The following is a 53704-nucleotide window of genomic DNA, read 5'->3' on the forward strand; positions in this document are numbered from 1 at the left end:
CAGAGATCGGACTGATGCTCGGCTATTCTGACAAGTCCCATTTCACTCGCTTTTTCCGAGGTCAGACCGGAATGACACCGACCAAGTTCCGCCTTGGCTTGTAATTAAGTAGCAAATACCTGGAGTGGTTATCCACTACTTAACAAGTGTGGGCCGACAAGACAGTGTCAGACTTCAAACACCTTCAAATCGGCGAAAAGCCAAAGCGATCAACCCGGCTAGGACCATATAGACCAAGGCTAGCAACAAAAGCGGCTCGTATACGATAAACGTGTCAGATCGAACCCGCGAAGAGACGGCGTAAATCTCGACCACCGTGATCGTTGCAACCAAGGGTGTCGCTTTGAGCTGCAGGATCGTTTCTCCGCCCAAGGTTGGCAGCACATTGCGCACAGCCTGGGGCAGCCATATCCGGCGGAACATCGTAAAACGTGGCATTCCAAAAGACTTTGCAGCCTCAAGCTGCCCTTTCGCTACACTGGAAAACGCACCCCGCATCACCTCGCCTTCATAACCAGCGAAGGACAAGGTCAATGCAAGCACCGCGTAAGGCCATGCTTGGCGCAGGTAGGGCCACAGCTCTGACGACCTAATCCAAGGAAACTGCGGAAACAGCGAACCCAGTCCGTAATACAACAGCCAAATCTGCAACAGCAGGGGTGTGCCTCGGATTATGGTGCAAAACACTCGGGCAGGTGTTGCCAGGTACCAAGGGCCGATCGCCTGCGCCAAGCCCAGCGGCACCGCGAATAAAAACCCCAGAACGGTTGTCACCACCAGCAGCCAGATCGTCGTCCAAAGGCCCTGCAACGCCAGCGGCGCGTATTGCGGGATCCAATCCCATCGCAACGAAAAGGCACACCAGATAATCAGGGCTGCAAACAACAGCATCATGACGATCCGGTGCGGCTGCATCAACGCTTTCACGGTGATCATGAGGAACCCCCTTTCAACGAAGGCTGACCACGGCGCGCCCATTTCTCGATACGGGCAAAAACCGCACCCGAGAAAAGGGTGACCATGAGATACAGAAAGCCCGCCGCCAGAAAGAAGGTAAAGTAAGCACGGGTACTGCTTGCCGCCTGTCGTGTTTCAAGTGTCAATTCACTGAACCCGACAACGGCCAGCAAGGCCGTATCCTTGGTCGCGATAAGCCACAGATTGGCCAAGCCTGGCACCGCAAATCCCATCATTGCTGGGATAGTCACGCGACGCATGATCATAAATGCGGGCATTCCATAGGATTTTGCCGCTTCGATTTGCCCGACGGGAACCGCCTTGATAGCCCCACGAAGTACTTCGGTGGCATAGGCTCCCTGCACAACGCCCAAGACCCAGATGCCTGCGGCGACACCGCTGATTTCAACTCGACCTCCTCCGAACGCCTCAGAGATCTTGTTGATGATATCGCTGCCGACATAGTACAGGATCAGGATCAACACCAGTTCAGGCACCGCCCTGATCACCGTTGTATAAATGGCAAGAAGGTCACGTGTGACCTTCCCCCCATAGAGTTTCCCGTAGGCACCGAACAGCCCGATTACCAGCCCCATTCCAAAAGCGCCCACGGCGATCTGCAGGGAATTGGCAAGCCCGCGCAACAGGTTGCCGCCCCAGCTTGACAGCGACAGCAACTCGGCGCTGGCGCCGAGGCCCAGTGTCTCGAATAGTCCGGTCACAACAGCGCCTTAGTAGATGCTGGTGGTGAAATAGCCCTCGGTGATTTTCTCGTGCGTACCGTCAGCCAGGATCGCCGCAATCCCTTTGTTCAGTGCTTCCAGAAGCTCGGTATCGCCCTTGCGTACGCCTGCACCCACACCACGGCCCAGAATCGCCGGATCATCCGCAACGGCTCCCTTGATCTCGCAGCAGCTGCCATTGTCCGAGTTCACGAAGTCCGCCATCGCGATGCTGTCTGCCTGGGTCGCATCAATTCGGCCTGCGAACAGATCCTGATTGGCTTCGTCCTGAGTCTGGTAGACTTTCAACTCGGCGTCCTTGAAGTATTCCTGCGCATAGGCTTGGTGAATCGTCGAGGCCTGAATGCCAATGATCTTGCCAGCCAGCGATTCAGGCGTAGGCTCGATATCAATTGATTTGTCGGCCACAATCACCGCAGGCGTATTGTAGTAAGCATCACTGAAGTCGATGGTTTTCAACCGCTCTTCGGTGATCGACATCGAGGCCATGATCGCGTCGATCTGCTGACCAGTCAAAGACGGAATGATGCCGTCCCAGGCAACAGGCGTAATCACGCAGTCAAGTTCGGCCGCAGCACAAACCGCTTCGATGACCTCAATTTCCCAGCCGACCCAGTTGCCCGCGCTGTCCGGCGAGGCGAATGGTGGATAGGGTTCAGCTGCAATACCAATCTTGACTTGCTCGGCTGCAGCACCGCCTGCCGCCAGCATGGCTGCGGCAGAGACTGCAGTCAGGAATGCTTTGATTTTCATAAGTTTCTCCGTGTTGATAGTGTTTATTTTTTTGTGTTATCCGACCGAGCTGAGGAATTGCTTCAGCCGCTCGGATTGCGGATTTCCAAAGATCTCGGCAGGTGGGCCCTGCTCTTCGATACGACCTTGATATAGGTAGACGACGTGGTTCGCGACCTCGCGGGCGAACTTCATCTCATGCGTGACCAGCAGCATGGTGCGCCCCTCAGCGGCCAGGTCACGGATCACGGTCAGAACTTCTCCGACCAGCTCAGGGTCCAGCGCGGATGTGGGTTCGTCAAACAGCATGGCAGACGGATCAACGGCCAACGCCCGTGCAATCGCGGCCCGCTGCTGCTGACCACCCGAAAGGTAAGCGGGAAACGTGTCCTCCTTACCGCCCAGGCCAACCCTGACCAGCAATTCGCGCGCGCGCTCGATCGCTTCTGCCTTTGGGACCTTCAGGACATGCACCGGCACCTCGATCACGTTCTCTAACAATGTGCGGTGTGTCCACAGATTGAACTGCTGGAACACCATCGCCAGTTTGGAGCGAATGCGCTCAATTTGCTTCTGGCTGGCTGGGCTGCCATCTGCCCGCATTGCGACCTCTTCGCCGCCGATGACGATTTTGCCCGACGTTGGCGTCTCCAGAAAATTGATGCAGCGCAGCATGGTCGACTTACCAGAACCCGAACCACCGATGATCGCAACAACATCACCTTGATGCGCGATCAGATCCACGCCTTTCAGAACTTCTAAATCGCCAAAGGATTTATGCAAATCCTCTACCCGGATCGCCTCTCGGCGGGTGTCAGGTTGCTGTGCTGATGCGGCAGCGGCTGTGTCCATTTTTTGCGACCCCAATTTTTCGATTGCAGTAAGCCGCGAACATCGTAATTATGCAAGCGTATAATTAATGAAATCAGCGAAAACGAACCAGTTGTGAGCGAAGAACGCAAAAAATTCAGGCGCGAGTCGGCCGAATCCCGGCAGGAAGCTTTGATTCTAGCCACGCTGGAATTGGTTGCTGAACAGGGCGTGCGCGGCGCCACGGTGCGGGGAATCGCAGAACGCGCAAATGTCACGGGGGGGCTGATCCGCCACTACTTCAGCTCCAAAGAAGATCTGATCGTGGCCGCCTACGAGCACCACATGAACACAATGACCGACCAGACCTTTGCACTTGCGACGGGCACAGAGGTCGGCGCGCAAACCAGGCTCGCCGCTTTCGTGACGGCGTCTTTGACACCACCCGTTGTCGACCCCCGCGCCATCGCCCTGTGGGCCAGCTTTCTGAACAAGGTGCAGCACGACCCACAGATGAAAGCGACGCATGAACGGACATATGCCTATTTTCGGGACCAGCTTGAGGAACTGATTGCAGCCTCGCTGAACGAAGTTGACCGACCCGCGCCCCCTGCCCGTTTGCGGCAATTGGCCATTGCGTGCAACGCGGTGATCGATGGTCTGTGGCTTGAAGGCGGGGCGCTGCCGGACGCATTTGAACAAGGTGAACTGGTTGAAATCGGGCTGCAATCCGTTTCCGCCATTCTCGATTTGGATCTAACGCAGGAGAGCAAGCCCATATGAGGCTGACAGCAATCACCGAACGGCTGGCCGGATTGGGCGGCGGCAAGTGGGAAGTCCACCTGAAGGCGCGCGCATTGGCCGAGGCAGGCGCAGACCTCGTGGAAATGACGATCGGCGAACCGGACGTGCCAACACCGCAAGAGTTGTGCGACGCGGCGGCCTTGGCATTGCAATCGGGCCGTACCGGGTATTCAAACGGGCGCGGAGAGGCTGGGCTTTGTGCGGCCTTGGCCGAAACATACACCGAAAGCCGTGGGCGGCAGTTTCTGCCTGAAAACATTCTGTGTTTTCCCGGCACGCAGACAGCACTTTTTGCGGTGATGCAGGGCGTCGCCGAAGCCGGGTCCGAAGTTCTGGTCGGCGATCCCATGTATGCGACCTATGAGGGCGTCATCCGCGCCAGCGGGGCTGAGCCGGTTCCGGTGCCGCTGCGCGCTGAAAAAGGGTTTCGACTTCAGGCCGACGATCTTGCCGCGCGTATCACGCCGCGCAGCCGGGCGATACTGCTGACCACTCCTCACAACCCGACGGGCGCGATCCTGACCGCGGAAGATATCAATAAAATCGGTAAAATTGCGCAACAACATGACCAGTGGATCATCTCGGACGAAGTGTACGAGCATCTGGTGTTCGATGATGCCAATTTTGTGTCGCCGCTTTCTGATCCGCAGCTGGCAGACCGGGTCATCGCGGTCTCGTCGATATCGAAATCCCACGCCGCCCCCGGTTTTCGCAGCGGCTGGTGTGTGGGCCCGGCCGAGTTTTGTGCAGCGCTTCTGCCGGTCTCCGAAACCATGCTGTTCGGCAATCAACCCTTCATCGCGGACATGACGGAAAAAGCAGTACGGGACGGATCGTCGGTCGCGGCGGGCATGGCGTCCCGCTTTGCAAGCCGCGCCCTGATCCTGGAACATCGGCTACACGCCGAAACCGGGCTTGTCGTACACCGCCCAGAGGCCGGCATGTTTGCGTTGGTCAATGTATCAGCCTGCGGCATGGACGGGGACACTTATGCTTGGGACCTGCTGGAGCATGGCGTTTCCGTCATGCCTGGCTCGGCCTTTGGCGAAGGCCTTACAGATTGGGTCCGGGTCGCTTTGACGATTGACGACGAGCGTTTCGAAAAAGCACTGGACCGCATCGTTGCCCATGCGAACCTCAGCGATCGGAACGTCGCATGACCAACCAAACAGTGGGCGAAGCCTTGGTCGCAGGGCTGAAGCAGCGCGGCGTGTCTTGTGTCTTTGGCATTCCCGGAGTGCATACGGTCGAGCTGTACCGCGGCCTTGCGGCCTCTGGAATCCGTCATGTCACCCCTCGGCATGAACAGGGTGCGGGCTTTATGGCTGACGGCTATGCGCGCGCGTCGGGCAAACCTGGCATAGCTTTTGTTATCACCGGTCCCGGCCTGACAAACACCCTGACCCCGATGGCGCAGGCACGCGCGGACTCGGTGCCAATGCTGGTGGTCTCGGGCGTCAACGAAACAGATACGCTCGGCCAAGGATATGGCCATTTGCATGAACTGCCCGATCAGCACGCCCTTGCCAAAACTGTGGCGCTGGTTTCTGAACATGTGAGCCTGCCCGGTGATTTGGACCCAGCTCTGGAACGCGCTTTTGCGACCTGCTGCTCGGAACGTCCCGGCCCCACTCATATTCAGATCCCACTGGATGTGGCAGGACACGCAGCCGAACGCGCCCCTGTCGCCAAGACCCCACCCAGCCGGACCCCGGACGGCGACGTGATCCAACAGGCTGCCGCGCAGCTCTTGGCCGCAAAACGCATTGTCATCCTGGCCGGTGGCGGTGCGAAAACCGGCGCCGAAGGTCTGAAAGCCTTAGCCGAGCGCCTAGACTCGCCAGTCGTGCAAACCGTCAACGCGCGTGGGTTGATGCATGATCATCCATTGACCGTTCCCGCTAGCCCCAGTTTGAAATCTGTACGCGCACTGATCGAAGACGCCGATTGCGTTCTCGCTTTAGGGACCGAGCTGGGCCCAACAGATTATGACATGTACGCTACGGGAAAGATGCCCATGATGCCCGGTCTGATACGTGTTGATGTTTGCCCGGATCAATTGGCCCGTCATGACACGAAAATTGCCATACAGGCCCGGACTGATCAGACAATATCCGCATTGCTTGCGACCCTGCCCGACCGACCCGACCAGCGGGATGGCGCAGGTCGCGCCGAAAAAACCCGCGCCGCAGCTTATGAAGAGATCGGCCCGGACTACCGCGCCCAGGTCGAGATCCTGGCAGCCATGCGCGCGACTGTCCCCAACGCGCTTATAGTGGGCGATTCCACGCAACCGATCTACGCAGGTAACCTCTATTATGACCACGACCGTCCGGGCGGATGGTTCAATGCCGCCACCGGTTATGGCGCGCTCGGGTATGGCATTCCGGCCGCTATCGGTGCAGGAATTGCCGATCCTCAGGCCCCTGTGATCTGCATCGCCGGCGATGGTGGCGCCCAATTCTCGCTGCCCGAGATTATGGCCGCGGTGGATCACAACCTGCACATTACCTTTGTCTTGTGGAACAACCACGGCTACGGCGAAATCGCGACGTCAATGCAGGATGTTGGGGTTGAGGTGATCGGATGCGACCCGACCCCACCTGATTTTGCCGCCACCGCAGCCTCGTTTGGCATACCATATGAACGGGTTTCTCAGAATCCCGCTGAGATAGCGGCCGCGTTGGCTTCGGCCCGCGCGCGAAACTGCCCTTCAATTCTGGAAATCGACATTACCGGGGATCGTCCGGATCAGGAGTAACTCATGCGGAATTCGACCTTTGAATTTGCACGTGCCATCACCCGCAAGCCCGCCACGACAATTGCAGAAGGGTTGCGCGCCGAGGATATCGGCAATCCAAACCTGGCCGGGATGCTGGCCGCGCATTCGGCCTATGTCAGTGCGCTGCGCAGCACTGGGGCAGAGGTGATCGAGCTTGAACCGCTTGACGCTTATCCTGACGCACAATTTGTCGAGGATACCGCACTTTGCCTTCCACAAGGTGCAATTCTGATGCGTCCCGGCGCGCCCTCTCGCATGGGTGAAGTGGCGGAAATAGCATCGACGATCCGTGCCTGCTATGACGACGTCCGCGAGGTCAAAGGCCCCGGCCATGTCGAAGGCGGCGACATTCTGGTGACCGGAAAAGAAATCTTGGTGGGCCGTTCGGATCGCACCGACGCGGCAGGCGTGGCCGAGCTGGCGGAAATTGCCAATGAGTGGGGTCATGCTTTGCGTGAGGTGTTTACGCCTGAAGGCGTGTTGCATTTCAAGACCGATTGTTCGCTGATGGATGCCGAGACCATCCTTGCAACCAAGCGCCTGGATGCGTCCGGGTGTTTTGAAGGCTATCGGGTTTTGCATGTCGCCGACGGTGAAGAAGCGGCAGCCAATGCAATTCGTTTCAATAATCTGGTACTGATGGCAGCAGGTTTCCCGCGCACAGCCGACACTCTGGACAAGGCGGGATTTGAGGTTGTTCAGATCGACAATACCGATTGCGCTAAACTGGATGGCGGAATGTCCTGCCTGTCCTTGAGGTTTTGAGGGTCACAGGGACAGGCAGGACAACTGGACTTGAAGCATAGTTTATGTCTCAAACCTTTTGACAATCTGTTCTGGATTAGGCGAGCAATTCCCCAGATTGACCGACCATTAGCGTTCCACCATTGGCCACCTCGACATAGACACCCATGTCCATGTGACCCATCACCTTTCGAATAAGATAGGGTACATTTAAGTCCCGCTCGGCCGTTATCGGGTTAACTTCAGTTGCTGCGCACCTTTTGGTTCGCGAGAGAATCTTCAGCTTAACATCACCAAATCTCAAAACTGAACCAACGGATTCCAGCTCGGCAAACGCAGGTAACCCGTCAATCTCGATATTCGATCGGAAGCGCGCTGGGTGGACATTCGCGTTCAGTTGCTTGCCCAGTTCTTCCACAGAAGCCAGATTCAATACGGATATCGCGTTCATCATTTTCGGTGATACCACAGAAACATCCGTAAACCGATGAGGCGAAGACGAGACGAACATTGGCGGTTCGGGATCTTTTAAACCAATCTCCGACGAAAGAATATTTGCCGCGCTCATCCGATCTTCGGGCGTTCGCATATTAAAGCGTCGTATCTTGCTGTCAGATTTGATCTCTAGAGCTTGGGTCTCGGGGTCAAAATTTGTTTGAATGCCTGCCAGAGCAGCCTCATTTAACAAAACGACAAAACGATCTTTCGGCAGTGGCTTGGGGTTCTGCTCATCGAAACCCGAATTGTATCTAGCAAATCCGAACAACCGATCACCAGGAATGCCCTCTCCTGCTCGCAGCGTCACAGTTTGCATAGGCTCCGAACTCAAGCCTTTTACTGGGTAGCGGCTCATTCGGACGATAGAGAGATTTTTCATACGTCTGCACCTTACCAATCGAGTGACCCAATACCCAGAGCAGGCTGCGCTGTTTGACGCTATCTACAATTCGCAAAGGTATCGACCAAATAATCTGTGAGCGCTTCAGACGCGGCTTAGCTAAACCTACTGGTTGCATGATGACTGCGATCACGAGCTTTGCCAATTTTAGTCGATATGGCCATTTAGAATATCTCCGCCAAAACCACTCATGCATAAAACTGATTTTATAATATACATAATAATCAGATGCTTATAGAAAACCTTTGCGATTTTCTCCTGTCTATTGAGGTACGAACCTCAAAAAATTTCTGGACTTGAGGTGCGTACCTCAAATAGCCTTGGTCATATGCCGCGATTCGCACATCCTCGATTGACGGCGCAAAAAGGGAGGAATGGATGACTTACACAAAACTGGCTTCGGCCAGCGCAATAGTCCTTGCCGCTACTACTCTTTCTACCAAGGCAAATGCTGAAGATCTGACACTATGTTGGGCTGCGTGGGATCCGGCCAACGCGCTTGTCGAGCTGTCAAAAGAATTTGAAGCAGAGTCTGGCCACACGATGAACTTCGAATTTGTTCCATGGCCAAATTTTGCGGACCGGATGCTAAATGAGCTGAACTCTGGGGGTAAACTCTGCGACTTGTTAATTGGTGACAGCCAATGGATCGGCGGTGGTGCCGAAAACGGTCATTATGTCCAACTTAACGAATTCTTCGATGCTGAAGGCATCAGCATGGACGACTTCGCGCCAGCCACTGTCTACGCTTATTCGACCTGGCCCAAGGGTACACCAAACTACTATGCGCTGCCTGCGATGGGCGATGCGAATGGGTGGTTCTACCGCAAGGACTGGTTTGAAAACCCCGATATCCAAGCCGCCTACAAAGAGGCGACCGGTCAGGATCTGCGCGAGCCTCAATCGCAGAAAGAGCTCTTGCAGATCGCGCAGTTCTTCCAAGGTCGTGAGATCGACGGCAAGACGGTTTACGGGGCCGCAATTTTTACCGAGCGCGGCTCGGAAGGGATCACAATGGGTGTGACCGGGGCACTGTATCCATGGGGCTTCAAGTATGAAAACACACCTGGCTCGTATGACATGGAAGGTGCCGTAAATTCACCAGAAGCAGTTGAAGCACTGGAATTCTACAAAGAGTTCTACGAAACGGCTACACCTCCGGGATACACCAACTCTTATATGGGTGAGAGCTTGGACGCCTTTAAGTCCGGTCAGGTCGCCATGGCGATGAACTGGTTTGCCTTCTTCCCTGGTCTGTATGCCGACCCCAATACCGGTGGTGACAAGATCGACTTCTTCGTGAACCCACCGCAAAATCAAGCGGGTTCGACACTGGGTGGACAAGGTATCTCTGTTGTCAGCTACTCCGACAAACAGGACGCCGCGCTCGAGTACATAAAGTGGTTCGCGCAGCCAGACGTTCAGGCCAAATGGTGGGAGCTGGGCGGTTACTCGGCACATAACTCAGTGCTGGAAGATCCCGGTTTCGTAGACAGCCAGCCCTTTGCCGGTGACTTCCTGGAAGCCATGGGCGGTGTGCAGGATTTCTGGCAAGAGCCTGCTTATGCCGAGCTTCTGCTGGCCATGCAGAAACGCATCCACGACTACGTGGTCGCTGACCAAGGTACAGCTCAGGAAGCGTTGGATCTTCTGATCGAAGATTGGACGGAAGTCTTCGAAGACGAAGGCAAGCTGTAACCCGGACACAGGTACGAGCGGGAGCAATCCCGCTCCACCTTCACCCGTGAGTCCGAAACCAACAAGAACTGGCAAAGAGATGTCTGACAGGACCGTAGATCGCGTTGCGCAGGCAACGCCCGAGCGAGTTGCGCGAAAAATCCGGGGATTATCCGACCGTGCGATAGCCTGGATATTCATCTCCCCAACGATATTTCTATTGCTGGCGATCAATATCTTTCCGTTGATCTGGACCATCCAACTGAGCTTTACCAATTACAAGGCCAACCGGATCGGGCGTGAAGTCAAAGATGTCGGTCTCAGGAATTACGAGCGTATTCTGACGGACTCGGACACATGGCTGAACATGCAGGCGACCGCGCATTTCCTGTTCTGGACGATCTTCTTCCAGGTCCTGATCGGGTTCACGTTGGCGTGGTTAATCAACAAAAAATTCAAGGGCAACGATCTTTGGACAACGATCATCGTGCTGCCGATGATGTTGTCTCCGGCTGTTGTCGGGAATTTCTGGAAGTTCCTGTACCAGCCTCAGATTGGCCTGTTTAACTACATCGTGTCCTGGTTTACCGGCAAGGACCCATCGAGCTTTGAAATGCTGGGATCCGTAACGTTGGCCCCATGGGCGATTGTGATTGTCGACACCTGGATGTGGACCCCCTTTGTGATGCTGATCTGTCTGGCCGGGCTGCGCAGCATCCCAGATTACATATACGAGGCGGCTGAGATCGACAGGGCCAGCAAGCTGCGGCAGTTCTTTACGATTACCATCCCGATGGTGCTACCGTTCCTTATGTTGGCGGTGCTGTTCCGGGGAATTGAGAACTTCAAGATGTTCGACCTGGTGGTTCAGCTAACTGGCGGAGGTCCGGGTTCTGTTACGGAACTCACCTCGATCAATCTAAAACGAGAGGCGTTTGAAAAGTGGCGTACGGGCTATGCCTCGGCCTATGCGATCATCCTATTCGTCACCGTGTTCGGCCTTGCGTCGATCTACGTCAAAGCCCTGAACAAGGTGAAACAGAGATGAGTGGTTTTTCCGTCACTGAACCTTCCAACCGGTCTAAGTGGATCGCAGGCTTCTTGGTCGTTACTTATGCGTTGATTACGATGATCCCACTGGTCTGGATTTTGCTGACTGGCTTCAAATCCCCGGCCGATGCGATCAGCTATCCGCCCAAAGTGGTCTTTGACCCAACGCTTGAAGGGTATGTAAACCTCTTCACCACGCGCACGCGGCAAACGCAGGAGTTTCTGGAAGCCAACCCGCCGCAGAACTGGGCCGATGAGATCGTGCGCCAATACGACATGGTGATTGTCGGGCCATCAAAGTTCGGTGAGCGTTTTATGAATTCGGTTATCATCGGGTTCGGCTCGACCTTCCTGAGTATTTTCCTTGGCACGCTGGCCGCCTATGCGTTCAGTAGGTTCAAGGTCCCGCTCAAGGACGACCTTCTGTTCTTCATCCTGAGTACAAGGATGATGCCGCCGGTTGCTGTTGCTATCCCAATCTTCCTGATGTTCAGGAACCTTGGATTGAGCGATACGCACCTGGGAATGATCCTGCTTTATACAGGGGTTAACATCTCACTGGCGGTTTGGTTGCTGAAGGGTTTCATCGACGAAATCCCACGAGAGTACGAAGAAGCCGCCCTTATAGATGGCTACACGAGGTTTCAGGCATTCTACAAAGTGGTGCTGCCGCAAGCCGCCACGGGCATCGCATCAACTGCGATCTTCTGCCTGATCTTCGCGTGGAATGAATACGCATTTGCCGTGCTGCTGACCTCCGCGAACGCGCAAACAGCGCCGCCATTCATCCCGACCATTATCGGTATTGGCGGCCTGGACTGGCCGGCTGTGGCGGCAGGTGCCACGATCTTCCTTATCCCGGTCATGATTTTCACCATCCTGATGCGCAAACACTTGCTGCGCGGGATCACGTTCGGAGCCGTACGCAAATGAGCGAATTTCTTAGCGGATTGATGCGGCTCCGCCGCGGCCCATGGGAGATGGTAGCAACCATCCTAATTGCACTGGGTGTCTTCATGCTGATGCAGCCCTTTGTCCTTTGGGCCTTCACCTACTCTTTCATCGTCACGCTGATCGGAACCGTCATGTTCATCATCGTCAGCCATTTCCCGGAGTAGAAATGGCCCAGATCGTAGTCAAAAACGTAAAAAAGATGTTCGGCGACTTCACCGCTGTACGCGAAAGCTCGTTCACGATTGAGGACGGTGAGTTTTTCATGCTTCTTGGGCCATCCGGTTGCGGAAAGACGACAACGCTGCGGATGATCGCAGGATTGGAACTTCCAACCTCGGGTGAAATCTACTTGGACGGTGAAGAGATCGGCCAGCGACCGCCATCAGAGCGGGACATTGCTTTCGTGTTCCAGATGTTCGCGCTGTATCCCCACATGAACGTGCGCAAGAATATCAGCTATCCACTGATATCGCAGGGTATGTCCCGCGCCGCTGTAAAGGCCAAAGTCGAGGAAGTCGCAGGAATTCTGGGGATCAAGGACATCCTCGATAGCCCAGTAGGTGGGCTTTCAGGCGGCGACAGGCAGCGCGTGGCACTGGGGCGCGCGATTGTTCGCGAACCCAAGGCGTTCATGATGGACGAACCACTTGGCGCTTTGGATGCCGAATTTCGCGAGCATATGGCAGAAGAACTGCGCGCTCTTCATGATCGCATGGGCGCAACCACTGTGTACGTTACGCATGATCAGCTGGAAGCCATGCAAATGGGCGACAAGATCGTGGTGATGAACAACGCTGTGATCGAGCAATTCGGTACACCTCAGGAAATCTACGACAAACCGGCCACAATGTTCGTTGCAGATTTTATTGGATCTCCTTCGATGAACTTCCTGCCGTTTCAGGGAAAGGTCGCGCCTGGCTCGGAAATGGTTCGACTGAATGGCCATGACGAAGCCGTGCCCAAACTGATGGAAGGGGCGGAAGGTGACCTGGTTTTCGGCGTTCGTCCCGAGCATGTTTTTCTGTCAGACGACAGCGCCTACCGGGCCAAAGTCCTGGCAGCGGAATATCTGGGAACCACCCAGATCGTGACACTGCAAAGCCCGAACGGAGAGCTGAAAGCTCGCATTGACGCGCGTGAAGTGGTTAATCCCGGCGAGACGGTAGGATTGGAATTCCGCTCACCTGCAGTAACCCTGTTTGAAAAGTCTACCGGACGCGCGCTGAGGTCCGCTTTGAACGACGAGGTGCTAAGCAATGGCTGAAGTCGTTTTACAAAATATCTCGAAGTCATTCGGTAGTCTAAAAGCGGTGGATGGTATATCGATGACGATCCCCAACGGTGCTTTTGTGGTGTTGTTGGGGCCGACGGGCGCAGGGAAAACAACGACGCTAAGATTGATATCCGGGCTTGAGAAACTGGATTCAGGAACGGTGCACATTGCCGGTCGTGACGTTGGAATAGATACTCCTGCCCAGCGTGATGTAGCGATGGTTTTCCAGCAATACTCGCTATACCCCCATATGACAGTACGAGAGAACCTGTCTTTTCCCCTGCGGTCACCGATCCTAAAAACACCCGAAGATGAGATCGTCAGGAAGGTTGGCGAGGTCGCGGAAATTCTCCAAATTCCGCACAAGCTGGATAACAAAGCAACTGAGTTGTCCGGCGGCGAAATGCAGCGCGTTTCAATTGGACGGGCGCTTGTGCGGGACCCCCAGATATTCCTGATGGACGAACCCCTCAGCTCTTTGGACGCCAAACTTCGAGCGGATTTGCGTGTGGAACTGAAAAGGATTCAGGCAGACCTGGGATCAACCTTACTATACGTGACCCATGATCAGGTCGAAGCCATGACAATGGCGACGCATATCGGCGTTTTGGAAAACGGCAGGCTGGTTCAGTACGGTACCCCTCGCGACATCTATGAAAATCCTGGAAGTGTGTATGTTGCTAGCCGCCTGGGACTGCCACGGATCAACATCCTGCCGTCCGCGTTGTTCGGAGGCGATCACAAAGGTCCGCAGATTGGTCTTCGCCCGGAAAACATCATCGAAGGTGAAGGCACGGATGCACGTGTAGTGCGTGCCGAACACTTGGGAGATCAAACGCGGCTGCACCTAGACTTAAACGGCCACCCGGTTGTGACCCTGATTGATATCCATCAGGACTACCCCTCTGGGAAAGTAATAAAAATCCGCCCACACAACCCATTGTATTTTGACGCGTCCGGCACGCGAGTGACTTAAGGAGCAAAAGCATGGCCCAGTTCCTCAACACGAAAGAAACTCTGGTGACAGAGGCCATAGATGGTCTTCTTGCGTCATCCGGGGGACAACTTACCCGGCTGGACGGTTACCCGCACATCAAAGTCGTCTACAGGTCCGATTGGGACAAGTCGAAAGTCGCTTTGGTTTCCGGCGGAGGGTCTGGGCACGAGCCAGCCCACGCGGGTTTTGTTGGCGCGGGTATGCTGACAGCAGCAGTATGTGGAGAAGTTTTTGCATCCCCGTCAGTAGAGGCGGTTTTGGCTGGCATTCTCGCCGTTACGGGGGAGGCTGGGTGCTTGCTTATCGTCAAGAATTACACAGGTGATCGGTTGAACTTTGGTCTGGCGGCTGAGCGCGCCCGCGCATTGGGCCGCAAAGTAGAGATGGTTGTTGTCGACGATGACATCGCCCTGCCCGACCTTCCGCAACCGCGTGGCGTGGCAGGAACGCTGTTCGTGCACAAGATCGCTGGTGCGCTTGCTGAAGATGGTGCTGACTTGGACACCGTTACCAATGCCGCAAGAACCACTATAGCGAAGGTCGTCAGCATAGGTATGAGCCTGGACACCTGCACCGTCCCAGGTTCTCCGAAAGAGGACAGGATTGCGCCCGGAAAAGCGGAACTCGGCTTGGGCATCCATGGCGAGCCCGGTGTACAGCAGGTGGAATTCTCGAATGCTGTATCGGCCATGTCCACAGTGGTGGGGAAGCTGAAGCAACGGGTGGGTTCCGGGGATTGTGTGGCGTTGGTCAATAACCTTGGCTCTACAACACCATTAGAAATGGCTGTTCTCACACATGCCTTGTCCGAGACTGATATTGCCAGCCATATAATTGGCCCAGCACCAATGATGACATCGTTGGATATGCACGGATTTTCTGTTTCTATTCTGCCCGTAGATCAACACGAATTGTCAAAACTAGAAGCTCAGGTTGATCTGGTTGCTTGGCCCGGTGTCAAATCCATCACCCCAATAAAAGTAGCGCCTTTGCCTGATGGTTTGGCTCCGATCGATCCAATTCCTTCGAATAATTCTGCGACGAAGGAAACGATCTCTCGTTTGTCTGAACTTCTCATCAACGCTGAGAAGAACCTGAACGAGCTGGACGCCAAATCCGGGGATGGCGACACGGGGAGCACTTTGGCGACTGCAGCAAGGGCGTTGCAAGGTAGCCTTGACCGAATGCCGCTTGCTGACTTGACACAACTGTTTCCAGCGTTGGGCAATGAATTGAGCCAGACGATGGGTGGTTCTTCCGGCGTAATACTTGCAATCTTCTTTAACGCCGCTGGAGATGCCTGTGCGAGCGGCGCTTCGGTACCGAAGTCTTTGGTCGAAGGTCTGAACCGCGTTAGCCAAGTCGGCGGCGCCAAGGTCGGTGACAGGACCATGATTGACGCCTTGGCACCTGCGCTTGCCGCACTCCCATCGGGCCTTACTCACGCGGCAAAGGCAGCTCGCGAAGGTGCAGACAACACGGCCAAAATTCGCCGTGCGAAGGCGGGCCGGGCAGCCTATGTTCCCGAAGAAAACCTAGTTGGACATAACGATCCCGGCGCTGAGGCTGTTGCTTTGTTGTTTGAAGGCTTAGCGCGGGAGATTGAAGGCTGAAGAACACGTGGAAGACCAAAAACAAAAACTAGAATTGGTTAAAAAGCCAACTGTCAATGACATCGCGCGTGTTGCGGGTGTCAGTCTGGCGACTGTTGACCGGGTCTTGAACAGACGCCCCGGCGTGCGGGCCGTAACCGTACAGAAAGTACAAAAGGCAATTGATGAGCTGGGCTATGTGCGCGACACGGCTGCGGCCAACCTTGCGCGAAACCGAGTTTACAACTTCCTCTTTGTGTTACCGGAAACGGATAACGAGTTTGTAGAGGCGATTAGCAGTCAGATCGCAGAGCAATCTCGTGACCAATTCATCGAGCGGACACGTACTTCGATAAAGAAGGTAGCTCCGTTTGAGCCGCAAGATATCGTCAACATTCTGGATACTGTCGAAAGCTTGGACGTTGATGGAGTTGCCGTTTTCGGTCCTGAAACACCTTCTGTCCGCGACGCCGTAAAGAGGGTCAGAGATAAGGGCGTTCCAGTCGTCGCCTTGGTGTCTGACTTGCCGAGTTCTGAGCGGGACCACTTTGTGGGAATCGATAATGTGTCTGCGGGACGCACAGCTGCCCAGTTGATGGGGCGATTTGTAGATCGCAAAGGCAAAGTACTGGTCCTGACAGGCTCTCGTTTGGCACGCGATCACCTAGAAAGGCGTCAGGGTTTTGATCTTGTTGTGGCAGAGGATTTCCCTCATCTCGAAGTCGTGGCATCGGTCGAGGGCCGGGATGACCCAGATCTGATCTACACTTTGCTGCCCGAAATTTTTGAAACCTACCCGGATCTGGTCGGAATTTATTCGTCAGCTGCGGGCAATGCAGGTCTGATTCAATTTCTTTCCGAGAACAAGCTCAGCGAAGATCTGGTGATCATTGCTCATGAGCTCACACCGCTTAGTCGGGAAGCGCTTAGGCTGGGTACATTTGACGCTCTAATCTCGCAAGACACTGGGCACATTGTTCGTTCAGCCGTCCGTCTGCTGCGTGCAACTTCGGACAAAGTGCCATTCAATAAAGCCCAGGAACGTATCCGTATCGACATCTATCTGAAGGAAAATTTACCGCCATAGAGGCTTAGGTTTTGGGGAGGAAATTTTATGAAAACGATCAAAGGGCCAGCTTTGTTTCTTGCGCAATTTGCGGGCGATGAGGCGCCGTTCAATTCGTGGGACGCGATAACTAAATGGGCAGCTGACTGTGGGTATAAGGGCGTTCAGGTTCCCAGTTGGGATGGCCGGTTGTTTGACCTTGAACTGGCCGCGTCCAGCACCGGTTATTGCGATGACTTCAAAGGCAAAGCCAGGGAAAATGGTGTCGAAGTCACTGAGCTGTCGACGCATCTTCAGGGCCAACTTGTGGCAGTTCACCCAGCCTATGACAGTGCGTTTGATGGCTTCGCGGCCGAAAGCGTCAGGGGAAACCCGAAAGCCCGGCAAGAATGGGCAGTAGACCAGGTCAAAAAAGCACTATCCGCTTCCAAAAATTTGGGCATTTCGGCACATGCGACATTCTCAGGCGCATTGGCGTGGCCCTATGTCTATCCATGGCCGCAGCGACCTGCAGGCTTGATTGAAACGGCGTTTGATGAACTCGCTCGTCGTTGGGCACCGATCCTTGATCACGCCGAAGAATGCGGCGTTGATGTCTGCTACGAAATTCACCCTGGAGAGGATCTCCACGACGGCGTGACCTACGAAATGTTTCTTGAGAGGACAGGCAATCACCCTCGCGCGTGCATGTTATACGACCCGTCGCATTATGTTCTTCAGTGCCTCGACTACCTGGACAACATCGACATCTACAAGGACCGAATACGCATGTTCCATGTTAAGGATGCCGAGTTTAATCCAACCGGTCGTCAGGGCGTTTATTCCGGGTATCAAAGCTGGGTAGATCGGGCCGGACGGTTTCGGTCGCTTGGTGATGGCCAAGTGGATTTCGGTGCAGTCTTCTCAAAGATGGCCGCGAATGACTTTGATGGCTGGGCTGTGGTCGAATGGGAGTGCTGTCTCAAACACCCCGAGGATGGTGCGCGCGAAGGCGCTCGGTTTGTGTCAGATCACATTATCCGTGTGACCGAGAAAGCTTTTGATGACTTCGCCGATGGTGGTGCCGACGAAGCCGCAAATCGTGCAATGCTGGGGATTAAGTGATGGTCACAGGACGCAGTGAAGAAACGTCAGGACGCATTCGGCTTGGCATGGTTGGCGGCGGAAACGACGCCTTCATCGGCGGCGTTCATCGCATAGCCGCGCGACTGGACGACAAGTTCGAGCTGGTTGCTGGAGCTTTGTCTTCGACACCACAGAAATCTCTTGAAAGTGGTGAGGCATTGGGCCTTGAACGAGTTTATGAGGACTTCAAGCAAATGGCGATAAGGGAAGCCCGGCTGAAATCTGGGATCGAGGCGGTGTCAATCGTTACGCCAAATCACGTCCATTATGCAGCCGCACGTGAGTTCCTGAAACGCGGCATTCATGTCATTTGTGACAAGCCACTCACCTCGACCCTTACTGATGCAAAAAAGCTGGTCAAAGCGGCAGAAAGCGCGAACGCCCTATTCATTTTGACCCACAATTATACGGGCTATCCGATGGTTCGGCAGGCGCGCGAAATGGTTGCAAACGGCGATATTGGCAAGATCCGCGTGGTTCAGGTTGAATACCCGCAGGACTGGCTGACCGAACAGCAGGACTTCAAACAGGCGGAATGGCGAACCGATCCCGAACGCTCGGGCGCAGGTGGATCAACCGGTGACATCGGAACCCATGCTTACAACCTTGCCTGCTTTGTGACCGGGCTGACAGCGGAAAGCTTGGCGGCGGACTTGCAGGCCTTTGTGCCGGGGCGCAAAGTCGATGACAACGCGCATGTTTTGCTTCGTTTCGAAGGCGGAGCGCGTGGGATGCTGTGGTCTTCTCAAGTGGCGCCCGGCAATGAAAACGCACTTCGTTTGCGCGTCTATGGCGAAAAAGGAGGATTGGAGTGGTCTCAGGAAGATCCCAATTATCTTTGGTTCACGCCATACAACGAGCCCAAGCGCCTGATCACCCGAAATGGAGCTGGAGCCGGTGACACTGCCAATCGGTTGAGCAGAGTTCCTCCGGGCCATCCCGAGGGATACCTAGAAGGTTTCGCTAATATCTATGGAGAAGCTGCTGAGGCGATCCTAGCTTTCCGAAACGGGATTTCACCTGACGCATCCGTTGTTTATCCAACGGTTCACGACGGGCTCAATGGTGTTAAGTTTGTAGCCGCTTGCGTGCAAAGCTCTTCAAGGAATGCGGCTTGGGTCAAGTTGGAATAAATCCCGGTGCAACGTTCAGATCACACACCACTGCGAGATCTTCGAAACCGGGGATGAAAGCTGGCGCTTCAAAAACCGCGAAAAACGTTAATCCCAAACCCCGGAGGCCCGCCACAACGGCGTTAAATGGAGGTTACGCAGCGCCGGGCCTGTTCATCACTAAAGGTGTCAAAATTGGATGACGACTGACACAGCCCTGATTTTGTAAGCGTTGCATGTAGCACCGGACCTGAGTCTTTCGGCGACAGAACCGTCGCAGTAAATTGGCCTCACGAACTTTATACAGCACCCAAAACGATGGCTGGTTTCTTCAGCAAGTCTTTAGAGATTTGATCGCAGCGAAGTGAACTGATCAGCTTGTCCGTTGTTTGTAATAGGTGTCTTTGTGCACAATTAGCCCATCGCGATAGGTCAGGATGTCGACGCTGAGGAACTCTTCTTTCGAGCCATCCTTATGCGTCGCGGTGCGCCGGTATTCACAGTAGGCTTTGTTGCCCGAGATCGCGCAGTCCAGCGTTTCCCAGTGCACGTTTTCGACTTTTTCGAACAGCGCAGAAAATGCACCCCGGATCGTTTCGGCGCCTTCCAGACGCACGCCATGCACGTCCGGGCCGACGGCGTGATCAAATGTGGCGTCGTCTGCGAAATGCGTCATAACGGCATCGATATCATTGGCATTAAACGCGTCGCCGACGGCGTCGACGAGGGCTCGGGTCAAAGCGGTCATGATTGCGGTCCTTTTCCTTGAAGCATATCGATAGTGTGCGTGAAGAACGGGCTTGCCGGGTCGACAAGCACGTTCAATTCGTCAAAGTGATCGACGTCCGGGACGATGTAGAGGCCGACCTCGCGGTCTGCGGTCCCATATTTTTCGGCATACATCCGAGCTTGCCGGTGAAATTCGTCGGTTTCCGCGCCACCGACAACGACCAGCTGCGGTGCATTCGTGATTGGCGGGTGGTTGGTCATCGGGCTTTCCGCTTCGGCCTCTTTCGGCGTCATCCGGATACCGGCATTCAGCGCTTCAGTCAGGCGCACCGGTTCCAGATAACTGAGCGGGGACACCGGGATGCCGGATTTGATCAGGTCTGCAGGAAGATCGTCGCCAAGCGAGGGCCAATCGGTCGCCATCATCATCTGCGTAATATGGCCGCCAGCTGAATGACCCATCACGGTGATACGGTATGGATTAAGACCCAAATCACGCGCATTGCGCCAAATAAAAGCCATCGCTTCGCGGATTTCTTCGGAAATATGCGTGATGGTTACCGATGGGCACAGGTCATAGCCGACGATTACAACATTGCACCCTGCCGCGACAAAGGGCGGAGCGATGAAGCTGTAAATCGACTTGTCGCCGCGTTGCCAATAGCCGCCATGGACATACACCAGTGTTGGGGCATCCAAATCCGGACAGCGGAAAACATCGAGCTTTTGTTTCTCACCTTCGCCATAGCGGATATCGAGGCTGCAATCGGATGTGGCGCGCGCGGCCTCGCTGTCGCGGCTCCATGCGGGAATGACAGTCTCTTCATAGTCAGGCCGCCCTGCCCGCAGATTGTATTGCGCGTCGAACTCATCAGGACTGAAGCGGGTGTGATAGGTCAGATGATCTTTCATGGCAGAGCCTCGGGTTGGGGTGCTGAGAAAAATGCGCCACGGCAATAGACAAGTGGGGGTATGGGCACCTGGATGTAGTTTACGACACGACCCAGAAGGATTTCATGATCGTCGGCATCGACCCTGCTGTGAACCGTGCATTCCAATTGTGCCGACGCTCCGGGGATCAGCGGGGACGCGGTTCCAGCGGTCCATTCGGTATCGGTAAACCGGTTTTCGACATCACTGGCGAAGTGCATCGCCAGGTCTTTCTGATCGGCCGACAGGATATTGACGGCGAAATGATCGCATTGCGCCAGCGCCGGAAAGACACGGCCGGACTTTGCGACGCAAACCGAGACAACCGGCGGCTGCAGTGAGACCGAAGTAAAGGAATTGGCGGTCAGGCCCCATGGCGCACCGTCCGCGTCATAGGTGGCGATGATGGTCACTCCCGTCGGAAAGGCACCAAGGGCGCGGCGATAGTCTCGGACGTCCATCATAGCACCCCTTCGTTGGTACAGGCTTTTTCCAGCGCAGCCCATTCATCGGGGTTGGTCCCGAAATGACGCATGACGTGATCGCGGTACGCGGGGCGGGTCGCCAGTCGCTGGTACCAGGCCTCGACATTGAGCAAGGGCGGGCGGTCGACCTCGACGTTGAAGTAACGATAGGCCACACAGCCCAGGGGAATATCGGCCATCGTAAAGCTGTCCCCGCAGACATAGGCACGATCCGCAAGGTGTTGATCCAGAAGTGTCAGGGTCTCATGCGCCTCATCACGCAGCTTTGCGATCTTTTCCGGGTCGCGCTGGTCCAGCTGCGTGCGCACCGTCGCGAAGAACAGGTAGATCACCGGTCCAAAGGCGCGGCTTGCCGACCACTCCATCCACTGATCCGCAGTCGCACGGGTTTGAACGTCCGACGGGCTCAGCGTTCCCGCACCGTAGCGGTCACAGAGATAACGTACGATGGCGAGGCTTTCCCACAATGCAAAGTCGCCATCCCGGATCGCCGGGATCATCCTGTTAGGATTGATCTGCGCGTACATTTCAGTGTCGAGCTTGCCAAAGCTGCCGCCGGCCAGTTGCAGCGTATAGTCCAACCCCAGCTCATTCGCTGTCCAGATCACCGGAATCACATTCGATGAATAGGGACGTCCCCATATTTCAAGCATGTTCCAGCATCCTTTTTTGCGCGATGGATTGCGTGCCGAACTTTGGAACCACGTATTCGAACAGGCGATGCCAGCTGGCCAGGATTTTCTCGTAAGCCACACCGGTATATTGCTGCATCAGCATGAGGTGATCGAGGCCGATGGTTTCCTGCCGCTCGGCAAAGCGATCCGCAACGTATTCGGCATCGCCCACCACAATGATCCCGCGCTTGTTGAGGAAGTCGAACCAGTCCATATCCTCATCTTCGGGCGTCATCTGTTCACCGACATCCAGATAGCCATGCTTGGTCCATTCCCCTTTGGGACGCGATCCGCCGAGGAATTCGTAATAGGCATTGATCGGGCCGCGAATGGTGTTCACCGCCTCTTCCATGCTTTCACCGACATAAAACGCCGTGCAAACACCAACGCCCTCGCCCAGCTTTACTTCACGCCCTTCGCGTTGCGACAGAGCCTGACGATAAGGCTCCCAACAGGCCAGCGTTGCCTTGGGACCCGCCGCCATCGAGATCACGCCCCAGCCACGTTCGCCCGCCAGTTTGAACGTGGGCGGAGCGTTCGACATCAGCCAGACCGGCGGATGAGGGTTGGAATAGGGGCGCGGATGCACATACATCGCTTTGTATTCGCCGTCTTCGTCGTGGTAGCGCGGGTCCAGAGGATCAAAGAACCGGTTGGTCTCTTTCCATCCGGGGACCGGGAACTGATAGAACTCACCGTGATGGGTGAACGCCTCGTTGGTCCAGGCTTTCAGGATAATCTCAAGGCTTTCCTGATACAGTCGCATCACCTTAGCATTATCGCGCCGGTCCGCGTCCTTTTTGAACTGGACGGTCGAGCGTTCGTTAATGCCCTTGGCAACGCCAAAATCAAACCTGCCTTGGGTCATATTATCCAACATTGCAGCATCTTCGGCGACACGCAGGGGGTGCCAATCGGGCAAGATGATGGGGGCTGTGCCAACCCGCAGTTTCTTGCAGTGCGCGGCCACATGCGTACCCATCTGGATCGGGTTGGGCGGCGCATTCATATAGCCATTGTGAGCAAAGTGATGCTCAGTAAACCATGCGGTCGTGAAACCAGCCTGCTCGGCTAAGGAACACTGTTCGAGGATCATTTCCAGCGTGCGCGCCCATGGAATCGTCTCGCCGGGGCTGAAATTGGCAATCAAATCAAAGCGCATAGCTTCCTCCCGTGCAGTCCAAGCGTGGTTGATTTTTGTCCTATATTTCAACTAAGTTGATTTTGTATCGAAAAGTCAACTGAAATCATTTATCCTGAAGACATGAAAAATGACGTGTCCCAGACTGACGCCCAACGGCTCGGCAGTGAAATTCGCGAAGTGCGTAAAGCGCGTGGACTGACCCTGCAGCACCTGTCCGAAGCGGTGTCATGTTCCAAAGCCTATCTCAGCAGGATTGAACTTGGCGCGGCCAAGGTATCAGAGGACCTGCTTGCAGAAATCAGCGATGCGATGGCTGTTGACCCGGGTTGGTTCTTTCCCACACAGGCGGGAGAAGGTCCGCTGGAACGCAAGCACGTCGTGCGACGCGAAAACCGCAGGGCGCTGTCTGCGATGTATACGCGGTCAACAGATGAACTGGGCTTTGAGGACGAACTACTTTCCAGCACGTTGTCCGGCCAGTGTTACCTGATACTGTCGCGATTCCGTCCCGGCGCAGGACAACCGCCCGAGCCGCTGGAAGGGTATTCCTTTGAAGGTGAGCAACACGCCATCGTCCTAAGCGGAGAAGTTGAACTGCGTCTCAGGGACGAGACCATTTCTTTGCGTGAAGGAGATAGCTTCTCCTACCCGTCCATGATCGCGCACCGCTTTCGCAACAAGACAGAAAAAGAAGCGACAATGGTCTGGGCGATGTCACCTATACGCATCACCTGGTGACGTTTGGTCTTGTCAACGGCTATCCAAGAAAAGCTATGCGTATGTAGCGGTCGCAAACGGTTTGGCCGCCGTTCGTCCCACCTGCTTGCATTCAACGGTGACCAAGGATTTAAGTTCGGACATTGCTGCCGTCCGCTCTGTCAATTAGAGCATCAGCGACCTGCGTATTTAAGATTTTCTTGTTTGTTAATACAGCAATGATCCCGCTGCGGGAAAAAAGCGGCGTAGATTTTATTGAAAGTGCTGACAACTATTCGGTCAGACGGACGGCCTTGTAAAGCTGCCGAAACCGCGTCAATCTTTCGAACAACGGCGCCAGATCTGCGGGCTCAAACCTGTCGGTTGATGGAGGTTGAACTGCAAGATCAGTTCTTTCCAAAGCGCCTACACCCCAAGCTGCCAGCCTTGCCGCACCATAAGCCGGACCGGAATCTGCCCCAGCTGACCGCACAATTGGCTTTCCGGTCACCGTCGCGATCAGCCTCAACAACAGATCTGATTTGCTACCTCCTCCTATCGCTGCGAGCTCCGGCAAATCTTCGATTGTGCCTCCGAAACTCTGCGCCGCATCGGCAAAGCAGAAAGCAATCGCCTCTACCACGGAACGGCAGATGTCTGCGCGTGTTGTGGAATCCTCCAGTCCAAAGAAACAGGCTCGGATATGCGGGTCGCCATGAGGGCTGCGCTCACCCGTCAGATAAGGTAGAAAGACTGGAACTCGATCCCTGCTGGCCGTTTCAGCAAGCGCGACAACCTCGGCCGCGGACAGTTCCAACTGGCTGCCTATCCATGAAATCGGCCGTGCACCATTCAACATTGCTGCCATTTGATACCATCGGTCGGGCAGTGTGTGCGCAAAAGCATGCACATAGCGTTCGGGGTTTGGCTTGTAGCTTCGATCTGCCACAAACAGCTGACCAGAAGTCCCCAGGGATATAAATCCGCGACCCGGTTCGGTGGCGCCCAAAGACACAGCCCCTGTTGCTGCGTCTCCGCCTCCGGCAACAACTGGAGTTCCACGTTTCAAGCCGGTCTCAGTCGCGGCTTGCGCTGTCACAGTCCCAACGACACTATGCCCATCGAACACCTGCGGCAGCCAATCCCAGTCTAAATCCGTGGCTTCGGCGATACCTGCGTGCCAGCCACGCGACGCCTGATCGAGCCACATTGTACCGGCGGCATCGGACGTATCAGTTCCCAATTCGCCATGCAGCCGTAAACCGATGTAGTCCTTGGGCAGCAGGATGTGAGCCAGTTGGGCATAGTGCTTTGGCTCATGCTGTTTTAGCCATGTAATCTTGGGCGCGGTGAAACCCGGCAAAGGAAGGACCCCAGCGATTCGACCAATCTGCGGCAAGGCCTGTCGCAGTTCGTCGCATTCCTGCGCCGCTCTGCTGTCATTCCACAGGATTGCCGGGCGGATTGGGCGCAGATCGCGGTTCAGCAAAACGGCGCCATGCATCTGACCTGACAACCCGATGGATTTCACTTCCGACAGTGTGACTTCTCCAGAAAGCTGGCCTAAGGCGTCGCGTGTCGCCTGCCACCAAAGATCTGGGTGCTGCTCTGACCAACCGGGTTTAGGAGAGGAGGTCTTTATACTCACCGAAGACGTTGCAAGAATTCGACTGGAATCCGCGCAGACAAGCTTGACCGCTGACGTGCCGATATCGATCCCGAGATACATTCAAACCCCTTACCTGCACAAAAGTCCGGAACTTGTCTTGCTATTGATCTTTTTAGCGCGCGCAAAGAATATGTAAAAATAGGATAAGATCAAGGCGGCTGAGATCCGCAGGCAGACTGGCATGACCAAGATAAAGAATATGGAAGAGTTCGCAGCCCTCAGCGGGATCTCGCGTCCCACTGTGTCTAAATACTTCCACGATCCAGACAGTGTTCGCCCATCGACGAGGGCTCGCATCGAAGAGGCGCTGGAGCGGTTTGACTACCGTCCGAACATCTATGCTGTGAACCAGAACCGTAAACTGACCAAGAATATTGGCATCGTCGTGCCCTATTTGGCCGATCCATTCTTTGCGGAAATTGCGCGGTATCTTGAGCAAAGCTGTATCGCAGCGGGGTATCGCCCGTTTCTGTTCAGCTCTCACGGTGAACAAAAGTTGGAAAACGAAATCCTGGACGGTTTGCAATCTTTGAAACCAGCAGGCGTGTTGTTTGCGCCCTTGGGGCGTATCTCAGACAAATCTGCAATTGAGAAATTCTGCGCTAGCGTGCCGACAGTTCTGTTTGACAGCAACCTCGACGGTTTGGGCGCCGCATTTATAGGGTCCGATAATTTCAGCTTTGTGTCTCAGACCGTGGAATACATGACCCGTACTGGAGAGCCGCCTTCGTTCTTCGAAATGCGGACACCTGCAAACCCCAATGCAAACAAACGGCGAAAAGCTTATATCGAGGTGATGGAACGTCTGGGTTTTGAGCCGCATGTGATCAAAATCGAAGGTACAGGTTGGGCCTTTGAAGAGATTGGGCGGCTCGGTGCGCTCAAGGTGCTGGATGAACGCAAGTTGCGCACGGATTCAGTTCTGTGCAGCAATGACCGATTGGCCATCGGCTTTCTGGCGGCGTGCTTTGAACAGGGGATTCGCGTCGGGCGAAAAGACGATTGCGCTTTGCGTGTGGCTTCAAATGATGATCATCCCTTTGCAAAATTTACCTGCCCGTCACTGACTACCGCGGCGCACGATTATGATAATGTGGCGGCGCGAAGCGTCGAAACGCTTTTCGAACTCATTGAAAACGGAGGGAAATTTGAAAATCGGACGGAGACTCTATTCCCAGCTCGGTTGGTTTTAAGAGAATCCGCATAACATTACAAAATTAACGCGCGTAAAGTTTTTATTGACTGCGCGACAATTTGCGATCTAACCTCTCTGCACGACATCCAAGCTCAGGGAGGACAGGGATGTATCTGAAGCACGCACTTCGTGCGGCGACTGCAATGACTTTCGTCGCAACGGCAGCGGCCCATGCGCAATCCATCACTATCGCGACTGTAAACAACGGCGATATGATCCGGATGCAGGGCTATACAGACAAATTTACCGAAGCGACTGGAATTGACGTCGAGTGGGTGACGCTGGAAGAGAACGTCTTGCGCCAGCGCGTCACCACCGACATCACCACCAAGGGCGGTCAGTTCGACATCATGACAATCGGGATGTACGAAACCCCGATCTGGGGTGCGAACGGCTGGCTGGTTCCGCTGGATGGTCTGTCCGAGGACTATGACGTTGGCGATATCCTGCCCGCAATGTCAGGCGGCCTGAGCCATGAAGGGACGCTCTACGCGGCACCGTTCTATGGCGAAAGCTCGATGATCATGTATCGCACCGACCTGATGGAAAAAGCAGGCATGGAGATGCCCGAAGCGCCAAGCTGGCAATTCATCAAAGAGGCCGCGGCGGCCATGACCGACCGTGACGCTGACATCAACGGGATCTGCCTGCGCGGCAAAGCCGGTTGGGGCGAAGGCGGCGCGTTCATTACAGCCATGTCCAATTCGTTTGGTGCGCGCTGGTTTGACGAAGACTGGAAGCCCCAGTTCGACCAGCCAGAATGGGCCGACACGCTGAATTTCTACGTTGAAATGATGTCGGAATCTGGTCCCGCAGGCTATGCCACAAACGGGTTTAACGAGAACTTGTCCTTGTTCCAGCAGGGCAAATGCGGCATGTGGATCGACGCAACCGTTGCGGCGTCATTTGTGACCAACCCCACAGACTCGACCGTAGCGGATAGCGTTGGTTTTGCACTGGCACCTGACACCGGTTTAGGCAAGCGCTCCAACTGGCTTTGGGCTTGGGCATTGGCTATTCCGGCCGGCACACAGCAAGAAGACGCAGCCAAACAGTTCATCGAATGGGCAACGTCCAAAGACTACATTGAGCTGGTTGCCGAAAACGAAGGTTGGGCAAATGTTCCGCCGGGTGCGCGCACCTCTCTGTATGAGAATCCGGAATATCAGAAGGTCCCGTTTGCCAAGATGACGCTGGACTCGATCCTGTCCGCTGATCCGAACAACCCGACGGTCAAGCCGGTTCCATATGTTGGTATCCAGTTCGCTGCGATCCCGGAATTCGCAGGCATCGCGACCCAGGTCAGCCAAGAGTTCTCGGCGGTCTATGCCGGGCAGCAAACGGTCGAGGAAGCACTGGCCAAGGCACAGGCGTTTACCGCAGAAGAAATGGAAGCCGCAGGGTACTGAGGTCTTCTCCCCGCGGGCGGGCAGTAATCTGCCCCCCGCCTTACCCTTCCACAATTCGCGTTTTTCTCGCAGGCTGAGTTACGCCTGAACAGAGAGGGTTTGCGTTATGGCTACTCAACATTCCCGATCCGTTGCTCGCCTGATGATGGCACCTGCAGTGGTCCTGCTACTTGGCTGGATGCTCGTGCCGCTGACGATGACGCTATATTTTTCCTTCAAGAAGTACCTGCCTCTGCGGGGCGGTGATCTGGGCTGGGTCGGTTTAGACAACTATGTTCGATTTGTTTCATCCAGTTCATTCTGGCCGGCAGTTCAAGCAACACTTGTGATTGTCGGAGGGGTCCTTGTCATCACTGTTGTTCTGGGCATCCTTCTCGCGATGCTTTTGGATCAACCGATGTGGGGTCAAGGTGTTGTCCGCATTCTTGTAATCGCTCCATTCTTCGTCATGCCCACTGTGTCCGCTTTGGTCTGGAAGAACATGTTCATGGACCCGGTCAACGGCCTGCTGGCGCATCTGTGGCGCTTTTTCGGGGCCGAGCCAGTCTCATGGCTGTCCGAAGCATCCATGACCTCGATCATCATGATCGTCTCGTGGCAGTGGCTGCCCTTTGCGACGCTGATCTTACTGACCGCTATCCAATCTCTGGACAGCGAACAGCTGGAAGCGGCCGAAATGGATGGCGCACCGGTTCTGAAGCGCTTCTACCACATCATTCTGCCGCATCTGAGCCGCGCGATCACCATCGTAATCCTGATCCAGACAATCTTCCTTTTGTCGATCTTCGCCGAGATCTTCGTGACCACCGGCGGCGCATTCGGCACCCGTACACTCACCTACCTGATCTTCCAGCGTGTGTTGGAGAGCCAGAATGTTGGTCTCGGATCAGCCGGAGGTGTCTATGCAATCATCTTAGCCAACATCGTAGCGATCTTCCTGATGCGCATCGTCGGCAAGAACCTGGACGCGTGAGGAGGTAAGACCATGGCCCGCACCGTCACAACCCGCCGCAAATCGCTCAATACCGCCTTGGCCTGGGCCGTTGGTCTGCTGATCTTTTTCCCGATCCTCTGGACCATCCTGACCAGCTTTAAGACCGAGGCGCAGGCGATCGCCAGCCCACCGCTGTTTTTGAACTTCAACTGGACGTTGGAAAACTACGCCATCGTGCAGGAACGCTCGGACTATATGCGATTCTTGTGGAATTCGGTCATTATCGCCGGAGGCTCGACTGTTCTGGGTGTCATCATCGCGGTGCCCGCCGCATGGGCAATGGCCTTTGTGCCGTCCAAGCGCACCAAGGACATTCTGCTGTGGATGCTGTCCACCAAGATGTTGCCTGCAGTTGGCGTTCTCTACCCGATCTACCTGCTGTTCATTCGGCTGGGCCTGCTGGATACGCGCGGAGGGCTGGTCGTTGTCCTGATGCTGATCAACCTGCCGATCATCGTCTGGATGCTCTACACCTATTTCCGTGAAATCCCCGGCGAAATTCTGGAAGCCGCGCGGATGGACGGGGCGACGTTGAAAGAGGAAATCCTCTATGTGCTGACCCCCATGGCCATCCCCGGCATCGCCTCGACCGTTTTGCTGAACTTCATCCTGGCCTGGAACGAGGCATTCTGGACCCTCAACCTTACTGCCGTCGACGCGGCCCCGCTGACGGCCTTCATCGCCAGCTATTCCAGCCCCGAAGGCCTGTTCTTTGCCAAGCTTAGCGCAGCTTCGACAATGGCAATCGCACCAATCCTGATCCTTGGCTGGTTCAGCCAGAAACAACTTGTCCGCGGCCTGACCTTCGGCGCTGTGAAATAAGGAACACGACACATGGGACGTATTCAACTCAAGTCCGTGACCAAAAGCTTCGGCGATGTGCAGGTCATTCCGCCACTGGACCTGACCATCGAAGATGGCGAGTTCACCGTCTTCGTCGGCCCCTCAGGCTGCGGTAAATCCACCCTTTTGCGTCTGATCGCTGGATTGGAGGATATCACCTCGGGCTCTATCGACATTGACGGCGCGGACGCCACCGATGTCCCGCCCGCGAAACGAGGGCTGGCGATGGTGTTCCAGTCCTATGCTCTGTATCCCCATATGACCGTGCGCAAGAACATCGCCTTTCCCCTTCGTATGGCGAAACTGGATCAGGCCGAGATCGACAAGCGCGTCGAAGGCGCCGCCAGCGTCCTGAACCTGACCGACTATCTGGACCGCCGTCCAGGACAACTATCCGGCGGCCAACGCCAGCGGGTTGCCATCGGGCGCGCGATTGTGCGCGAACCGGCGGCATTTCTGTTCGACGAACCTTTGTCGAACCTCGACGCGGCGCTGCGGGTCGGCATGCGGCTGGAGATTAGCGAATTGCACGAACGCCTCGCCACCACCATGATCTACGTGACCCATGATCAGGTCGAAGCCATGACGATGGCCGACAAGATCGTCGTCCTTCAGGCCGGAGTAATCGAACAAGTTGGCAGCCCGCTAGAGCTGTATCGGACACCGCGCAACCTGTTTGTTGCGGGTTTCATTGGCTCCCCAAAAATGAACTTCATTGAGGGCGACGAGGCCGCAAAACACGGTGCTCAGACCATCGGAATACGGCCTGAACATATCACAGTCTCAGAAACCGAAGGGGACTGGTCCGGGGTGGTGAGCGTTTCCGAACATCTGGGTTCGGATACATTTTTCCATGTCCACGAGACCGGGCTGGCTGACACAATCACTGTCCGCGCTGATGGCGAGGTCGGTTTCCGTCACGGCGACCGCATTCACCTGACACCACGCGCCGATGTGATACACCGGTTTGATGCCAAAGGCTTGCGGATCGAATGACACGTCTGGCTGGCAAAACCGCCCTGATTACTGGGGCCGCGCGCGGCATAGGGCTGGCCTTTGCGAAAGCCTATGTTGCGGAGGGAGCACGTGTCGCCATAGCCGATATCGACATCCAGCGTGCGCAGCAAGCCGCGACTGAGATCGGTACTGCGGCTTTGGCCGTGGAAATGGACGTGACAAACCAGCCGAGTATCGACGACGCCATCGCCTGCACCGCAGCTCAATTCGGCCCGATCGATATATTGATCAACAACGCAGCTATTTTCACTGCCGCCCCGATTGTTGAGATTGAGGGCGCCGACTACCAACGAGTCTTCGACATCAACGTCGCCGGCGCCTTGTTCACCATGCAGGCCGTCGCGCGCCACATGATCGCGCATGGCACCAAGGGCCGTATCATCAACATGGCGTCACAAGCAGGGCGGCGCGGTGAGCCTCTGGTCGCCGTTTATTGCGCTAGCAAAGCGGCGATCATTTCCCTGACTCAATCTGCAGGGCTGAACCTGATCGCACATGGGATAAATGTGAACGCCATATCTCCGGGTGTGGTGGATGGCGAGCACTGGGACGGGGTAGATGCGTTCTTCGCAAAACATGAAGGAAAACCCCCCGGACAGAAGAAATTAGAAGTGGCCGCAGAAGTTCCCTACGGCCGCATGGGCCGGGCCGAAGACCTGACGGGGATGGCGGTGTTTCTCGCCTCGGACGAGGCAAAATACATCGTTGCACAAACCTACAATGTCGATGGCGGAAATTGGATGAGCTGATGAGCCCTGTGACACACGCAACCCCACCGATCCAACTGCGGCGAGACAAGCTTGCAGAGCTGCCATCTACCGTTGGAACTCCTAGCTATCAGCATTCGGACTTGACGCCCGGTATCGTTCATATCGGCCTTGGTAATTTCCACCGTGCCCATCAGGCTTGGTACATTCATCAGCTCATGCAGCAAGGCAAGGCCCGCGATTGGGCCATCATCGGAGCAGGAGTACGCGGTTATGACGCCGAAATGCGCCAGAGGCTGCTAGCGCAGGGCTACCTGACCACACTGATTGAGCTAGACCCCAAAGGCGTATCGGCGGAAGTCATAGGCCCGATGATCGACTATCTGCCGATTGAGGCAGGAAACGCTGCACTGGTCCGCGGGATGGCTGATCCGTCTATCCGCATTGTATCTTTAACTGTGACTGAGGGCGGCTATTTTCTGGATGCCAATACCGGCGCTTTCGCTACGGATCACGATGATATTCTCCATGACGCGGCAAACCCAAATCACCCCCGAACTGCTTTCGGCGCCATTGTCGCAGCGCTCGGGATACGTCGTGCAAATGGCTTGAGCCCCTTCACCGCGCTGAGCTGTGATAACCTGCAGGGCAACGGCACTATCCTTCGAAACTGTATCGTAGGGTTAGCGCGCCTGTCGGACCCTGATCTAGCCGATTGGATCGACCGGAACGGCGCATTTCCCAATTCGATGGTAGATTGCATCGTGCCAGCGACTACAGATCAAGTGATTTCTCAATGCCACGCGCTTGGCGTTGACGACCACGCCCCAGTTTCACATGAGAACTTTCGCCAATGGGTCATTGAAGATGACTTTTGTGCAGGGCGTCCACCTTTTGAACAGGTTGGGGTCACACTGACCAAGGATGTTCACGGATATGAGGCACAGAAGCTACGCATATTGAACGGAGGCCACCAACTGCTTGCGAATGTTGGCGAGATACTAAATGTCCCGACGATTTCAGCCTGCATGCAAGACCCCGACATACTTGCGTTTTTTACAAAAGTTCAAATCGAAGAAATTCTACCCCATGTCGACGCTGTTCCTGGAACGACCCCGCAAGAGTACCTTGGGCTGGTTGAACGTCGATTTGAAAACACGGCAATTCACGACACAACGCGCAGGGTCGCGTTCGACGGATCGGCGCGTCACCCTGGGTTCGTGCTGCCGTCGATACGCGATGCAATTGCTTCAGGCGCTTCCATAAACGGACTGGCTCTAGCTGAAGCTTTATGGTGCAGGATGTGCGCTGGGATTCGCGAGGATGGCTCAGAAATCGCCGCCAATGATCCTGTTTGGGAAGATCTGAGAAAAACTGCGCTAGCAGCCAAAACTAATCCCGGACTTTGGCTTGCGCAGGACCTGTATTGCGGGGAATTCGGCGATGGCTCACAGTTTACCGTAGCCTTTGACCATTGGTTAGACGGGATTTGGAAAAATGGGAGCAGAGCGGTCCTAGCTGAATATATTTCTCATAGCTCTTCTTCGAACTAGCTTCCCGCAATTCCAGTCAAGCAGCTGAGCGAACACCGGTTCTAGCCAAGTAAAACAGCGTCAATTTTTGAGACAGTACCTAACAAACGATGCAGCTAAAGTGATTTTCAGCTTCGCGCTCAGCCTTAAGTTTAGAAATGTCTGCTTCAGGTCGAGGCCAGTCATCAGCAACCATTGAGCCAACGGCAATCCTAAGATAGGGCATCACCTGTGCGGGGTTGCGACCAGCGGTTTCAACAATTTCCACGCCGCCATCAATGATCACTTTGATCAACGCCGGATAGTCCGGTGCGTTGACCGTTGGCAGGAAGTTGACGTTCTCGGCGGCTGGTTTATCGGACACGTCCTTGCATTGCGCGATCTCATGGGCGAGGTCGGCGGGCGTCTTTTGCGTCAGCCCCGTGATGGTGCCCAAACCACCTGCATTTAAAACGGCGGTCACCAGTCTCGCAATTCCTGCTCAGTGCGTTCCGGTTTGAATCATTGGATGCTCAATTCCAAACATTTCAGTGATTGCTGTCTTCATATCGTGAGTTCCTGCAACCTTGGTTCTGGCCGTGGGTTTTCAAGCGCAACAAAGACTAACGCATTGTGGAAGCAAGACTATCCCATCTGGGTTAAACACTCAGCCTGCCCTAAGCGGGCAGGCTCTTGGTGATTTTGTTAGTTCTCTTGGTTGTCCATTTCTGCTCGTAGATGCGTCACTCTGCAGCGACGCTTTCCATTGCGTCACCTCTACTTCTCCAGCGGAAATAGAACATGAATGGCAGAACGACCAGATACATCGTGATCGAATACAAAGCCGAAGGCAGCGCCATGGGGACTTCCCCGAGTGAAGTACTCGTGCCAGTGATCACAATGGCCAGTGTGATACCCAGAGGCGAGTTTTGGACGCTGGTTTCGATACCAACCGTTTTGCCCTCGCTCTTGTTAAGCCCGAGAATTTTACCAAAAGCCAAGCCAATTAGCATCAGCACCAACGGCAGGGTCATGGTCGAATACCCGAGGGTGGGCATGTACGCGATGATCAAATCTCGGTTTGCCACAAATAACGCGAGGATCAGCAGCGCCCAAAAGACGACTGCCGTATTCTGAAGCGGATGCTCCAGCCTACGCGCCATGTTGTTGAAGAGGTGCCGCACGATGATGCCGGTTATGACGGGCAAAGTTGTGACGAGGAAGGTGAAGATCGCTATCTCGAAAAACGAGAAATCGGGTGCGCTTTCGCCCATGAAATACAAAACCGACCACGTGGCCAGCGGTGGTACAGTGATGAAGGCCATGACGCTGGTGACCGCAGTCATCGAAACCGAGAGCGCCAGATCACCACGCGATAGTTTGGTAATAACGTTGCTGCTGACACCGCCGGGGCAGAAGCTGAGTAGCATTAATCCCGCCGCCATGACCGGCGGCAGATTGAATGCCATTATGACGCAAAACGCAGCAATCGGCAGTAGAACGATCTGCGAGAATGCCCCGATGGCGAAGGCGGTGCGGCGACGGAACACCCGGCGGAAATCGTCGATTTCCAGACCAAGCCCCAATGAGAACATGATGAAGGCTTGCGCCGTCGGCACCACCACGTTGATTGCGAAATCCATTGTTTTCCTCCCTCTTTAGGAACGCGGGTCCGCCTGCCTCGCCTCCCGCGATTCCCCGGCCGACCCGCTGATTTTGATGAATGGCGTTACATATCCACAGTGAAAGTGAACTGACCCAAAGCGTGACGCATCGCATCCTCGCCACTGTTCAGCGAAAGCTTTGCTACGATGCCGCGGCTGGAATCCTGCACCACCTCGAGTGATCCGATCTCGGCTGCGTGCCGACCCGCCAGTTTACGGATGGTGCGTTCGATTTCCAACATGTTCAGCGTGACCTTGTGGATTTTACCCACGGCGGTCACCGGCAGGGCGTCGAGGCTGACAAAGTCCTTCGGCACCGCCGCACGTTCCGAGACATGCTCTTGCGCAAAGGCGGCCAGATCAGCCAGGTCAACATCGACCCCGGTGGATTTCTGGTAGTACATGACCGGAACCTCACCCACCTTGGCGTCGGGGCGACCGATCACGGCAGCCATGGCCACGGCAGGGTGCTTGTGCATCGCCTCTTCGACGATCTTGGGGTCGATGTTATGTCCACCACGGATGATCAGCTCTTTCTTGCGGCCGGTCATCCAGAAATAGCCTTCGGCGTCGCACCGGGCCAGATCGCCGGTGTTGAACCAGCGCTTGCCGTCCTGCTCCAGCCAGATGCCCCTGTTTTGGCTTTCGATCAGATAGCCGTCGAACACGTTCGGCCCGGTGATGAAAATCACCCCGGCTTCATCCACATCAGCCCAGCGAACGAATTCGTCATTGTCGTCCAGGATGGCGATTTTCATATCCTGATAGGGAAAGCGCATCCCAATCGATCCAATGCGTGGATTGTCCGTAGTGATTGGGTTCATGGACGAGGCCAGAACGCCTTCGGTCATGCCATAAGCTTCGATGATCTTGACGCCCGTCTCATTGACGAAGGTGTTGAACAGCTCAACCGGCATGGGCGCGGCTCCGCAGGCCCCAAAGCGCAACGAGCTGAGGTCTTTGTCCCTATGCGGCATCTGCAGAAGCGCGCCGTAGATGGTGGGCACACCGGAATAGGAGCTGATGCCGTAGTGTTCCACCATGTCCCAGAACCCGGCGATCACACCATCGCCGCGATAGCCTGAGGGAGAGGCCAGCACGACGTGGCCACCATGCATCCAGGGCAACAGACCTGTCACCAGCATGGCGTTGGTGTGAAACAGCGGAAGGCCACACAGCGCGGCGGTGCCGGGGCCTACGTTTTCGGCACCGACATACAAGCTGGGGCACCACGAGTTATAAACCTCGCCGAAATGGGTTCGGCGCACGATCTTGGGCAGGCCGGTGGTGCCACCGGTACACAGCATGGTCGAGGTGTCGTTGGGGCTAGGGCCTTCGAAATCCAGACCGCTCGCATTTTCGCCTGCGATCTCGTCCAGCAGACGGGTCAGGCTGATGTCATCGCGACCTTCGATCGTGGCCGAAACGGGCGGCAGCGGCATCGCGTCGCGCCACACGCCATCGCCTTTCATATAGGTGGCAAAGTTGACCAGCAGGATATGTTCAAGCGAGGGAACATCCTTGGCTGCAGCACTGGCTTTTTCCCAGATATCGACGCCCGGTGTTTGCTCCAGCGTTATCAGGATTTTGACGCCCGCACCTTTCAGCAAATCGGCCATCTGATCGGCTTCCATCAGCGGGTTGATGGCCAGAATGCCACCAGCCGCACTACCACCCCAGATGGCGAAATGCGTCTCGGGCATGTTGGGCAGGATATAGGCCGCCACATTGTCGCGACCCAGGCCCATCCGACGCAGCGCGTTGGCGGTTTGAGTGATGCGCGCCAGCAGTTGCCCGTGGGTCAGCGTATAGGGCGTGCGCATCGCGGCCGCGCTCAGGAAAAAACTGAGCGCAGGCGCGTCAGGGTTGATGGCCGCCCCTTTTTGCAGCGCCTCATAGGTGGTCCGCGGCAGATTGCGATCCTGCAGAGGAGTCTGTTCGAACGCCAGAATCTCATCCATGTTTTTCAGAACAACGTTGGTGCTCATCTTCTTTCCTCTTGTTCCTGCGCACCGCGATCGGCGCGCAGTTTTGCGTTAGCTTGCGGCCTTAATCATGTCGGCGGCTTTTTCGGCGATCATCATGGTGGGCGCGTTGGTGTTGCCTGAGATCAGGTTCGGCATGATCGACGCATCGACCACGCGAAGTCCCTCAAGCCCACGTACCCGCAACTGCGGATCTACAACGGCCATGTCATCGGTACCCATCTTGCAGGTGCCCACCGGGTGATAGATCGTGTCTGCACGTGAACGGATGTGTTTTTCCCAATCCGCATCCGTCTTGGCGTTTTCGGTACCGAACATCTCTTTCTTGCGGTACTTCGCCAGTGCCGGAGCCTCAAGAATCTCCCGCGTTAGTTTCGCGCCCTTGATCATCGTTTCAAGATCGCGGTCATCGGCCAAAAAGGCCGGATCAATGGCGGGCATGGCGAAGGGGTCCGCACTGTTCAGCGTGACCGAGCCCCGGCTTTCAGGGCGCAGTTTGCACACATGGCAGCTGAAGCCGTAGCCATAATGCAGTTTGCGTGAGTGGTCATCGACCAGCGCGATGGTGAAGTGCAGCTGCACGTCAGGGCGATCCAAGTCAGGCGAGGTTTTCAGGAACGCCGCGCCTTCGGCAAAGCAGGTGGCCGCCATCGATACACCGGTTTTGCGCCAGCGGTTTAAGTGACCCATCAGCTTCATGCCGCCCAAAAGGCCAATGCCGAAATTGTTGGTATCAGCCGATTTGTAGGCCAGCGTGAAGTCCATGTGATCCTGCAGGTTCTTGCCCACACCGGGAAGGTTGTGACGCACCTCGATCCCGTGCTTGTCAAGATCCGCGGGGTCACCAACGCCGGACAGTTGCAGCAACTGAGGTGTCTTCAGCGCACCGCTGCACAGCAAGACCTCGCGCGCGGCTTTGATCTCGATATCCTTGCCCCTGCCATTTTCCTTGTAAACCACACCTGTCGCGCGTTTGCCGTCAAAGGTCAGACCCTTGGCATGGGCTTTGGTGATAACCGTCAGGTTCGGTCGATCCATGACCGGAAACAGATAGGCTGCAGCGGCCGAACACCGTTCGCCATTCTTGGCTGTGTCGTGGAATTGCGTGACCTGATAGTAACCGACGCCTTCATTGTCGCCGGTGTTGAAATCCTTGCGTTCGCGAATTTGGAGTTGCTTGGCGGCCTCAATGAAATCCTGAGTAACTGGACGCGACTCTTTTTGGTCCGAGACCTGCAGGGGACCCGAGCCACCGTGCATGTCATTGCCGCCATGCTCATTGTTTTCTGACTTTTTGAAGTAGGGTAAAATGCTGTCCCAATCCCAACCCTCACAGCCCAGATTTGCCCATTCGTCGTAATCCTCGCGCTGACCACGCACGTAAAGCATGGCGTTGATCGCGCTGGAGCCACCCAGAGCCTTACCGCGCGGCTGATAACCTTTGCGCCCGTTCAGCCCCGGCTGCTCGACGGTTTCAAACACCCAGTTATTGATCTTGGCGGGCTTTCCCGGAAGCATGGCCACGACAGCGGCTGGCATGCGGACAAGGATACTATCCCCACTGCCGCCCGCTTCCAGCAAACAGACAGTAACGTCCGGGTTTTCCGTGAGACGGTTGGCCAGCACACATCCCGCTGAACCTCCACCAACTATCACATAATCAAACTGCATCGCATTCCTCCCTGTCGCCAAAATGGTCAAAGGGTTCTCGTTGCAATAGCGTTGCATCGGTCAATTGTTTGACACTTTCGGCCATTCAATTGCTCTACGAACTCGGATCGCTGCTCACACCGAGCAGTAACTGTCCACCATGCGCGCGAATTCGGTAGAAACCCAAAGGTGCACTTCACGAGCCTGAGGCGTTTGCGGGGCGCTGTCTTCCATCGCATGGAAAACCCCGTCAAATGTGCGGAAGGTGACGCGGCAACCCGCCTGTTTCATCCGATCGGCCATTAATTCGGCCTCGGCCCGAAGTATGTCTAAATCACCGACATAGCCAAGTGCAGGCGGCAGGCCTGAGACATCTTCGGCCAATGCCGGAACCGCGTAGGCCGGGATGTCGTATCGCTTTTGCGACCGCAGTTCGCGTAGCAACAAGTGCCATGCAAGTACCCCGTGTTCGCGCGTCCACGTGATCTTGTTCCTCGGCAGCTTGGTCCAATTGGACGCGCGGTCATCGATCATCGGATAGAACGGCATTATGAACGCGATCTTTATGTCTCCGGAATCCCGCGCGCGCAGAGCTGTCGACAGAACCAGCCCACCTCCCGAACTGTTACCGGCCAGAATAAGGTTGTCTGCGTTGCCACCCAATTGCTCTGCATTGTCACGTACCCAGAGTAAGGTATCATAGCAATCGTCGTGTCCCGCGGGGTAAGGCGCTTCAATCGATAGTCGGAAAGCCGGGGCAACTATGATGCAGGGCCGCGATACCATTAGTCGGTGAAAAAACGCGTGATGGCGTTCCGGCCAACCGGTCGCGTACCCACCGCCATGGAAGAATACAACGATAGGTAACGGTCTCTTCGCGTTAGCGGGCTTGTAGACCCGTATCCGCACCTCGCTGGTTCCGTCCTGTCGCGGTATCAAGACGGTTTCGTTAACGGCATTATCCAGTTGTTTGTGAGCGGCTTTCTTTCTTCCCTGTGCCGAGAGTTTTAGGCCTAGGGGGCTTTTGATCAGCCGCATTGCCACCTTTTGGCCGAAAGGCCGAGGGTCTGAGGTACTCATTTGTTTTCCTGAGTGTCTCAACCGATCTACCACTTCTGGGCGGCGGGCAAAGCGCGCCGGCCAGAAACGTATCCATTCGGTTATTGAGGCTGAGGTTTCGCGTCGCCCTTCGACGGTTTTTGCTCGTCATTCGCATCGAAATAGAGCGTACCGAAAATCCAGTCGAACAGAGGAAGCGTGATGTTAAAATTACCTTCGACCATCAGGTCGCGATTGTGGTGCACGGCGTGGAACAAACGCAGATATGTCCAGCCGGGGATCAGACGAAAGACGCGTTCGGTCACTGACCCTCGCTGCAAGTGGTAGCTGAAGTGCAGCACTTCATACAGAAGGTAGCAAGACGTCATCGTGATGAAGAAAAGATAGCCGTAGTTGCCACCGAAGATGAAGTAAGACACCAGACCTCCGGGGATTGAAATAGCTACAGTTGTCAGGACGAGCAGATAAATCGGGAAGATCACGACCCGCCAATCCAGAACCATCTGATACTCCATGTCAGTATCAACGAAGAAGGTATGGTGGTCGCCAGTATGGCGTTGGTAGAACAACTTAAAGAGCTTGGTTTTGTGATGCCCCCAATAGTTGTGAGACGCCCATTCGCCCAGATTGTAAGCGATATACGTCATCACAACGAACCATAACTGGTACAGTTTGAAATCGACCAGTTTGGTCGTTCCCCACCAAATCAGCGATCCGGCGCCAAGCACCACGACGGACAGATGCAAAAGGCCGCTGTAATTTGGGCTTACGCCGGCACGGTATTTGGCGCGAAACTTTTCTCTTGCCTCGTCATTCATAACTGGGTCCTCCCTAACTAAAAGTTGCCAGTCAGAATACGGAGATTTGATATATCCTCTAATTTATATTACTTAAGGATATTATCACTGCATGGAATAACGGGGTTAATGCTCAGAAATCACGACCTGAATTTGCTTCCGATCTTCGATATTTTGATGCGCGAACAGCATTTATCCAAGGCGGCAGAGCGCCTGAACATGAGCCAACCTGCGGTCAGTAATGCGCTAAAGCGGCTGCGTCTTGGATTCGATGACGAGTTATTTGTACGCACGGGGCGCGGCCTTAAACCGACGCAGCGGGCTTATGATTTGCACACTCAAATCGCGCCAGCGCTCATGCAGATAAGAAGCAGTTTCGAGGAGCAGGATTTTTCTGCCGAGACGTTTTCTCGAACCATCGACGTTTCAATGAATCACGCGGTTGAACATATCTGGGGGCCGGCTTTGATGGACCAGGCCCGCAGCAAGGCGCCTAATCTGAAGTGGAAAGTACACCCCGATTACCTGGACGACATCCCCGGACGTTTGAAAGATGGGCGGTTAGGATATGCAGTCGAATACACATCTATTCCAGAGGAGCACTATGACTCGTTGCTGCTGTTGCGGGAGTCTCTGACGCTTATCTGTGCAACCGATCACCCCTGCGCTTTAACCGGTGTATCGCTGGAAGAGTTTCAAACGCTGGCGCAAGTTTCACTGGTGCGCAGGTCAGGAATGGTCCGCAGCCAGAATAGTCGCCGAACCACGCCCTTGGAGTTCCTGTTGGGAAACGCTCTGCCAGCCCGAAATATCGCTTTGCAAATGTCGAGTTTTGTTTCGATTCCACCGGTTGTAGCAGCAACCGACCTGATTGCCGTCGTACCGACCCGTCTGGCTCGTCCCTTCGTGGATGCTGGTGAACTGGCTTCACACAACCTTCCATTTGACTACCCCGAAATTGAGGTGCGCTTGTACTGGCACAAGAGCCGAAACACTGATCCGGGTCACGAATGGCTTGTGGAATTGCTGGCGCAATCAGCAGCAACGATTAGCGAAACCCAGAACCTGCAGGGTCAACTAGCCGATTAACTTTTTTTCTCCGTAACGCGATGAAGTCTTCAGACTGCCGGGTGAATAACCGTACTTCTTTGTAAAGGCTCTTACAAAGCTGGAGGGTTCAGAATAACCGGTTCTCCACGCGACCGTTGAAACATCCAGGCCAGCCGTGCTGAGCAATTCGTGCCCGATAGCCAGTTTGGCTTCAGTGTGGATCTTTCTAAAACTGGTGCCCTCTTGTGCCAGGCGACGGCGCAGCGTGCGTTCACTGGTTCCGAGTTTGGACGCGATCGAAACGATTGTTGGATCGTTGTTCATCTCTAGAAGCGTCGCTTCGCGGACTTGTGCCGTCATTTCTGGAACATCAGAGTCCTCTAAATTCAACAGGCTCCTACACTGCCGCAGACAACTCTCCATCGTGGCTGGGTTGTGTTGAGGCAACGGCAGATCCAACAGCTTGTTGGACAGCACAATGGCGTTCTTGTCGCAGCCCAGCTTAACGTTGACACCCAGCATGGACTTGATTGCTTCGGCAGTTTTCGGGTCATCCAATGTTGTTTCGAACGTTACCTTGGACAGTGAAAACTTTGGAAGAAACTGCGATGTGAAGTTGCTGATGACAGTTAGGTGCCGTTCCAGAACGAAGCCTTCGACCGATTTCGGCAAGCCGCGGATGTCTAAATTCAAAACCGGTGGGTCTTGAAGCTCGTTCAACCGCAAGCGGGCGATCAGGAAGGACAAATTCGCAAAGTCCATCGCGGTTTTCAGCCCTGCGCGAACTGTTGGACTGCTTAAGATCGCATATCCCCATATTCCAAACACTTCGGGTCGATACCGGCGTCCAATCTCAATCCCCATACCCGGGCGCCCCGGTGCGTACTTGATAAAGTTGGCAATCGCAGAAACTTCCTGCCCAAGGGTTACTGTTGCTTCGTTCTGATAGAGGTCGAACGTCACAAGCCCGGTTCCTTCAAGACACTGTTCAGCAGTCACACCATAATTTGGCGCTTCTTCGCACAGAATGCGGATGCTTCCTGGGGACCGTTTCTGGGACTCATTTTGCATGTTCGGATGCTAGCCACCTTGGCCGATAATGTCAAAAAGATGTCCGCTGCCATCATCCAAATTTGAACCCCAAAACCCAAGATTACTGGCAGGAGGACATCATGCGATCACTCATTGCCATTCAGGAAGGTCAGATCTCACTGGAGCAGATCAAAGCGCTCGAAGAGGTCGTGCGCAAGCTGTACGCCGAGCATATTTGCGACGACAAGCTGACGATTATCTGGAACGTCGCCGCCAAGCAGCACACGATCACGGATCGCAGCTGGTCCCGGTCTTCGACTGTCTCGATGGAAGTTCCGGACGGTTTCGAAACGCAGCGCCGCGAAGCCTTCATGCTGGAGGTTGATAAATGCTGGCGCAAGATCACCGGTCAGCACCCTGATCAGGTGTCGGTGGGCGCATTCGATCAGTCCCGCTATGGCGACATTCTGAAGGGGAACCTGACGCGATTATCGCCGTGGGGGCGCTTTACCTATCTATTCAAGCTGTTTTCGCGCGCAATGATCTCGAAGATGCGGCACGGCGTGATGATCACGCAGTTCAATCAATAGGGGAGGAATTGAAATGCCGCTTTATACACTTGCATCCAAGAAACCGTTCCCCGAGCAGATCCGTTTTGACATCGCACAGGTCATCACCGACGTGCATTGTGGCCTGACTGGCGCGCCGTCCGAGTTCGTGAACGTGGTTTTCATGACCGGCTATAGTATGCGCCGCGGAACTGTTTTGGGCGTGAACGGCAACGTTCGCATGGGCGGAGACCGGACCGCCGGTCTCTATGAAAAACTGAACGAGCAGATGCACACGCGGGTCTCCGAGGCGGCCCAGCTGGACAAAAGCAAGGTGCTGGTCACGCTGATCGGCATCGAATCCAACTGGGTGGTCGAAGGCGGCATGGTTCTGCCCTTCCCCGGCGACGAAGCCGACTGGTTGGAGCGCAAGAACGCCACCCATGCCGCAATGGGGATCGGCCCCGTCACCGATTACGTTTAAATCCCGGAGGGTTTGACAATGTCCGCACCGCACCTGACACCCGTTTCGTCGGAAATACCTGATCTGGAAGCGCTGCTTCTGGCGCAGAAAAAAGCTTATCTGGCCGATCCTATGCCTGATCGGGCGGCTCGGGTGCGGCGTCTGGACAAGCTGCACAACGCGCTGATCGACAACAAGGCGCGCATCATCGCGGCGGTCAGCAAGGATTTCTCGAGCCGGTCGGCGGCTGAAACCGAACTGGCCGAGATTATGCCACTGCTGGACGGCATCGCCTTTTACCGCAAGCGCCTGCGCAAGTTCATGAAACCACAGCGCCGACATGCGCCACTGACCCTGATGCCTGCTAGCATTCAGGTGCAGTATCAGCCCGTGGGCGTGGTCGGCATCGTGGTGCCGTGGAACTTCCCGATCTTTTTGGCCCTGTCGCCGCTGGTTGGCGCGCTGGCTGCGGGCAACCGCGCTATGCTGAAATCATCGGAATTTGCACCGGCCTCGGGCGAACTGCTGAAAGAAATCATCGCCGATATCTTCTCTGAGGACGAAGTAACCGTTGTCACCGGTGGTGTCGAGGTCGCGACCGAGTTTACCAAGCTGCCGTTCGACCATCTGGTGTTCACCGGCTCGACTCAGGTTGGCAAGATCGTGATGAAGGCCGCGGCCGACAACCTGACGCCGGTTACGCTGGAACTGGGTGGCAAATCGCCGGTCATCATCCACAAGGACTTCCCGATCAAAGAGGCCGCCAGCCGGATCGCGTTTGGGAAAGGTATCAACGCCGGTCAGGTTTGCGTGTCGCCCGATTACATCCTGTGCCCGCGCGACCAGGTGAACGCCTTCTGCACAGCCTTCGCAGATTCAATGAGCAAAGCCTACCCGACCCTGCGCGACAATCAGGATTATACTGCGATCATCACCGACCGCCAGAAGACCCGCTTGGAAGGCTATCTGAAAGACGCCGAGGCAAAAGGCGCCGAGCTGATCACCATCAACCCCAAAGGCGAAGATTTCAACAACACCCGCAAGATGCCGATGACTCTGATCCTGGGCGCGACTGACGAGATGCTAGTGCTGCGCGAAGAGATCTTTGGCCCGATCCTGCCGGTGATCCCGTACGACTCGATTGATGAGGCCGTGGCCTATGTCAACGATCGCCCGCGTCCGCTGGCCTTCTACTACTTCGATTGGGACAAGAGGCGCGCCAATGACATTCTGGCCCGCACCCATGCGGGTGGTGCCTGCATCAACGACACCATGTCTCATGTGATGGCCGATGACATCCCGTTCGGCGGCATCGGTCCGTCGGGCATGGGTCACTATCACGGTGAAGAAGGCTTCCGCAATTTCTCGAAAGCCAAGGGCGTGGTCCGCAAAGGCCGCATCAACGCTACCGCTTTTGTTGCCCCGCCCTGGGACAACTTCATGTTCAACAGCCTGAAAAAGCTTCAGGCGATGCGCTTCAAGCGCCGCAATATCAAGGAGTAAGACCCGATGGTTGCTGCTCAGAAAATAGAAACGAACGAAATGACGATTCAAGGAAACACGCAAATGGCAACGCTTGGGGATTCCCTGACGCTGAAATCAGGTACGGTTCTGCGCAACCGGATCTGCAAGGCTTCGATGAACGAAGCGCTGGCAACACCGGAAGGAAAAGTGACACCGGCGCACGTATCGCTGTACGGAGCCTGGGCCAACAGCGGCGCAAGCCTGCTGATCACCGGCAACATGATGGTTGACGGCAAGCACATGAACGAACCGCTGGTTGTTGACGCTCTGCTGGATACCAACATGGATCTGCTGCGCAAATGGGCCGCCACCGGCAAGGCGACCAACACCCATATCTGGCCGCAGCTGAACCACCCGGGCAAGCAGTCGCCCAAAATGGTCAACGACGCACCGGTTGCACCGTCGGTCGTGCCGATCCCGAACGAAATGTTCGCCCCCCCGCGCGAGCTGTCCGATTCCGAGATCGAGGACATCATTGACCGGTTCGCCGAAGCCGCCGCCCGTCTGGAAGAGGCAGGTTTCACCGGCGTCCAGCTGCACGGCGCGCATGGCTATCTGATCGGCCAGTTCCTGTCGCCGCATCACAACCGCCGCGAAGACAAATGGGGTGGCAGCTTTGACAACCGCTTCCGCTTTGTCGAAGAGGTCTACAAACGTGTCCGTGCCCGTACCGGCGACGGTTTCAACGTCGGCATCAAGATCAACTCGTCCGACTTCCAAAAGGGCGGCTTCACCGAGGAAGACTCGATCGAAGTGGCCAAGCGTCTGGACGGTCTGGGCATCGACCTGATCGAAATCTCGGGCGGCAGCTGGGAAAACCCGGTTAACCGCAAGGGCAAGCAGGAAGTCAAAAAGGAAAGCACCCTCAAGCGCGAGGCGTATTTCCTGGAATATGCCGAAAAGGTAAAAAGACAGATCTCGACCCCTTTGGTCGTGACCGGTGGTTTCCGTTCTTCCGAGGGCATGAGCGAAGCTCTGGCAACCGGTGCTCTGGACATGGCCGGTGTGGCCCGTCCGTTTGCGGTAGATCCCAAGTTCGGCCAGCACGTTCTGCAGAACCCCAAGCACGTTTCGCATGTTGCGCCCATCCGTTCGGGTCTGAAGAAGATCGACGCAATGGCGATCATGGAGATCAGCTGGTACACCATGCAGATCGAACGTATCTCGCAGGGTAAGAAGGTGCAGACCAAAGCAGATGGCGTCTGGCCGGCGCTGCGAGTGATGTACCGGTTCTGGAAAAACGGCAAAGCCGTCAAAAAGGTTCGCGCCTGATCTCGCAGAACCCTGCTCGCAACATGGGAAGGTTAGATGACACATTCCAACGGCATCTGCAGCTGCGGGCAGGTTCATTTCAAAATTCAAGGTCGCCCGCTGTTTCGGGCGATCTGTCATTGCACCATCTGCCAGCGGTTCAATGACGCCGAATATGGCGATATCCTGCTGTTTCGCGCTGCAGACGTGGATCAGGCCGGCTGCGGTGAGATTTCATATGAAACTCTGCGCCAACCGCCTTTGCTAGCGCGTGGCAAATGCACCACTTGCGGCAATCCTGCGCTGGAAAAGCTGAACATGCCGCTGTTTCCCAAGCTAATGTTGGTACCGTCCGCCCGCATGGTCGAGCAAGGTGATCTGCCGGATCCGGAATTCCACATCTTTTACACTCATCGGGTTCGCGACGCACAGGATGATTTGCCGAAGTCCAGCGGCTATTTGCCCAGTCAGACCCGGTTTGCGACCCATTTGCTGCGCGGTTTGATGCGTGGGCGCGGTTGACAATTCATTCAAGGAGGAGAACAGGATGCAGAATCCCAAAGGCGCCTGCCTGATTATCGGGGCCGGGGACGATACCGGTTCGGCCATTGCAAGGGCTTTCGCGGCAGAGGGTTTGACCGCCTGTGTCGTGCGCCGCGACCGTCACGCCGATGCGCTGGAAGAGCTGGCTGCCTCGATCCGTGCCGAGGGTCATCAGGCCCGCGCCTATCCCGCCGACGCGCGGGATGAGACCGAGATGCACAACCTGATCGACAGGATTGAGGAAGAGGTCGGCCCGATCGAGGTCGCCGTTTTCAACATTGGCGCGAATGTGCGGTTCGGCATCACCGAAACCACGCCGCGCGTCTATCGCAAGGTCTGGGAGATGGCCGCCTTTGCCGGATTCCTGATGGGCCACGAAGTCGCGGCCCGGATGCTGCCGCGCGAACGCGGGACGATCATTTTCACCGGCGCGTCGGCCAGTATGCGCGGCAATGCCGGGTTCTCGGCCTTTTCGGGCGCGAAACACGCGTTGCGGGCGCTGGCGCAATCCATGGCGCGCGAGTTGGGGCCGAAAAACATCCACGTGGCCCACACGGTGATCGACGGGGCCATCGACAGCAATTTCATCCGCGACCATTTCCCGGATGTGGACCAGATGCGCGATGAAGACCGTATCCTGAAGCCCGAACATATCGCGCAAAACTATGTGATGTTACACAAACAACCCAGAACCGCGTGGACGCATGAGCTAGACCTGCGTCCCTGGAAAGAAAGCTGGTAGTCGGAGCGAACCATGTCAGTTCAGGTTGACTTTATCTACGACTTCGGAAGCCCCAATGCTTACCTGGCCCATCGTCTGGTCAAGGGCATTGAGGAGAGAACCGGCGCGACGTTCAACTATATCCCTTGTCTTCTGGGTGGGATTTTCAAGGCAACGGGCAACCGGTCTCCGTTTTTGATGTTCCAGAACGTCAAAGGCAAGCTGGACTATGACCGCATTGAGTTCGAACGGTTTATTCGTCGGCACAAACTGTCTGAGTTCCTCATGAATCCCCATTTCCCGGTCAACACGCTGCTTATGATGCGGGCAGCAGTAGCGGCCGAAATTGACGGATTCCAGGACAACTACATCGCGGCGGGGATGGCAGCGATGTGGGAAAAGGGGCTCAAAATGGATGATCCGGATATTTTTGTCTCGGCCATGAACGATGCAGGTGTCGACGGACAAACACTGTTGGCGCGCGCAAATGAAGACTCAGTGAAAGAGCACCTTAAGAACAATACAAACGCGGCTGTTGAGCAAGGTGTCTTCGGCATCCCCACCTTCTTTATCGAAGAGGAGATGTTCTTTGGTAAGGATCGATTGGAACAACTGGAAAGAGAGCTTTAGGGCCTCGCAAGCGCGAGACAGGCATTGTGGGTGGCAGACCGCCGCCGATCAAACAACGCTCTTGAACCTCAAAACAGGTGACTTGATTCACAATGACTGATGACTTGGCAGCCCATTCGGACACACAGAACCACCCTGTGACGATCTCTGTATCCCGAAAGGTGGTACCGGGGCGCGAGGCTGAATTCGAGGATTGGATCCGTGGCGTCGCCGAGGCAGCATCGCATTTTGAAGGGCAACAGGGATTGAGCATATTGCGCCCGTCTGACCAGACCGGCGGTCGCTATGTCATGATATACCGTTTCGACAGCTACGAACATGCCGCAGCTTGGGAAACGTCGCCTGAGCGATCCCAGTGGATTGCAAAGCTGGAAGGGATATCCGACGGCGATGCAGATCGCAAAAGCGAAACTGGCCTCGAAGTGTGGTTCGATCTGCCCGAGGTCCCGGCGACCGTTCCGCCACGCTATAAGATGGCTGTCCTGTTGATCGTTGTTATCTTTGCTCTTGTTTTTGCACTACAGGTTTTCCTCGTTCCCTTTCTGGTTGGCTGGCCGCGTTGGGCACAGACGCTGAGTATCGTCACCATTCAGGTTGTGTCGATGACATACGTGATAATGCCAATCATAACTGTGCTGCTGAAACCCTGGTTGTTTCGCAACCAAACTCAGGCAATCAGATAAAGCATCTTGCTGGGGTATATCACATAATGACCGACCACATATCCTCACTTGCTGATTATCCGAACTCCTTCTGGAAACGGTTCAAGATCACGACGGTCGTTCTTGATGGCTTTCACCATGTAAACAACGCTGTCCATCTGAAATGGATGCCACCGTTTGGGAACATTGCCTGAAGTCAAACACTCAACTCGTTTCTGAAAAGAAGTTTGAATTGAGGTGCCTTCTAATGTCGAACGTTCACCGCTTTTCTGGTCCAACTATGGCGGTTGAGTCAGGTTCGTGTGACGTTCAACAGGAAATATGGAATGTCACTGATTTTTGACGCCATCAACAGCCAAAACTTCAATAAATCTGCAAATCGCGTCGTTTGTTTCTAACCCAAACGTCAAGCATTTCTGGCTCAATTTGAATAGCGCTCCTTCATCAACGCTGCAGGTAAGGTCTTTATTTAGCCCAGTAGAGGTGAAAAACTCCGAATTTTCTCGCTCTGAGATTTTCTTAGAAATTTGAAACATGGTAAAACTCGTGCCGAGTCATGCTCAAAAGGTCATGAGCAACACATACAGCGCCGCATTGATGATTTGATGCCCACTTGGCCGAAGTCTCGTGGCGTCGTTCCTAGGCCTGCTCATCCACTGACTTTCACCCAAAACTGAGCTTTTCAACGCTATCAACTCGGAGCAGAAATCCAAAAAGACAAAAACACCGTCCCGGATTAATCCGTAGTGGTCCGGACAACTTCAGAAAGTCGCTGAAAATGGAACAAAGTTCGGAGCATGTGTGCGGAGTTTGGCATGAGGACCATTTGCCGTTTTTCTTATCTAAATAGCGCCGCTTACAGTTTTGTTTGAGGTAGTACTTAATTGTGCCAGACGCATAGCATGCGGGCAGACGGGACTTCTTTCTTAAGCTATGACTAACTAACCGACGGCGCACACGCATTGCAACGAACCTGCTTTGCTCATTTAACCGCGGTTACTCCCCTTAATTGCGCGTAAAGATTTTTGAATTTCTTTGACGATAATAGGTGCTACAAGTCGGGCTCCAGCGTTGCTCATATGATCATCGTCATGATAGTAAATGCCGTATTCATCGGCATTCAGACAACGCATCGTCTCGTGGTTACAGAGCGACTTTTGAACTTGCGCACCAAATACGTTAGGTATTTCCAAAGTAAGTCGGTCAAACAGTGAATTAACGTACGATGTACGTTCAATGTAGGCAGCGTAAGATGTGGTAATGGTAGCATTTCCATCATCAAAGAGAATTTTTTTCAAACCGTAGCTCGGAACATTCCAGCCTGCTTCTGGAATAGGATACACGAGTACAACACTAAAGTGATTTGCAAGGTCTCGTATACTTGTCTCAATTCTCTCAATAACACGCACACGCCTTTCATGATCATCCCACTTGCTTTCGGAGCGCTCGAGCAAGTCAACCCAGACAAGTCCCCCTTTTTCCACCCCGCCTTCGGTATTGTCGAAGCGACTTCCATCAAGGAATATCTGAAACCGTGATGCGAGTACCACGGTGCCGATACCCTGTTCTTTGGCCCACTCAAAAGTTCCAGATAGGAAGTCTTGACAGCTAGATGCACCCTCTGCAGTGAAACGTCGGAAACCCAGCAAAGGCAGACAACTTTGATGCGACACCGAATAATATCCGACACCGGCACGGTCTAAGGCCTGGCCTACGCCTCCTCTAAGTGCGTTTGAATGACTGTCGCCGATAATCAGCACGTCAATTCCTATGCCACTCGTTGAGGCACAGTGTGAAACAGGATGCTCTAATTTATTGCCGCCATTATCAAAAAGACAAGATAGGTCCAATGTATCCTTTTCCGCTGCAACAAAGCGCGTAATTTCTGGGCCCCATCGCCATTCGAAACCACTGCCGAGATGCCCTGCCAATCCAATCGCCAAAAAAGCAGCACCACTCGCTGCGAACACGCTACGCTGGGTTACAATTTTGAAGTTACCAAGTTTTCTGACCGGCTGCTCTACCCAATACCATGTTGAATATGCCAAAATCAGGGACACAATAACCAGCAATGACATCACAATATGACTTGGTTCTGTAAGGCTGCGCAGTCGTGCAAATGCGAACACCGGCTGATGCCACAGATATGCGCTATACGAAATCAAGCCGATACCGACAAAAACGCGTGTCGATAGCAATCGGGCAGTCCAAGTGTTCTTGTCCGCAAAGAGAATAATCAGAGCCGTGCCTGCCACAGGTCCGAGAGCAAAGACACTAGGGAAAGGTGTACTTTCATCATAGTAGAATATTGCAAACACAATTAGAGCCAGTCCAGTGGCGCTAAGTAAACTGCTTGACCGCTGCTTCTGGCCAAAGGTTAGAAAAGAACATATTGATCCTGCCAAAAGTTCCCAAGCGCGAGTTGGTGCAAGATAAAAATTTGCAATTGGAAAGCGACGCGCACCCCATTCAGTCAGAAAAAAGCTGAACGCGGCTATCGCAACTATGCTCCAAAAGACCTTATTTCTCCCGAACCGCCATGCCAGCAGCAAAAAGACCGGGACAATGAGATAAAACTGCTCTTCAACTGCCAAGCTCCAAGTGTGGAGTAGAGGCTTCAACTCAGCGGCGGCGCCAAAGTACCCGCTTTCCTGCCAAAACAGTATATTTGAGCAGAATAAAATCACAGCAATCAAACTTTGTGCAAAGTCCATTAACTGCGATGGCAACATCCACATATAGGCGAAAGGCAGGCAAGCCAGCATCACAACAAAAAGCGCCGGCAATATTCGTCGCGCTCTGCGTTCATAAAAGCGTAAAATAGAAAAAGAACCCTGCTCCAGCTCACCAATCAGTATGCTTGTAATCAGATAGCCGCTGATGACGAAAAAAACGTCAACGCCCACGTATCCACCACTGAACACGCTAAAGCCCGCATGAAACAAAATGACCGGCAGCACAGCAACAGCACGCAAACCGTCAATCTCTCTTCTATACCGCATAACTCCTCAAGAACTTTGCTACTTAAAAGGCTTAAATTATTGTAGTAAGTTTAAAAAGTTAAACCTTTCAGCAACCTCTACGCCGCTGCTCAAGAGTCTTGCGTCAAAAAATTAGCCGAACTCCAACGCAAGCGCTGAAAAACTTCACTTTTTCCTATCTGATATATTTCCCAACCCCTAGTCGCACTCAAAACGGCGTTTCCGCGACCGTTTAGTTGCATTTAAAAAAGGAAAACATGAGGTTTCCATATCTCCCCCTGTTTCAAGGCAAACGCTTCGGCATCGAAACGCATTAATACAGTACCTTTGGCCCGGTGAAACAGGCGGATGAGGGTCCGACATTCGTACGCCACGCAGGACGGGTGTCCCAAGTCGTCATGACTGAGGATCTGTTCGACGCGCTTCGGCCAGACCCGCGACGTGCCTAGGGTATTTACGAAATGACACTCCGCGAGGAGCTTCTCCCATTTGAAGCTTTGAACAGGTCAATCGCCGAGAATGAGGGTGACGAGAGTTGGAAGTCTGACGTCAATCCCGGCCTAGGCGGTCCGTCACAGCGTCTGAAATTTCGCGACCCATGGATGTTTGACGGTCCAAAAAGAATATGAACGTCGGGGTATGGGTGATATGTGAAGCGATCTCTGGTTGAGTAATCAGCCCCCCTGCGGTGCCAACACATCATCACTTTATTCTGCCTACTAGCGGACATTGATCCTGTACATAGAGAAACCCAGCGATGAGCCGAGATTGCAGTTCTTCTGCATTGCCGCGAGTGCCTACTTATGAAAAAGCCGACCAAAAGTGACCTCTTTCAAAGAGCCAAACAGGGGTTGCTCAGACGGGTTAAGTCGCCCGCAGTGTCCTCTGATCGCCTTTCCCAAAACGGAGCGCCAGCTGACCTGATCGAATTTGCTTTGAGTGCAATTATGCGTTGTGCTGAAACACAGGCTGCTAGAATGGTCATCTCCGGGAAGTCCAGAAGGTTTACCAGCCGTTTGATTCCATCGTGCGTGATTCAGAAAATAGGGTGTAAGTCTTGATCTGCGAACCGGCAGAGCAGGTGTTACGCTTGGGGAATCGCTCGATAGTTACGATTGACGCTTTCTACTTTAAGGCGACCCTTGCTTCTACCTTGTCGAACGCCTGTTTCGTACAGTTTCTACAAGGCCCCCACTTCGTTTTCTGCTTCACACCTCGAAGGGCGGCTTTGAACAGCGGCGTTGCAGTACCCGGCTCAGCTGGGCGTCGACAAAGACCTCCATAGCAGACGCTCCGCAGCTCGAAATGCTGCGATGCAGCATTGATAAGGCTCCAACGGCCGCAAAGGGCCGAATATGATCTGCTGCATTCAGCCGTTAAACCAAATCGGCGCTTCGTCTTCTGACCAAGTTGCATACTTTTTCATCACCAGCAAAAAAGCTTCACTGTCTAGGAACTGATCCAACCAAGCGATTAAACTTGGCCACTTCTGTGCATCAAACCAAGCCCTGTCTATATGTGCAAACTGGCGAACAAATGGCAGAAGTGCTAGATCCGCTAGGGTGGGTCTATCCCCAAAAAGCCAGGCCCGCCCAACTAACCGTTCGTTGAGGTCAAGCAAGTAGCCCATCGCTTTCTTGCGTTCCTCATCGAAGTCTAGATCCGGATAACGCGTAGCGTATTTGGTGTGATCCAGTGCTGTTTTGAACGGGCCATCATTTGCCGAAATTAGGTCCCAGCCTTCAGAGGGCATGTCCAAAAGCCGCTGCGGGTCATTTTGTTGGAGCGCCCAAACCATGATTTCCAAGCTTTCATCTATGACTTT

The 53704-nt window shown here is 54.8% G+C and carries 53 protein-coding genes; 33 read left to right on the top strand and 20 right to left on the bottom strand.

Annotated elements, in window-relative coordinates; all coding sequences use genetic code 11:
* Nucleotides 1–14: 14 nt before the first annotated feature.
* On the top strand, nucleotides 15–104 hold the full coding sequence (locus tag ACR0DX_RS21140; RefSeq protein ID WP_480847327.1) for a hypothetical protein: 90 nt from the start codon (nucleotides 15–17) through the stop codon (nucleotides 102–104).
* Nucleotides 105–174: 70 nt separating this feature from the next.
* On the opposite strand, the gene ACR0DX_RS21145 is transcribed toward ACR0DX_RS21140, so the two are convergent.
* Genes ACR0DX_RS21145 through ACR0DX_RS21160 form a run of 4 tightly spaced genes read right to left on the bottom strand, consistent with a single transcriptional unit; the run spans nucleotide 175 to nucleotide 3284 of the window.
* The gene (locus ACR0DX_RS21145; protein WP_170356312.1) at nucleotides 175–936 is read right to left on the bottom strand and encodes an ABC transporter permease; all 762 of its coding nucleotides are present in this window, start codon (nucleotides 934–936) and stop codon (nucleotides 175–177) included.
* Entirely contained in the window at nucleotides 933–1679 is a 747-nt protein-coding gene (locus ACR0DX_RS21150) for an ABC transporter permease (protein ID WP_170356311.1), read from the bottom strand. Before ACR0DX_RS21150 ends, ACR0DX_RS21145 begins: the two co-directional genes overlap by 4 nt.
* Before the next feature lie 9 nt (nucleotides 1680–1688).
* Nucleotides 1689–2453 (bottom strand): transporter substrate-binding domain-containing protein, encoded by a 765-nt coding sequence (locus tag ACR0DX_RS21155; protein WP_170356310.1) that lies wholly within the window; start codon nucleotides 2451–2453, stop codon nucleotides 1689–1691.
* Nucleotides 2454–2489: 36 nt separating this feature from the next.
* A complete protein-coding gene (locus tag ACR0DX_RS21160) occupies nucleotides 2490–3284 on the bottom strand; it encodes an ABC transporter ATP-binding protein (RefSeq protein WP_170356309.1) in 795 nt (264 codons plus the stop codon).
* A gap of 93 nt (nucleotides 3285–3377) precedes the next feature.
* On the opposite strand from ACR0DX_RS21160, the gene ACR0DX_RS21165 reads away from it, so the two are divergent.
* The 4 genes from ACR0DX_RS21165 to ACR0DX_RS21180 are packed head-to-tail and all read left to right on the top strand — an operon-like array spanning nucleotide 3378 to nucleotide 7593.
* Entirely contained in the window at nucleotides 3378–4025 is a 648-nt protein-coding gene (locus tag ACR0DX_RS21165; RefSeq protein WP_170724799.1) for a TetR family transcriptional regulator C-terminal domain-containing protein, read from the top strand.
* Nucleotides 4022–5206: a pyridoxal phosphate-dependent aminotransferase gene (locus ACR0DX_RS21170; RefSeq protein WP_170356307.1), complete on the top strand. Its 1185-nt coding sequence runs from the start codon at nucleotides 4022–4024 to the stop codon at nucleotides 5204–5206. Before ACR0DX_RS21165 ends, ACR0DX_RS21170 begins: the two co-directional genes overlap by 4 nt.
* Entirely contained in the window at nucleotides 5203–6807 is a 1605-nt protein-coding gene (locus tag ACR0DX_RS21175) for a 5-guanidino-2-oxopentanoate decarboxylase (protein WP_170356306.1), read from the top strand. The genes ACR0DX_RS21170 and ACR0DX_RS21175 overlap by 4 nt, the downstream gene beginning before the upstream one ends.
* Before the next feature lie 3 nt (nucleotides 6808–6810).
* Nucleotides 6811–7593: an arginine deiminase family protein gene (locus ACR0DX_RS21180; RefSeq protein WP_170356305.1), complete on the top strand. Its 783-nt coding sequence runs from the start codon at nucleotides 6811–6813 to the stop codon at nucleotides 7591–7593.
* A gap of 76 nt (nucleotides 7594–7669) precedes the next feature.
* On the opposite strand, the gene ACR0DX_RS21185 is transcribed toward ACR0DX_RS21180, so the two are convergent.
* Entirely contained in the window at nucleotides 7670–8449 is a 780-nt protein-coding gene (locus tag ACR0DX_RS21185; protein WP_480847295.1) for an MOSC domain-containing protein, read from the bottom strand.
* Between the two features lie 399 nt (nucleotides 8450–8848).
* Here ACR0DX_RS21185 and ACR0DX_RS21190 point away from each other — a divergent pair, with 399 nt between their 5' ends.
* From ACR0DX_RS21190 to ACR0DX_RS21235, 10 genes are all read left to right on the top strand, one after another.
* Nucleotides 8849–10168, top strand: a complete 1320-nt coding sequence (locus ACR0DX_RS21190) for an ABC transporter substrate-binding protein (protein ID WP_170724798.1) — start codon at nucleotides 8849–8851, stop codon at nucleotides 10166–10168.
* A 79-nt stretch (nucleotides 10169–10247) separates the two neighbouring features.
* Nucleotides 10248–11195 carry a carbohydrate ABC transporter permease gene (locus ACR0DX_RS21195; protein WP_170332156.1) on the top strand — a complete coding sequence of 316 codons (948 nt, stop codon included), beginning with the start codon at nucleotides 10248–10250 and terminating at the stop codon, nucleotides 11193–11195.
* A complete protein-coding gene (locus ACR0DX_RS21200; protein ID WP_170356303.1) occupies nucleotides 11192–12130 on the top strand; it encodes a carbohydrate ABC transporter permease in 939 nt (312 codons plus the stop codon). The genes ACR0DX_RS21195 and ACR0DX_RS21200 overlap by 4 nt, the downstream gene beginning before the upstream one ends.
* Nucleotides 12127–12315, top strand: coding sequence for a hypothetical protein (locus ACR0DX_RS21205; protein WP_093965435.1), 189 nt, complete (start codon nucleotides 12127–12129; stop codon nucleotides 12313–12315). Before ACR0DX_RS21200 ends, ACR0DX_RS21205 begins: the two co-directional genes overlap by 4 nt.
* Before the next feature lie 2 nt (nucleotides 12316–12317).
* Entirely contained in the window at nucleotides 12318–13415 is a 1098-nt protein-coding gene (locus tag ACR0DX_RS21210) for an ABC transporter ATP-binding protein (RefSeq protein WP_170356302.1), read from the top strand.
* A complete protein-coding gene (locus ACR0DX_RS21215) occupies nucleotides 13408–14400 on the top strand; it encodes an ABC transporter ATP-binding protein (RefSeq protein WP_170356301.1) in 993 nt (330 codons plus the stop codon). Before ACR0DX_RS21210 ends, ACR0DX_RS21215 begins: the two co-directional genes overlap by 8 nt.
* A gap of 11 nt (nucleotides 14401–14411) precedes the next feature.
* Entirely contained in the window at nucleotides 14412–16034 is a 1623-nt protein-coding gene (locus ACR0DX_RS21220) for a dihydroxyacetone kinase subunit DhaK (RefSeq protein WP_170356300.1), read from the top strand.
* Nucleotides 16024–17100, top strand: a complete 1077-nt coding sequence (locus tag ACR0DX_RS21225) for a LacI family DNA-binding transcriptional regulator (protein ID WP_480847300.1) — start codon at nucleotides 16024–16026, stop codon at nucleotides 17098–17100. The genes ACR0DX_RS21220 and ACR0DX_RS21225 overlap by 11 nt, the downstream gene beginning before the upstream one ends.
* A gap of 27 nt (nucleotides 17101–17127) precedes the next feature.
* On the top strand, nucleotides 17128–18183 hold the full coding sequence (locus ACR0DX_RS21230) for a sugar phosphate isomerase/epimerase family protein (protein WP_170356298.1): 1056 nt from the start codon (nucleotides 17128–17130) through the stop codon (nucleotides 18181–18183).
* On the top strand, nucleotides 18183–19337 hold the full coding sequence (locus ACR0DX_RS21235; RefSeq protein ID WP_170356297.1) for a Gfo/Idh/MocA family protein: 1155 nt from the start codon (nucleotides 18183–18185) through the stop codon (nucleotides 19335–19337). Before ACR0DX_RS21230 ends, ACR0DX_RS21235 begins: the two co-directional genes overlap by 1 nt.
* Nucleotides 19338–19689: 352 nt before the next feature.
* On the opposite strand, the gene ACR0DX_RS21240 is transcribed toward ACR0DX_RS21235, so the two are convergent.
* Genes ACR0DX_RS21240 through ACR0DX_RS21260 form a run of 5 tightly spaced genes read right to left on the bottom strand, consistent with a single transcriptional unit; the run spans nucleotide 19690 to nucleotide 23296 of the window.
* Nucleotides 19690–20064: a nuclear transport factor 2 family protein gene (locus ACR0DX_RS21240; protein ID WP_170356296.1), complete on the bottom strand. Its 375-nt coding sequence runs from the start codon at nucleotides 20062–20064 to the stop codon at nucleotides 19690–19692.
* Nucleotides 20061–20957, bottom strand: a complete 897-nt coding sequence (locus ACR0DX_RS21245) for an alpha/beta hydrolase (protein WP_480847303.1) — start codon at nucleotides 20955–20957, stop codon at nucleotides 20061–20063. The genes ACR0DX_RS21240 and ACR0DX_RS21245 overlap by 4 nt, the downstream gene beginning before the upstream one ends.
* Nucleotides 20954–21436, bottom strand: coding sequence for a flavin reductase family protein (locus tag ACR0DX_RS21250; RefSeq protein ID WP_170356294.1), 483 nt, complete (start codon nucleotides 21434–21436; stop codon nucleotides 20954–20956). The genes ACR0DX_RS21245 and ACR0DX_RS21250 overlap by 4 nt, the downstream gene beginning before the upstream one ends.
* Nucleotides 21436–22113 carry a glutathione S-transferase gene (locus ACR0DX_RS21255; RefSeq protein ID WP_170356293.1) on the bottom strand — a complete coding sequence of 226 codons (678 nt, stop codon included), beginning with the start codon at nucleotides 22111–22113 and terminating at the stop codon, nucleotides 21436–21438. Before ACR0DX_RS21255 ends, ACR0DX_RS21250 begins: the two co-directional genes overlap by 1 nt.
* Nucleotides 22106–23296: an LLM class flavin-dependent oxidoreductase gene (locus ACR0DX_RS21260; RefSeq protein ID WP_170356292.1), complete on the bottom strand. Its 1191-nt coding sequence runs from the start codon at nucleotides 23294–23296 to the stop codon at nucleotides 22106–22108. The genes ACR0DX_RS21255 and ACR0DX_RS21260 overlap by 8 nt, the downstream gene beginning before the upstream one ends.
* A 102-nt stretch (nucleotides 23297–23398) precedes the next feature.
* On the opposite strand from ACR0DX_RS21260, the gene ACR0DX_RS21265 reads away from it, so the two are divergent.
* On the top strand, nucleotides 23399–24016 hold the full coding sequence (locus ACR0DX_RS21265) for a helix-turn-helix domain-containing protein (RefSeq protein ID WP_480847306.1): 618 nt from the start codon (nucleotides 23399–23401) through the stop codon (nucleotides 24014–24016).
* A gap of 250 nt (nucleotides 24017–24266) precedes the next feature.
* Here the strand turns inward: ACR0DX_RS21265 and xylB are convergent, their stop codons facing one another.
* On the bottom strand, nucleotides 24267–25703 hold the full coding sequence (gene xylB, locus ACR0DX_RS21270; RefSeq protein WP_170356291.1) for a xylulokinase: 1437 nt from the start codon (nucleotides 25701–25703) through the stop codon (nucleotides 24267–24269).
* Nucleotides 25704–25824: 121 nt separating this feature from the next.
* Here xylB and ACR0DX_RS21275 point away from each other — a divergent pair, with 121 nt between their 5' ends.
* The 7 genes from ACR0DX_RS21275 (at nucleotide 25825) to ACR0DX_RS21305 (ending at nucleotide 33361) form a co-directional block, all read left to right on the top strand.
* On the top strand, nucleotides 25825–26850 hold the full coding sequence (locus ACR0DX_RS21275) for a LacI family DNA-binding transcriptional regulator (RefSeq protein ID WP_170356290.1): 1026 nt from the start codon (nucleotides 25825–25827) through the stop codon (nucleotides 26848–26850).
* 95 nt (nucleotides 26851–26945) lie between these two features.
* Nucleotides 26946–28247 carry an ABC transporter substrate-binding protein gene (locus ACR0DX_RS21280; protein WP_170356289.1) on the top strand — a complete coding sequence of 434 codons (1302 nt, stop codon included), beginning with the start codon at nucleotides 26946–26948 and terminating at the stop codon, nucleotides 28245–28247.
* A gap of 106 nt (nucleotides 28248–28353) precedes the next feature.
* Complete coding sequence (locus tag ACR0DX_RS21285; RefSeq protein WP_170356288.1) at nucleotides 28354–29220, top strand: carbohydrate ABC transporter permease; 867 nt, start codon at nucleotides 28354–28356, stop codon at nucleotides 29218–29220.
* Between the two features lie 12 nt (nucleotides 29221–29232).
* The gene (locus ACR0DX_RS21290) at nucleotides 29233–30063 is read left to right on the top strand and encodes a carbohydrate ABC transporter permease (protein WP_170356287.1); all 831 of its coding nucleotides are present in this window, start codon (nucleotides 29233–29235) and stop codon (nucleotides 30061–30063) included.
* 12 nt (nucleotides 30064–30075) lie between these two features.
* Nucleotides 30076–31080, top strand: a complete 1005-nt coding sequence (locus ACR0DX_RS21295; RefSeq protein WP_170356286.1) for an ABC transporter ATP-binding protein — start codon at nucleotides 30076–30078, stop codon at nucleotides 31078–31080.
* Complete coding sequence (locus ACR0DX_RS21300; protein WP_480847310.1) at nucleotides 31077–31850, top strand: L-iditol 2-dehydrogenase; 774 nt, start codon at nucleotides 31077–31079, stop codon at nucleotides 31848–31850. The genes ACR0DX_RS21295 and ACR0DX_RS21300 overlap by 4 nt, the downstream gene beginning before the upstream one ends.
* Nucleotides 31850–33361, top strand: a complete 1512-nt coding sequence (locus tag ACR0DX_RS21305) for a mannitol dehydrogenase family protein (RefSeq protein WP_170356284.1) — start codon at nucleotides 31850–31852, stop codon at nucleotides 33359–33361. The genes ACR0DX_RS21300 and ACR0DX_RS21305 overlap by 1 nt, the downstream gene beginning before the upstream one ends.
* 79 nt (nucleotides 33362–33440) lie before the next feature.
* Here the strand turns inward: ACR0DX_RS21305 and ACR0DX_RS21310 are convergent, their stop codons facing one another.
* From ACR0DX_RS21310 to ACR0DX_RS21335, 6 genes are all read right to left on the bottom strand, one after another.
* Nucleotides 33441–33803, bottom strand: a complete 363-nt coding sequence (locus tag ACR0DX_RS21310; protein WP_480847312.1) for a hypothetical protein — start codon at nucleotides 33801–33803, stop codon at nucleotides 33441–33443.
* 259 nt (nucleotides 33804–34062) lie between these two features.
* Nucleotides 34063–34962 carry a bile acid:sodium symporter family protein gene (locus tag ACR0DX_RS21315; protein ID WP_170356283.1) on the bottom strand — a complete coding sequence of 300 codons (900 nt, stop codon included), beginning with the start codon at nucleotides 34960–34962 and terminating at the stop codon, nucleotides 34063–34065.
* Between the two features lie 86 nt (nucleotides 34963–35048).
* Nucleotides 35049–36971, bottom strand: a complete 1923-nt coding sequence (locus ACR0DX_RS21320) for an acyl-CoA synthetase (protein WP_170356282.1) — start codon at nucleotides 36969–36971, stop codon at nucleotides 35049–35051.
* A gap of 48 nt (nucleotides 36972–37019) precedes the next feature.
* Nucleotides 37020–38639, bottom strand: a complete 1620-nt coding sequence (locus tag ACR0DX_RS21325) for a choline dehydrogenase (protein WP_170356281.1) — start codon at nucleotides 38637–38639, stop codon at nucleotides 37020–37022.
* 114 nt (nucleotides 38640–38753) lie between these two features.
* Nucleotides 38754–39698: an alpha/beta hydrolase gene (locus ACR0DX_RS21330; protein ID WP_480847315.1), complete on the bottom strand. Its 945-nt coding sequence runs from the start codon at nucleotides 39696–39698 to the stop codon at nucleotides 38754–38756.
* 80 nt (nucleotides 39699–39778) lie between these two features.
* Nucleotides 39779–40495, bottom strand: a complete 717-nt coding sequence (locus ACR0DX_RS21335) for a sterol desaturase family protein (RefSeq protein ID WP_170356279.1) — start codon at nucleotides 40493–40495, stop codon at nucleotides 39779–39781.
* 108 nt (nucleotides 40496–40603) lie between these two features.
* On the opposite strand from ACR0DX_RS21335, the gene ACR0DX_RS21340 reads away from it, so the two are divergent.
* Nucleotides 40604–41563: a LysR substrate-binding domain-containing protein gene (locus tag ACR0DX_RS21340; RefSeq protein WP_480847329.1), complete on the top strand. Its 960-nt coding sequence runs from the start codon at nucleotides 40604–40606 to the stop codon at nucleotides 41561–41563.
* Here ACR0DX_RS21340 and ACR0DX_RS21345 read toward each other — a convergent pair.
* Entirely contained in the window at nucleotides 41552–42595 is a 1044-nt protein-coding gene (locus ACR0DX_RS21345; RefSeq protein WP_170356277.1) for an AraC family transcriptional regulator, read from the bottom strand. The genes ACR0DX_RS21340 and ACR0DX_RS21345 overlap by 12 nt on opposite strands.
* Nucleotides 42596–42696: 101 nt before the next feature.
* Between ACR0DX_RS21345 and ACR0DX_RS21350 the strand changes: the two genes are divergently transcribed.
* From ACR0DX_RS21350 to ACR0DX_RS21390, 9 genes are all read left to right on the top strand, one after another.
* Nucleotides 42697–43146, top strand: a complete 450-nt coding sequence (locus ACR0DX_RS21350; protein WP_170356276.1) for a hypothetical protein — start codon at nucleotides 42697–42699, stop codon at nucleotides 43144–43146.
* Nucleotides 43147–43159: 13 nt separating this feature from the next.
* Nucleotides 43160–43588, top strand: coding sequence for a hypothetical protein (locus tag ACR0DX_RS21355; protein WP_480847318.1), 429 nt, complete (start codon nucleotides 43160–43162; stop codon nucleotides 43586–43588).
* An 18-nt stretch (nucleotides 43589–43606) separates the two neighbouring features.
* The gene (locus tag ACR0DX_RS21360; protein ID WP_170356275.1) at nucleotides 43607–45070 is read left to right on the top strand and encodes a coniferyl aldehyde dehydrogenase; all 1464 of its coding nucleotides are present in this window, start codon (nucleotides 43607–43609) and stop codon (nucleotides 45068–45070) included.
* A 63-nt stretch (nucleotides 45071–45133) separates the two neighbouring features.
* Nucleotides 45134–46363, top strand: coding sequence for an NADH:flavin oxidoreductase/NADH oxidase family protein (locus ACR0DX_RS21365; RefSeq protein ID WP_170356274.1), 1230 nt, complete (start codon nucleotides 45134–45136; stop codon nucleotides 46361–46363).
* A 36-nt stretch (nucleotides 46364–46399) separates the two neighbouring features.
* On the top strand, nucleotides 46400–46864 hold the full coding sequence (locus ACR0DX_RS21370) for a GFA family protein (RefSeq protein ID WP_170724794.1): 465 nt from the start codon (nucleotides 46400–46402) through the stop codon (nucleotides 46862–46864).
* 25 nt (nucleotides 46865–46889) lie between these two features.
* A complete protein-coding gene (locus tag ACR0DX_RS21375; protein WP_170356272.1) occupies nucleotides 46890–47627 on the top strand; it encodes an SDR family oxidoreductase in 738 nt (245 codons plus the stop codon).
* A 12-nt stretch (nucleotides 47628–47639) separates the two neighbouring features.
* Nucleotides 47640–48236, top strand: coding sequence for a 2-hydroxychromene-2-carboxylate isomerase (locus tag ACR0DX_RS21380; protein ID WP_170356271.1), 597 nt, complete (start codon nucleotides 47640–47642; stop codon nucleotides 48234–48236).
* 92 nt (nucleotides 48237–48328) lie between these two features.
* The gene (locus ACR0DX_RS21385; protein ID WP_170356270.1) at nucleotides 48329–48919 is read left to right on the top strand and encodes an antibiotic biosynthesis monooxygenase; all 591 of its coding nucleotides are present in this window, start codon (nucleotides 48329–48331) and stop codon (nucleotides 48917–48919) included.
* A 26-nt stretch (nucleotides 48920–48945) separates the two neighbouring features.
* Complete coding sequence (locus ACR0DX_RS21390; RefSeq protein WP_170356269.1) at nucleotides 48946–49092, top strand: hypothetical protein; 147 nt, start codon at nucleotides 48946–48948, stop codon at nucleotides 49090–49092.
* 792 nt (nucleotides 49093–49884) lie between these two features.
* On the opposite strand, the gene ACR0DX_RS21395 is transcribed toward ACR0DX_RS21390, so the two are convergent.
* The gene (locus tag ACR0DX_RS21395) at nucleotides 49885–51900 is read right to left on the bottom strand and encodes an acyltransferase family protein (RefSeq protein WP_480847323.1); all 2016 of its coding nucleotides are present in this window, start codon (nucleotides 51898–51900) and stop codon (nucleotides 49885–49887) included.
* Between the two features lie 1348 nt (nucleotides 51901–53248).
* On the bottom strand, nucleotides 53249–53704 hold a 456-nt coding region (locus ACR0DX_RS21400), incomplete at its 5' end, for a glutathione S-transferase C-terminal domain-containing protein (protein ID WP_480847325.1).

Source organism: Ruegeria sp. D3 (genome assembly GCF_056534465.1).

What these genes read in the sequence shown, in the direction of transcription:
- ACR0DX_RS21140 (WP_480847327.1), top strand. Translation starts at nt 15, where the DNA reads ATGCTCGGCTATTCTGACAAGTCCCATTTCACTCGCTTTTTCCGAGGT.
- ACR0DX_RS21145 (WP_170356312.1), bottom strand. Translation starts at nt 936, where the DNA reads ATGATCACCGTGAAAGCGTTGATGCAGCCGCACCGGATCGTCATGATG.
- ACR0DX_RS21155 (WP_170356310.1), bottom strand. Translation starts at nt 2,453, where the DNA reads ATGAAAATCAAAGCATTCCTGACTGCAGTCTCTGCCGCAGCCATGCTG.
- ACR0DX_RS21160 (WP_170356309.1), bottom strand. Translation starts at nt 3,284, where the DNA reads ATGGACACAGCCGCTGCCGCATCAGCACAGCAACCTGACACCCGCCGA.
- ACR0DX_RS21170 (WP_170356307.1), top strand. Translation starts at nt 4,022, where the DNA reads ATGAGGCTGACAGCAATCACCGAACGGCTGGCCGGATTGGGCGGCGGC.
- ACR0DX_RS21175 (WP_170356306.1), top strand. Translation starts at nt 5,203, where the DNA reads ATGACCAACCAAACAGTGGGCGAAGCCTTGGTCGCAGGGCTGAAGCAG.
- ACR0DX_RS21180 (WP_170356305.1), top strand. Translation starts at nt 6,811, where the DNA reads ATGCGGAATTCGACCTTTGAATTTGCACGTGCCATCACCCGCAAGCCC.
- ACR0DX_RS21185 (WP_480847295.1), bottom strand. Translation starts at nt 8,449, where the DNA reads ATGAAAAATCTCTCTATCGTCCGAATGAGCCGCTACCCAGTAAAAGGC.
- ACR0DX_RS21190 (WP_170724798.1), top strand. Translation starts at nt 8,849, where the DNA reads ATGACTTACACAAAACTGGCTTCGGCCAGCGCAATAGTCCTTGCCGCT.
- ACR0DX_RS21195 (WP_170332156.1), top strand. Translation starts at nt 10,248, where the DNA reads ATGTCTGACAGGACCGTAGATCGCGTTGCGCAGGCAACGCCCGAGCGA.
- ACR0DX_RS21200 (WP_170356303.1), top strand. Translation starts at nt 11,192, where the DNA reads ATGAGTGGTTTTTCCGTCACTGAACCTTCCAACCGGTCTAAGTGGATC.
- ACR0DX_RS21205 (WP_093965435.1), top strand. Translation starts at nt 12,127, where the DNA reads ATGAGCGAATTTCTTAGCGGATTGATGCGGCTCCGCCGCGGCCCATGG.
- ACR0DX_RS21210 (WP_170356302.1), top strand. Translation starts at nt 12,318, where the DNA reads ATGGCCCAGATCGTAGTCAAAAACGTAAAAAAGATGTTCGGCGACTTC.
- ACR0DX_RS21215 (WP_170356301.1), top strand. Translation starts at nt 13,408, where the DNA reads ATGGCTGAAGTCGTTTTACAAAATATCTCGAAGTCATTCGGTAGTCTA.
- ACR0DX_RS21220 (WP_170356300.1), top strand. Translation starts at nt 14,412, where the DNA reads ATGGCCCAGTTCCTCAACACGAAAGAAACTCTGGTGACAGAGGCCATA.
- ACR0DX_RS21230 (WP_170356298.1), top strand. Translation starts at nt 17,128, where the DNA reads ATGAAAACGATCAAAGGGCCAGCTTTGTTTCTTGCGCAATTTGCGGGC.
- ACR0DX_RS21235 (WP_170356297.1), top strand. Translation starts at nt 18,183, where the DNA reads ATGGTCACAGGACGCAGTGAAGAAACGTCAGGACGCATTCGGCTTGGC.
- ACR0DX_RS21240 (WP_170356296.1), bottom strand. Translation starts at nt 20,064, where the DNA reads ATGACCGCTTTGACCCGAGCCCTCGTCGACGCCGTCGGCGACGCGTTT.
- ACR0DX_RS21245 (WP_480847303.1), bottom strand. Translation starts at nt 20,957, where the DNA reads ATGAAAGATCATCTGACCTATCACACCCGCTTCAGTCCTGATGAGTTC.
- ACR0DX_RS21250 (WP_170356294.1), bottom strand. Translation starts at nt 21,436, where the DNA reads ATGGACGTCCGAGACTATCGCCGCGCCCTTGGTGCCTTTCCGACGGGA.
- ACR0DX_RS21255 (WP_170356293.1), bottom strand. Translation starts at nt 22,113, where the DNA reads ATGCTTGAAATATGGGGACGTCCCTATTCATCGAATGTGATTCCGGTG.
- ACR0DX_RS21260 (WP_170356292.1), bottom strand. Translation starts at nt 23,296, where the DNA reads ATGCGCTTTGATTTGATTGCCAATTTCAGCCCCGGCGAGACGATTCCA.
- ACR0DX_RS21265 (WP_480847306.1), top strand. Translation starts at nt 23,399, where the DNA reads ATGAAAAATGACGTGTCCCAGACTGACGCCCAACGGCTCGGCAGTGAA.
- xylB (WP_170356291.1), bottom strand. Translation starts at nt 25,703, where the DNA reads ATGTATCTCGGGATCGATATCGGCACGTCAGCGGTCAAGCTTGTCTGC.
- ACR0DX_RS21275 (WP_170356290.1), top strand. Translation starts at nt 25,825, where the DNA reads ATGACCAAGATAAAGAATATGGAAGAGTTCGCAGCCCTCAGCGGGATC.
- ACR0DX_RS21280 (WP_170356289.1), top strand. Translation starts at nt 26,946, where the DNA reads ATGTATCTGAAGCACGCACTTCGTGCGGCGACTGCAATGACTTTCGTC.
- ACR0DX_RS21285 (WP_170356288.1), top strand. Translation starts at nt 28,354, where the DNA reads ATGGCTACTCAACATTCCCGATCCGTTGCTCGCCTGATGATGGCACCT.
- ACR0DX_RS21290 (WP_170356287.1), top strand. Translation starts at nt 29,233, where the DNA reads ATGGCCCGCACCGTCACAACCCGCCGCAAATCGCTCAATACCGCCTTG.
- ACR0DX_RS21295 (WP_170356286.1), top strand. Translation starts at nt 30,076, where the DNA reads ATGGGACGTATTCAACTCAAGTCCGTGACCAAAAGCTTCGGCGATGTG.
- ACR0DX_RS21300 (WP_480847310.1), top strand. Translation starts at nt 31,077, where the DNA reads ATGACACGTCTGGCTGGCAAAACCGCCCTGATTACTGGGGCCGCGCGC.
- ACR0DX_RS21305 (WP_170356284.1), top strand. Translation starts at nt 31,850, where the DNA reads ATGAGCCCTGTGACACACGCAACCCCACCGATCCAACTGCGGCGAGAC.
- ACR0DX_RS21315 (WP_170356283.1), bottom strand. Translation starts at nt 34,962, where the DNA reads ATGGATTTCGCAATCAACGTGGTGGTGCCGACGGCGCAAGCCTTCATC.
- ACR0DX_RS21320 (WP_170356282.1), bottom strand. Translation starts at nt 36,971, where the DNA reads ATGAGCACCAACGTTGTTCTGAAAAACATGGATGAGATTCTGGCGTTC.
- ACR0DX_RS21325 (WP_170356281.1), bottom strand. Translation starts at nt 38,639, where the DNA reads ATGCAGTTTGATTATGTGATAGTTGGTGGAGGTTCAGCGGGATGTGTG.
- ACR0DX_RS21330 (WP_480847315.1), bottom strand. Translation starts at nt 39,698, where the DNA reads ATGAGTACCTCAGACCCTCGGCCTTTCGGCCAAAAGGTGGCAATGCGG.
- ACR0DX_RS21335 (WP_170356279.1), bottom strand. Translation starts at nt 40,495, where the DNA reads ATGAATGACGAGGCAAGAGAAAAGTTTCGCGCCAAATACCGTGCCGGC.
- ACR0DX_RS21340 (WP_480847329.1), top strand. Translation starts at nt 40,604, where the DNA reads ATGCTCAGAAATCACGACCTGAATTTGCTTCCGATCTTCGATATTTTG.
- ACR0DX_RS21345 (WP_170356277.1), bottom strand. Translation starts at nt 42,595, where the DNA reads ATGCAAAATGAGTCCCAGAAACGGTCCCCAGGAAGCATCCGCATTCTG.
- ACR0DX_RS21350 (WP_170356276.1), top strand. Translation starts at nt 42,697, where the DNA reads ATGCGATCACTCATTGCCATTCAGGAAGGTCAGATCTCACTGGAGCAG.
- ACR0DX_RS21355 (WP_480847318.1), top strand. Translation starts at nt 43,160, where the DNA reads ATGCCGCTTTATACACTTGCATCCAAGAAACCGTTCCCCGAGCAGATC.
- ACR0DX_RS21360 (WP_170356275.1), top strand. Translation starts at nt 43,607, where the DNA reads ATGTCCGCACCGCACCTGACACCCGTTTCGTCGGAAATACCTGATCTG.
- ACR0DX_RS21365 (WP_170356274.1), top strand. Translation starts at nt 45,134, where the DNA reads ATGGCAACGCTTGGGGATTCCCTGACGCTGAAATCAGGTACGGTTCTG.
- ACR0DX_RS21370 (WP_170724794.1), top strand. Translation starts at nt 46,400, where the DNA reads ATGACACATTCCAACGGCATCTGCAGCTGCGGGCAGGTTCATTTCAAA.
- ACR0DX_RS21375 (WP_170356272.1), top strand. Translation starts at nt 46,890, where the DNA reads ATGCAGAATCCCAAAGGCGCCTGCCTGATTATCGGGGCCGGGGACGAT.
- ACR0DX_RS21380 (WP_170356271.1), top strand. Translation starts at nt 47,640, where the DNA reads ATGTCAGTTCAGGTTGACTTTATCTACGACTTCGGAAGCCCCAATGCT.
- ACR0DX_RS21385 (WP_170356270.1), top strand. Translation starts at nt 48,329, where the DNA reads ATGACTGATGACTTGGCAGCCCATTCGGACACACAGAACCACCCTGTG.
- ACR0DX_RS21390 (WP_170356269.1), top strand. Translation starts at nt 48,946, where the DNA reads ATGACCGACCACATATCCTCACTTGCTGATTATCCGAACTCCTTCTGG.
- ACR0DX_RS21395 (WP_480847323.1), bottom strand. Translation starts at nt 51,900, where the DNA reads ATGCGGTATAGAAGAGAGATTGACGGTTTGCGTGCTGTTGCTGTGCTG.